The sequence below is a fragment of the Agrococcus sp. SGAir0287 genome, assembly GCF_005484985.1.
Classification (GTDB): Bacteria; Actinomycetota; Actinomycetes; order Actinomycetales; family Microbacteriaceae; genus Agrococcus.
In genome coordinates this window covers 2304312-2359140 of sequence record NZ_CP027942.1, presented here as the reverse complement: position 1 = coordinate 2359140, position 54829 = coordinate 2304312, and the positions used below count along the sequence as shown (strand labels likewise).

Here is a 54829-nt window from a genome sequence, read left to right as displayed (position 1 = left end):
GGCACCGAGCCCGATCATGAGGGACGCCACCTCCCTCGCCGAACGGTCGCGAGCGCGTGACGCTCCGACGAGGGCACCGGTGGCAGGGTCGTGTCGGTCGACCGGTCCGTCTCGACCCTCGTGGGCCCCGTGGGGCTCGAACCCACGACCAGCGGATTAAAAGTCCGATGCTCTACCGACTGAGCTAGAGGCCCTCGACCATCGATCCTGCCACCGCGCGCGGACGGCGGGCGCCGCGACCGGATCGGTCGCGACGCCCGCTCGCGTCGTGGCTCGGTCAGATGCCCGGCGACAGCGACGGCGCGTGCAGCGGCGCGAGGCCCGCATCCGCCGGCGACTGGAACGGCAGCACGTCCTGCTCGCACGTCGTGGGCACCGAGGCGCCCGGGGTGGCGAGGTAGGTGGCGATGGCCGCGTTCGCGCAGCTCGAGACGTTCAGCGTCGTGTGGCCGTAGCCCTCGACGGTGAGCACCGAGGCGCTCGGGAAGCGGTCGGCGTACGGCTGCGTCTGGTCGTACGGCGTCGCGGGGTCGAATCGGGTGCCGATGACGAGCACGGGCGCCTGGGTCGTCTGGTCCCACGGACCCAGGTACGCGTCGTCGTCGACGAAGTCGACGACCTCGCACTGGATGCCGACCCACGCGCGCAGGCGGCCGAAGTGGGGCGCCTCGGCGTCGGCGGCGTCCGCCTGGGCCGGGTAGTCCCACGGCTGCAGCGGGTGCTCGCCGTCGACGCACATCGCGGCGAGCGCCGCGCCGGCGCCCGAGTAGTCCTCGAGGAGGCCCAGCTCGCGCAGCCAGTCGCCGAGGTCGCTGAGCTGCACGCCCCGTTGCTGCGTCGTCATCGCCTGCTGAGGCTCGGTGAGCGCGAGCAGCTGCGTGAGCGAGTCGGCCAGCGGGCCGAAGCCGGCAGGGGAGTAGAGCGACTGGAAGGCGATGGCGACGGCGGTGCCGTAGTCGACCCGCATGGTCGTGCCGTCGGGCAGCGGCACCTCGACGGGCTGCTGCTGCAGTCGCGTCAGCAGCGTGTCGACCGCCTGGCGCGGATCTCCCGTCGCCGCGAGCGAGCAGGCGGTCGGACCGGCGGCCGCGCAGGCGTCGAGGAAGGCGTCGAACACCTCCGCCGCCGCCGGCCCCTGGCCGATGCGGACGCCGACCGAGGCGTCGCCGCCGGACCAGCGCGAGGGCTCGAGCGTGCCGTCGATGGCGAGGGCGCGCACGCGGTCGGGGAAGAGCATCCCGTAGGTGGCGCCGAGGATGGAGCCGTACGAGTAGCCGAGGTACGACAGCCGCTCGTCGCCCACGGCCTGACGCAGCAGGTCCATGTCGCGGGCCACGTTGGCCGTCGACGCATGGTCGATGCGCGAGCCCGAGAGGGTCTCGCAGGCGAGCGCGAGCGCGCCGGCCTGCGCGATCGACGTCGCCTCCTCCTCGGGCGTGCGGGGGATGGCGATCGACTGCGCGAAGAAGGCCTCCTCGCTCGCAGCATCGGGGAAGCACGTCACCGGATCCGAGGCGCCGACGCCGCGCGGGTCGAAGCCGACGACGTCGAACCGCGCGTGCACCTGCGGGTCGAGGAACGCGCCGAGCTGCTGCAGCGTCGAGACGCCGGGCCCGCCGGGTCCGCCGAAGTTGAGGAACAGGCTGCCGATGCGCTGCGCGGGGTCGGTCGCGGGGAGCCTCGTGAGCGCGATCGTCGTCGTCGCGCCCGTGGGCTCGTCGTAGTCGGTGGGCACCTCTGCGCTCGCGCACTCGAAGGCTTCGAGGCCCACGCCCTCGCAGGCCGCCCACGCGAGCTCGGGCACGGGGGCCTGCACCTGCGTCGCGGTCGCGGGTGCGCCGGCGGCGCTGCCGACCGCGACGGTGGAGGCGTCGTGCGACGCGGCGCTCGCGACGGCGGGCGAGGCGACGACGAGCAGCGCTGCTGCGCCGATCGCGGTGATGGTGCGGACCGGTGGTCTGGTGGATCTCGTACGCATGCCCTCCTTCCTAGCCGCGGTGCTCGAGCGCCCGGATCCCCCGAACGATGGATGTCGGGGTACGACCGCGGTCGGATGCGCACGCCGACCGCCGACGCCCGGGTCGGGAATGCGGTCGCTAGCCTGGACGCTGCATCCCGAGGCGGAGGGAGGGGCATGGCCCAGCACGCACGACCGGCGCGGTACGCGTCGCGATGGTTCGAGCAGTTCGTCGGCGACATGGATCCCGTGGCCCGGGTGCAGCTCGCGCACGAGACGGCGGCCGCGCTCCTGGCCCGCGTGCGCAGCGACGCGGACGCCGACGTCGTCGAGCGCATCCTCGCGCTCGCCGCCGACGACGGCATCGACGCCGTCGCGGAGCTCTGGGCGGACGCCAGGCCCCATTCGCTGCCCGGCGCCCTCTGGCGCATCCACCTGCTCGCGACGATGGTCGCGCAGCAGCCGGTCGCCGTCGCGGCGCACTTCACCTCCGGTGCCGAGCGCCTCGAGACCGCGGATGCGGTCGTCGCCGGGGCGGCAGTGCCCACCGGGCCGGAGGAGATCGCGACCCTCGCCGACGAGATCCTGCGCGGCGTCTTCGCGGGCGACCTCGCCCTCGCGCTCGACCGTGCCGCAGCCTTCAGCCGCATCGCCGCCGCGGGCTCCCTCGCGGAGGCCGATGCGCGCGACGCGTACGACGCCGAGGCCGCGTCGCGGCTCACGGCTCGCGCGTCGCGCCTGGCGATCCTCGCCGGCGACCTCGCCGCCTCCGCCGCGCTGCAGCGGCGCGACGCGCTGCACTGATGTCGACGCCGGATCCAGCCGGCATCCAGCGGACCTCCACGCTCGACGCCGGAGGTGCGGCTATCCTGGCGCGAGCCTCGGGAGGTCCCATGCACATCGCGCATCGCATCCGCCGTCCTGCAGCCCTCGCCCTGGCGGCAGCGGTCGCCGCATCCCTCGCGGGATGCGTCCTCTCGCCGCCCGCGCAGCAGGCGCCGCCCACGAGCGAGCAGCCGCAGCCGAGCCCGTCGACGCCGGCGGAGCCGAGCGGCGAGCCCACCGAGCCGAGCGCGAGCGATGCGCCGACCGAGGGCGCCTACGAGCTGCAGAACGACCCCTCGGCGTCGGTGGTCTGGTCGTTCCAGCCCGTCGACGCGCAGCGCGTCGAGAGCGACGCGCTCGGCGCGACGCCGGATCCCGGCCAGCAGCTCGTCATCCTGCACATGGACGGGCAGCTCCTGACGGGAGTCCCCGACTTCTACTTCCAGTTCACGGTGCAGGCGTACGACCCCGCGACCGAGCAGACCATCGGGCTCAGCTCGGCGACGCAGTTCTACGCCGAGGACGACCTGTTCACGCTCGGCCGCCAGCCCGAGTTCCAGGACGCGGACGCCATCTTCCAGCTGCCCGAGGGCTGGGACATCGCGAACTGGCGCATCGTCTGCAACGAGACGGGCGAGGAGTGGGTCGTCCAGGTCCCCGTGCTGTGAGGTCCGCGGCGCACTGACACGCCCGACCCTTCGCGCGGGGCGAACGGGCTCGGCATCGCGGCGACGCGTTCGCTACAGTGGTCGACGCCGGGCCGCGAACCCCGGGCTCCAATCTTCGCCGCTTCGAGCGGCCTACCGCCGAGAGGCGTTCCGCGGCCCGGCATCATCGTCTCCGCCATCGATGCACATCGCGTGCCGGCCGTGCGACGGGGCATCCTCGCTGGCGCGCCTGGACGTGCGCCCGGCGCGCGCGAGACGTTCCCGGCTCGTTCATCCTCCGTTCACCTGCGGAGGGCATGCGAGCCATGACCGATCCCTACCGTGGGCGAGGCGCCTCTGCTGCGCCTGACGATGCGGGAAGCCCCCGCACCCCATTCCGAAAGGGATCACAGCGTGAAGATCACGAAGCTCGGCCGCGCGGCGCTCATCGCCGGCGTCGGCAGCATCCTCCTCGCCTCCTGCGCCGCGAACGAGGGCACCAGCGGCTCCGGCAGCGAGCCCGCCGAGGGTGCCGTCTCCGGCACGATCGAGGCCACGGGCGCGTCGTCGCAGACGGCCGCGCAGGAGGCGTGGGTCGCCGCGTTCCTCGATGCGAACCCCGACGCCGACGTCATCTACGAGCCCACGGGCTCGGGCGTGGGCCGCGACAACTTCCTCGCCGGTGCGTCGAGCTTCATCGGCTCGGACCGCGCGTTCACCATGGACGAGGTCGCCGCGGGCGGCTTCCAGGCGTGCACGACCGACGACATCATCGAGATCCCCGTCTACATCTCGCCCGTCGCGGTCATCTTCAACCTCGACGGCGTCGACTCGCTGAACCTCGACGCCGCGACGATCGCGGGCCTGTTCGCGGGCACGATCACGAACTGGAACGACCCGGCGATCGCCGACCAGAACCCCGACGTCGACCTGCCCGACCTCGCCGTCTCGCCCGTGCACCGCTCGGACGCGTCGGGCACGCAGGAGACCTTCACGGCCTACCTCGAGGCGACCGCCGCGGACGTGTGGACCTACGAGGCCTCCGACGAGTGGCCGATCCAGGGCGGCGAGGCCGCCCAGGGCACCTCGGGCGTCGTCGACCGCGTCTCGAACGGCCAGGGCACGATCGGCTTCGCCGACGCGTCGCAGGCCGGCGACCTCGGCACCGTCGCGGTGCAGGTCGGCGAGGAGTACGTGCCGTTCTCGCCCGAGGCCGCCGCCCAGCTCGTCGCAGGCGCCACGCAGGAGGAGGGTCGCGGCGACGCCGACCTCGTCTTCGACGTCGACCCGGCGGCCGCCGCCGACGGCGCGTACCCGATCGCGCTCGTGTCGTACCTCATCGGCTGCACCTCCTACGAGGACCCCGAGGTCGCCGCGACCGTGCAGGCCTACTTCTCGTACGTCGCCTCGGCCGAGGGCCAGGACGCCGCTGCGGAGAACGCAGGCTCGGCGCCGATCAACGACGACCTGCGCTCGCAGATCGACGAGGCGATCGCGCTGATCCAGGTCGAGGGCTGATCGCCTGACACCCATGGGGCTGATGGCCGGGATGCAGGGCATCCTGGTCATCAGCCCCACACCACTGCCACCGCCTCGACCACGAAGGGCCGCCGCATGACGACCAGCACCACGTCGCAGCAGCAGCAGGAGGAGCCTGCGCTGCCGCCGCCGGCGACGCAGCAGGCGAAGCCCGCCGTGCGTCGCCTGGGCGACCGGATCTTCTCCGGCACCGCGCTCGGCGCGGGCATCATCATCCTGCTCGTGCTCGCCGCCGTGGCCGTCTTCCTCGTCGCGCAGAGCATCCCGGGCCTGTCGACCGAGGACAACACGATCCTCCGCGGTCGCTCCTTCCTCGAGTACGTCGTGCCGCTCGCCTTCGGCACCGTATGGGCGTCGCTCATCGCGCTCGTCATCGCGGCGCCGATCGCGATCGGCATCGCGCTGTTCATCTCGCACTACGCACCGCGTCGCTTCGCCGCCGTCCTCGGCTACGTCATCGACCTGCTCGCAGCGGTGCCCTCGGTCGTCTTCGGCCTCTGGGGCGCCGTGACGCTCGCCGGGTTCGTGCAGCCCTTCTACGTGTGGCTGAACGCGAACCTCGGATGGTTCCCCCTCTTCAGCGGGCAGGCGTCCGCGACGGGCAACACGATCCTCACCGCCTCGCTCGTGCTCGCCGTCATGATCCTGCCGATCATGACCGCCATCTGCCGCGAGGTCTTCCTGCAGGCGCCGAGGCTCCACGAGGAGGCGGCGCTCGCGCTCGGCGCGACGCGCTGGGAGATGATCCGCATGGCCGTGCTGCCGTTCGCGCGCGGTGGCATGGTGTCCGCCGCGATGCTCGCGCTGGGCCGTGCGCTCGGCGAGACGATGGCCGTGACGATGGTGCTGTCGGCCTCCGGCGTCATCAGCGTGCAGCTGCTGACCTCGACGAACCCGACGCCCATCCCCGCGAACATCGCCCTCGCCTTCCCCGAGGCGCACGGCAACGGCGTGAACACGCTCATCGCCACCGGCCTCGTGCTCTTCGCCGTCACGTTCCTCGTGAACGCCATCGCCCGCGCGATCGTCAACCGTCGCGCCCAGTTCTCCGGAGCCAACTGATGAGCGCCGTCGTCACGCGCGGCCAGGCGAGCTCGCTCGCCGCCGGCCGACTCCCGAAGTGGGCCACCTGGGTCACGCTCGCGGCTGCGATGGCCGTGTCCGCCACGGTCTTCGGGCTCATCAACCTGGGCTCCGCGGCCTCCGAGTTCGACGTCGCGGGTGCGCTCGTCGTCGGCGCCCTGCTCTACGTCGTCGCCATCTTCGTGCTGTCGCGGCTCAGCGAGAGCCCCCGCCACGCCGTCGACCGGTTCGTGACGGCGCTCGTCTCGAGCGCCTTCATCGTCGCGATCATCCCGCTCGTGTCGCTGCTCTACACCGTCGTGTCGTCGGGCATCGAGCGCTTCGACGTCGAGTACTTCTCCTCGTCGATGCGCGGCGTCGTCGGCACGGGCGGCGGTGCGATCCACGCCATCTGGGGCACGATCCTCATCACGCTCGCCGCGACGATCATCTCGGTGCCCATCGGCCTCATGACCTCGATCTACCTCGTCGAGTACGGCGGGACGGGGCGCATCGCCAAGGCGATCACGTTCTTCGTCGACGTCATGACGGGCATCCCCTCGATCGTCGCGGGCCTGTTCATCTTCGCGGTGTTCTCGCTCTTCCTCGGACCGGGCGCATCGCTGGGCATCATGGGCGCGCTCGCGCTGTCGGTGCTCATGATCCCGGTCGTGGTGCGCTCGAGCGAGGAGCTGCTGCGCATCGTGCCGAACGAGCTGCGCGAGGCGTCCTACGCGCTCGGCGTGCCGAAGTGGCGCACGATCGTGAAGGTCGTCCTGCCGACGACGATCGCGGGCATCATGACGGGCGTCATGCTCTCGATCTCGCGCGTCATCGGCGAGACGGCGCCGCTGCTGCTGACGGCGGGCTTCACGACGAGCCTCAACCTCAACCTCTTCGACGGCCGGATGATGACGCTGCCGGTGTTCGTCTACAACCAGTACCAGAACCAGGGCACGAACCCGGACGAGGCCGTCGCCAGGGCGTGGGCGGGCGCGCTGACGCTCATCCTCATCGTCATGGCGCTGAACCTCGTCGCGAGGCTCATCGCCAAGTTCTTCGCCCCCAAGCTGCGCGGCTGAGCCGCAGGAACAAGGAGACCGCTTCCGTGTCCAAGCGCATCGAGGTCGACGACCTCAACGTCTACTACGGCGACTTCCTCGCGGTCGAGGGCGTGTCCCTCGAGATCGCGCCCCGGTCCGTGACGGCCTTCATCGGCCCATCCGGCTGCGGCAAGTCGACCTTCCTCCGCACGCTCAACCGCATGCACGAGGTCATCGCCGGCGCACGCGTCGAGGGCAGCGTGCTGCTCGACGGCGAGGACCTCTACGGCGCCGGCGTCGACCCCGTGCTCGTGCGTCGCCAGATCGGCATGGTCTTCCAGCGGCCGAACCCGTTCCCGACGATGTCGATCCGCGAGAACGTCCTCGCGGGCGTGCTGCTGAACAACGCCCGCATGTCGAAGTCCGACCAGGACGACCTCGTCGAGCGGAGCCTGCGCGGCGCGAACCTCTGGAACGAGGTCAAGGACCGCCTGAACCTGCCCGGCTCCGGCCTCTCGGGCGGTCAGCAGCAGCGTCTGTGCATCGCTCGCGCCATCGCCGTGTCGCCCGACGTCGTCCTCATGGACGAGCCCTGCTCCGCGCTCGACCCGATCTCGACCCTCGCGATCGAGGACCTCATCGAGGAGCTCAAGCAGGAGTACACGATCGTCATCGTCACCCACAACATGCAGCAGGCGGCGCGCGTGAGCGACAAGACGGCGTTCTTCAACATCGCGGGCACCGGCAAGCCGGGCAGGCTCATCGAGTACGACGAGACGACGACGATCTTCTCGAACCCCTCGGTGCAGGCCACGGAGGACTATGTCTCCGGCCGCTTCGGCTGATCCCGCGCCCACGGACTCCGACGAGCCCGTCGCGGTCGAGCCTCAACGCTCGAGCACGGCGGGCTCGCCGCCGTTCGGCACGAACGCGATCGTCGAGAAGTCGACGTCGGCGGGCACGACGAAGATCGGGCAGACCCGCTCGTAGGGGATCCCGAGGGCGTTCCCCTCCGCCTCGTAGACGTCGAGCACGTCGCCCGTCGGCTCGTAGTCGAAGCCCGTGAGGTCGTCGTAGCGCGGACCGGCGTCGCTCGCCCACACCTCGATGCGCACGGCGTCCGACAGCCACGCGCCCGCCGCTCCGGCGAGCTGCGTCGCGCGCACGCACACCCAGCCGACGCGGTCGTCGCCGGCGGGGAGCTCGAAGCCTCCGTCGCCCTCGAACATCGTGACGTCGTCGTCGCCGACGGGGCCGGCCTCGAGCAGCTCGAGCGTCCACGACGCATCCGCCGCGTCGACGCGCACGGTGTCGCCGTCGATCCACGCCGTCGGCGTCGCCGCCTCGGGGATGCGCTCGGCATCGGCTCCCGTCGCGCCGTCGGCTCGGCTGGCGTCGGCCGACGAGGTCGCGGCGCATCCCGTGACGAGCAGCGCGAGGGCTGCGAGCGCGGTCGTCGCGCGTGCGATGCGCATGCGAGCGATCACCTCCGGATGGTCGACCAGCACGCTAGCCGTCGAACCTCGGCGGGACCCGAGCGCGGGGTGGGGACGCGGTGGTCGGCGCCCGCGCACGCCCTCAGTGCGGCGCGCCGTGCGTCTCGACCGCGACGATGCGACCGTCGGGTCCGCCGACGTGCAGCACGGTGAAGTCGGCGGTGTGCAGCATCGAGCCGCGATGGAGCGCGGGCGTGTCCGGCGAGGCGGTCGCGCTCGCGACGGCGTCGACGACCGCCGGGACCACGGGCAGGTGGCTGCACAGCACCGTGGGGCGACGACGGCGCACCGCGGACTCCACGCGCCGCAGCAGTCGATCGCCGCGACCGAGGTAGGTGTCCTGAGCGAGCGAGCGCACGGGCTTCGGCGGGACGTCCACCAGGCGCGACAGCGGCTCGACCGTCTGGCGGCAGCGGACCGCCGTGGAGACGAGGATGCGCTCGACGCCGAACGCCGCGATCGACGGCGCGACCTGCCGCGCCTGCCGCTCGCCGCGCGACGTGAGCGGCCTCGAGGCGTCGTCGCCCTCCCACACGTAGGGATCGGCGGCCTTGGCGTGCCGCAGCGCGACGATCGCGAAGGTGTCGGCCTCGCCGGTCGCGATGCGCTCGGCGAGCCGGCGCAGCAGCACGGCGTCGTGCGCGTACGTGCTGCGTTCGACCGCCTCGTCGAGCGGCAGCCAGTGCAGCGCGCGGATCTCGTCGTTCGGCGCGAACGCGCGCACCGGAGCCTCCGCGCGCAGCTGCGCCATCCAGTAGTAGACGACCTTGTCCTGGCCCGTCGGCAGGCGGTACTCGCTCGTGCCGAGCGGCGCCTGCAGCGTCGCGCGGTAGCCCGTCTCCTCCTCCAGCTCCCGCACTGCGCACTCCGGCAGCGCCTCGCCGGGGTCGAGCTTGCCCTTCGGCAGCGAGAGGTCGCGATGCTTCGTGCGCTCGACGAGCAGCACCTCGACGCCGCCCTCGGCGCGACGCCACAGGCCGACGCCGGCAGCGAGCTGCGGGGTCACCGGCGTCGCCGCCGCTGGATCTCGATCATCCGATCGCGCTGCAGGTCGGCGAGCGGGCGCCCCTGGTCGTCGAAGGCGTGGCGGGTCCAGGAGCCGTCCGGCTCCGCCCACCACGAGGCGGTCGTGTCGGCCATCGCCCGGTCGAAGTGCGCCGTGATGTCGTCCATGTGCTCCGTCGAGGTGAGGCGGATGAGCGTCTCGACGCGGCGGTCGAGGTTGCGGTGCATCATGTCCGCCGACCCGATCCACACCTCCTCGTCGCCGTCGTTGAGGAAGCAGAAGACGCGCGAGTGCTCGAGGTAGCGGCCGAGGATCGAGCGCACCGTGATGCGCTCGGAGAGCCCGGGCACGCCGGCCTTGATCGAGCAGATGCCGCGCACCCACACCTGCACCTCGACGCCTGCGCGGCTCGCGCGGTAGAGGGCGTCGATGATCTGCTCGTCGACGATCGAGTTCACCTTGATGCGGATGCGCGCGGGCCTGCCCGCCTGCGCGTTGCGCGTCTCGCGCCGGATGCGCTTCAGCAGCCCCTTGCGCAGGTGGAGCGGTGCCACGAGCAGCCGCTGGAACTTGCGCTCGATCGCGAAGCCGGAGAGCTGGTTGAACAGCCGCGTGATCTCGAGCCCCACCTGGTCGTTGTCGGTGAAGAGGCCGAAGTCCTCGTAGATGCGCGACGTCTTCGGGTTGTAGTTGCCCGTGCCGACGTGGCAGTAGTGGCGGAGGCGGTCGCGCTCGCGCCGCACGACGACGAGCAGCTTGCAATGCGTCTTGAGGCCCACGAGGCCGTAGACGACGTGCACGCCGGCGCGCTCGAGCGTGCGGGCCCACTGGATGTTGTTCGTCTCGTCGAACCGCGCCTTCACCTCGACGAGGGCCAGCACCTGCTTGCCCTTCGCGGCGGCGCGGATGAGGGCGGCGACGATGGGCGAGTCGCCGCTCGTGCGATAGAGCGTCTGCTTGATGGCGAGCACGTCGGGGTCGTCCGCCGCCTGCTCGAGGAGCGCCTGCACGCTGGTCGCGAAGGACTCGTACGGGTGGTGCACGAGCACGTCCTTGCGAGTGATGGCGTCGAAGATCGACTCCTGCTCGTCGGCGTCCGTCGGCTTGAGCGGCGCCGCCGTCACGGGCACGCGCTTCGTGTAGCGCAGCTCGGGCCGTTCGAGGCCCGCGATCTGGAACAGGCCCGTGAGGTCGAGCAGCCCCGGCAGCGCGTACACCTCCTGCTCGGTGATGCCGAGCTCCCGCACCAGGAGGTCGAGCGAGTCGGGATCGACGTCCTCCGAGACCTCGAGCCGGATGGGCGGGCCGAACTTGCGCCGCGACAGCTCCTGCTCGAGCGCCTGGATGAGGTTCTCGGTCTCGTCCTCGTCGATCGTCACGTCCTCGTTGCGCGTGACGCGGAAGACGTCGCAGTCGACGACGCGCATGCCGGGGAACAGCTCGTCGAGGTTGTTGGCGATGAGCTCCTCGAGCGGGATGAAGCGCGTGCCGGGGCCCTCGACCGCGACGAGGCGCGAGAGCACGGGCGGCACCTTGAGCCGCGCGAACTCCTCGGAGTCGGTGAGCGGGTTGAACACGCGCACCGCGAGGTTGAGCGAGAGCCCCGAGATGTACGGGAACGGGTGCGCGGGGTCGACCGCGAGCGGCATGAGGACGGGGAAGACGTCGTCGTGGAAGCGCCGGCGCAGCACGCGCTGCTCGTCCTCGCCGAGCTCGCCCCATCGCACGATCTCGATGCCGACCTTCGACAGCGCGGGCCGGACGGAGTGGCGCCAGCAGTCGGCGTGGCGCAGCTGGAGCTCGTGGGCGCGCTCGACGATCTGGTTGAGGCTCTCGACGGGCGACAGGCCCACGTTGGTGGGCACGGCGAGGCCCGTGACGATGCGGCGCTTGAGGCCCGCGACCCGCACCATGAAGAACTCGTCGAGGTTCGAGGCGAAGATGGCGAGGAAGTTCGCGCGCTCGAGCAGCGGCACCGTCTCGTCCTCCGCGAGCTCGAGCACGCGCTGGTTGAAGTCGAGCCACGACAGCTCGCGGTCGAGGAACCGGTCGCCGGGCAGGCCGTCCTCGGTGTCGCCGCCGTGGGTCTCGAGGTCGTACTCGTCGTCGTCGTCGAAGTCGTCGAGGTCGGCCTCCGTCGCCTGCGCGAAGCTGGCGCCCTCCGCGAGCTCGGGCGCCATGGTCACGGTCGGCTGCGACGTCGTGGGCGTGGGCTCGGACTGGTCTTCCATGCACTCATCCTGGCACCGGCAGGTGAACGGATGGGTGCGCCTGCGCCACCTCAGACCACGTGTCGCCAGCGCACGTCGCGTGCGTGGTCGACGAAGCCGCGCGAGCGGTAGAGCCCGAGCGCGGGCGCGTTGTCACCCTCGACGTAGAGGTGGGCCGTGTCGAAGCCCAGCGCGCGCATCCGAGCGAACGTCGCCTGCAGCAGCACGCCGCCGAGCCCCGTGCCCTGCGCGCGGGGCGCGACGCCGAGGGCGTAGAGCTCCGCGACGTCGCCGTCCGGCTTGATCCAGGCGTAGCCGTCGAGCCCGTCCTCGCCGGGTGCCAGGAGGAGGTTGGCGTCGTCGTGCCACGACTGGGCGCGTCGATCGGCGAGGTCCTGCGCCGTGAGCCTGCCCTGCTCGGGATGCGCGGCGAAGGCCGCGGCGTTGACGGCGACCCAGGCGTCGGCGTCGGCGTCGACGAAGGGCCGCAGGCGCGGATCGACGACCGCGTCTGGGGGCACGGGCGCGCGCAGCTGCAGGAGCGTGCGGATGCGCTGCATGCCCAGGCGCTCGGCGAGGGCTCGGGAGGCGGGCAGGTCGCCGTGCGCCCATGCCTCGAACCCGGGATGCTCGGCGGCGATGCGCTGCGCGAGCCGCGTGCCGAGGCCCGCACCGCGGCGTGCGGGATCGACGGCGAGCTCGACCTCGGCGATCGCATCGCCGGCGCGAGCGCCCGTCGCGACGACCGCGATCGCGGCACCCGAGCCGTCGAGGTCGACGATCGCACGCTCGCCGCGTCGGGCCTCGAGCATGGCCTGGTCGTTGACGGGACTCGCGCCATCGGCGCTGCGGCAGCGCTCGACGAGGGCGGCGAGCGCTGCGACGTCAGTCATGCGAGAGCTCGAAGCGGTAGCCGACGTTGCGCACGGTGCCGATCGCCGACTCGAGGTCGCCGAGCTTGGCGCGCAGGCGTCGCACGTGCACGTCGACCGTGCGCGTGCCGCCGAAGTAGTCGTAGCCCCACACCTCGCTGAGCAGCTGCTCGCGCGTGAAGACCCGCACGGGATGCGAGGCGAGGAAGCGCAGCAGCTCGAACTCCTTGTACGTCAGGTCGAGCGGCTTGCCGTTGATGGACGCCTGGTAGTTCGCCTCGTCGATGCGCAGCCCCGCGGCGACGATCGGCTGGTCGCGCGGCGCGGAGCGCGCGAGGGCGAGGCGGATGCGGGCGTCGACCTCGGCGGGCCCCGCGCCGTCGAGCACGACGTCGGCGATGCCCCAGTCCAGCTGCACCGCGGCGAGGCCGCCCTCGCCGAGCACGAGCAGCACGGGCGACTTCAGCGTCTGCTCGACGATGCGGCAGAGGGTCTTGGCGGTCGCGAGCTCGACGACGCCGTCGACGACGACGAGCTCGGCGTCGTTCGCCTGCGTGAGCGAGGCCGTCTCGGCAGCCAGGCGCGTCACCCGGTGATCGAGCAGGTCGAGGCTGGGTAGCACGTCGCCGCTCCGACGGGTGAGGATCAGCACATGAGCCACGGCAGCGACCTCCCGCGGACAGTCTAGGGTGGCGTGGGAACGGCGTCGGACGGGGGAGCGATGCGCTGGCACGGCATCTGGCCCATCTGGGCGCTCGCCGTCGTCGGCTCCGTCGTCGTCGCGATCCTCGTGCCGGTCGACCGCACGGTCTGGCTGCCGATCGTGCTCGGCGCGTGCGTGCTCGCATCCTTCGCGGTGCAGCTGGGCTTCCCGACACAGAAGGGGCTCGTCGATCGCCTCTTCGCCTCGGTGGGCGGCGCGATCGTCGTGCTCGCGATCGCGACGGTCGTCTTCAAGGCGCTCAGCCTGGCGGCGTGATGCGCCGCGTGCTCGCGCGCGTAGGATGAGGGCATGGACATCCCCGTCGTCGCGCTCGAGATCTTCTTCCTCGGTCTGCTGGGCCTCGCGTCCCTCGCGATCGCGGGGCTGTCGTTCGTCGTGATCCGCAACCTCTTCCGCGGGCAGCGCTAGCCGGTGCTCGACATCGACCCGACGCTCCCCGCGGAGCTCGGTCCCCTCCAGTGGCTCATCGGCGACTGGGAGGGCACGGGTCACGTGCAGTTCGCCGTCGGCGACGACGACGTGCGCGAGCACGCGTTCGGCCAGCGCGTGACGTTCGCCCACCACGGCCTGCCCTTCCTCGCCTACACGGCGTACGCGTGGCTGCTCGACGACGAGTCCGCGCCGCTCGCGGCGGAGTCGGGGTACTGGTCGCTCGCCCGCGTCGCCGACGAGCGCGACCACGGCCCCGGCATGCTGCCCCGCGCGGCCGCGCCGCGGACGGTCGACGACGTCGAGGCGCTGCGCGGCGACGACGGCGCCTTCGAGATCGAGGCGCTCATCGCGCACCCGACGGGCGTCGCGGAGCTCTACATGGGGCGCATCGCGGGCCCACGCATCGACCTCGCGACCGACGCGGTCATGCGCTCGCCGAGTGCGAAGGCGCACTCGGCGTCGACGCGCATGCTCGGCCTCGTCGAGGGCGACCTGCTGTGGGCGTGGGATCTCGCCGCGCTCGGTCGCCCCCTCGCGACGCACGCGTCGGCACGACTCTCCCGCGTGCGCAGGCTCGAGGCGCCGGACGGCGAGGGATGACGAGCGCGTTCGTCGACGCCCCCGGCGCCGTGCTGGGGGTGTCCGGCGTGCCGCTGCACCTGGGCAATCCCGTCGCCGAGGGCCGCGTGCTCGACGACGGCGCGTGGGTGCTGCTGCCGCGCGAGGTGCTGCGCCTCACGGGTGCCGACCGCCTCACGTGGCTCGACTCCATCACGACCCAGGCCATCGCGCGGCTGCAGCCCGGCGTCTCGACCGAGACGCTCGTGCTCTCGCCCGAAGGGCGGATCGAGCACGCCATGCGGCTCGTCGACGACGGCGACTCGCTCTGGGCGATCGTGGATGCCGGCCGCGCCGACGCGCTCGAGGCCTGGCTGACGCGCATGCGCTTCTGGGCGCAGGTGGACATCGCCCGCGTCGACGTTCCCGTCGTCGGCTGGACCGGATCGATCGGGCCCGTCGGCGTCGCCTGGGACGACCCGTGGCCGCTCGTCGCCGAGGGCGGCGTCCGCTACGGCTCCGGCGAGGACCTCGGGCCATGGGGATGGCACGAGACCGCCGTCACGGGCGACGTCGGCGAGCCGCCCGCGATCGCCGGCACCCTCGCGCTCGACGCGAGGCGCATCGCGGCCGGACGGCCGACGATCGCCGACGTCGACGATCGCACGATCCCGCACGAGCTCGACTGGCTCGCCACCGCCGTCCACCTCGCCAAGGGCTGCTACCGCGGCCAGGAGACCGTCGCGAAGGTGCACAACCTCGGATCGCCGCCGCGCAGGCTCGCCCTGCTGCATCTCGACGGCAGCGACGCCGTGCTCCCCTTCGCGGGCGACGTCGTCACGGCCGCGGGCGCCGAGGTCGGCCGCATCACCGTCGCGGCGCAGCACCACGAGCTCGGACCCGTCGCGCTCGCGATGCTGAAGCGGTCCGTCGACCCCGACGCATCCCTCGTCGTGCTCGCCGGGGACGAGGACGTGCCCGTCGCGGCGGCGCAGCAGGTGCTCGTGCCGCCGACCGCGGGCCATGCGCATCGCCCACCGCGCCTGCCGCGCCTCGGCGCCGTGCGCCGCCCGACCGCCTGAGGCGCGACAGGGCCTCGGGCGACCACCGGGGACGAGCGCGACCGCTGCTCAGCGCGGCGCGACCGCCGACCACGGCAGCGTGAGCTCGCCGAGCCGGGCGCGCCGCTGCGCTGCGCGATCGATCGGCCACCCGTCGTCGGCGAGCGCGCCGACGGCGGCGACCCATCGCTGCCCGGCGCCGAAGGCGCCGACGGGTGCCTGCCGCTCCCACGCTCGGTCGAGGGCGACGAGCAGGTCGTGGATGCGCTCGCCGGGCACGTTGCGATGGATCAGCGCCTTCGGCAGGCGCTCGGCGAGCACGCTCGGTGTCGGCATCGCATCGCCGCCCAGCGAGGCGACGCGCACCGCGAGCGTGAGGCTGCGCGGGCCATCGGCGCCGAGCGTCGCCCAGGTCGCGACGCGCCCCACCTCGTTCGAGGTGCCCTCCACGAGGACGCCGCCGGGCGCGAGCCGTGCGAGCATCCGCGCCCAGATGTCCTCGACCTCGTGCTCGTCGTACTGCCGCAGCACGTTCATCGCTCGGATGACGTGCGGCGGACGCGACGTCGGCACCTCGAAGCCGCCGAGCGCGAAGGACACGCGCACGTCGTCGGCGAGCGCGCGCCCGTGCCGCTCGGGTCCGGCGGCGATCGCTGCCCGCAGCTCGCGCGTCGCGATCGCGACGCGCTCGGGATCGATCTCGAGCCCCACGACCTCGATCGTCGGCGTCCGACGCGCGAGTCGCTCGTGCAGCTCGAGGGTCGTCGTGGCGCTCGCGCCGAAGCCGAGGTCGACGACGAGCGCGCCGGGCGTGCGGGCGACGGGGAGGCCCGCGATCCATCGATCGACCCTGCGAAGCCGGTTCACGCCCGTCGTGCCGCGCGTCACGCGCCCGATGGGAGCCATGCCCCCATCGTCGCAGGAGCGCACCGCTAGCCTCGCGCCATGGACCGCTGGGCCGACGCCGCGATCGCGCACGTGCGTCGTCGCGCTCGCGGCGGACCCGCGCCGCGCGACCTCGACGTCGACGTGCACCTGCATCCGGATCGCCTGCGCGACGGCGTGACCGTCGTCGAGGCGCTCGCGACCGGCGGCGTCTACCGCACGCAATGGGAGACGGGCACCTCGAACGGCGGGCTCACCGCGGTGCCGGGAGGCGACCGCGACCGCTGGGAGCGACGGCTCTTCGGCGGCGCCTACGACACGGCCCCGGCCGCCGCGCGGCCGCGATACGGCGCGCTGAACTGGCGGCGGCGGGCGATCGGCGGCGGCATCCGGTTCGGATCGTCGAGGCTCGTCCTCAGCGTGGCGGCGCGCCCACGCGTGACGTACTGCTTCCCGGACAGCGCTCTCGAGCCGCAGGCGTTCGCGACCGACGACCGGTTCGCCCTGCTGCCGCTCGCCGCCTCGAGCGACCTCGACCCGCTCGACGACGCGATCGAGGCGCACGTGCACGGCGGCCTCGACCTCGCGCGCGACGTCGCCCGCATCGTGCTCGACCCGTCGTTCCGCGGCACCGCCGTCGAGGACGCCGCGCGATCCCTGCCCGTGCCGCTCGCGTGGCATCCGGGGCTCGTGCTCCCGATCGAACGGCTGCGTCGCGTGCCCGCCTACCGGGGTCCCGACGTCGTCGCCCTCGGCGAGCGCGTCGCGCAGCACGGGCTGCTCGACGCGCGCATCGTCGGGCTCGCCGCAGCCTCCGGCGAGCACGATCCGCAGGTGGTGAAGCGGCTCTGGCACTGCGTCGCGCGGTGGGGCGCGCCGATAGGCTGAGGCCATGAGCGAGCACACGCTGATCCTGCTGCGCCACGGGCAGTCGGACTGGAACGAGAAGAACCTCTTCACCGGATGGGTCGACGTCGCCCTCACGGCCAAGGGGCGCGAGGAGGCGGCGCGCGGCGGCGAGCTGCTGCGGGAGGAGGGCATCCTCCCCGACGTCGTCCACACCTCGCTGCTCACGCGCGCGATCCAGACGGCGAACCTCGCGCTCGAGGCCGCCGACCGCTCGTGGATCCCCGTGCACCGGTCGTGGCGGCTCAACGAGCGCCACTACGGCGACCTGCAGGGCAAGGACAAGGCGCAGACGCTCGAGGAGTACGGCGAGGAGCAGTTCATGCTCTGGCGCCGATCGTTCGACGTGCCGCCGCCGTCCATCTCGGCCGACAACGCCTACTCGCAGGCGGACGACCCCCGCTACGCCGACATCGACGGCGAGGTGCCGGCCACCGAGTGCCTCAAGGACGTCATCGAGCGCTTCCTGCCCTACTGGGAGGGGCCGATCAGCGACGACGTACGCGCGGGCCGCACCGTGCTCATCGCCGCGCACGGCAACTCGCTGCGCGCGCTCGTCAAGCACCTCGAGGGCATCTCGGACGACGACATCGCCGCGCTCAACATCCCCACCGGCATCCCGCTCGTCTACACCCTCGACGCCGACCTGCGGGCGACGGGCCCGGGCCGCTACCTCGACCCCGAGGCCGCCGCCGCCGGCGCAGCGGCCGTCGCGAGCCAGGGCAAGGGCTGAGACGACCTGCGACGCACGACGAAGGCCCCCGGCGACGCCGGGGGCCTTCGTCGTGGCTCGACGCGTCAGTCGGAGACGACCTCGTGCAGCTCGGCCTGCCAGTCGCCCGTGGCGAGGTAGGCCATCTTCTTGCCGATGCCGACGGCGTGGTCGGCGAAGCGCTCGTGGTAGCGGCTCGCGAGCGTCGCGTCGACCGTCGCGTGCGCGGCGCCCTCCCACTCGGAGCCCAGCACCTGCTCGAACACCGACTTGTGCAGCGCGTCGACGCGCACGTCGGAGCCGGCGATCTGCTCGGCGATCGCCACGTCCTGCGTCCGCAGCAGCTCGACGAGCAGGGTGGCGATCTCGACGTCGGCGGCGCCCATGGCCACGAACGTGGGCGCGAGCGACTCGGGCACGACGTTCGCGGGGAAGCGGTAGCGCGTCAGCATCGCGATGTGCCGGGCGAGGTCGCCCATGCGCTCGAGCGACGCCGAGATGCGCAGCGCCGAGATGACGATGCGCAGGTCGCGGGCGACGGGACCCTGGCGGGCGATGATGTCGATCACGAGCTCGTCGAGCGCGTTCGCCTTGTCGTCGATCTCCGCGTCGGAGGCGATGACCTGCTCGGCGAGCGTGACGTTCGACTCGCCGAACGCCTCGGTCGCACGGGCGATCGAGCGCGCCACGTCCTCGGCGATCTCGACCAGGCGCTCCTGGACCTCCGCCATCTCCTGCTTGAAGACCTCGCGCATGACACTCCTCAGCTCCGCCACGTGGGCATACCGGACGAGCATCGCAGACGAAGGTGAACACCGCGTGCCCCCTTGCTGAACTCCGCGCGAACCGGGGGAGGTGACGGATGGCCCGCCGGTATCGTGAGCGACGTGGATGCGACCTGGATCGTGCTGCTCGCGCTCGCGTTCGGGTTCGGCCTCGGCGCGCTCGTCGTGCACCTCGGCGGCGTCGCCGCCACGCGCGGCCAGCGCGCGCTGCAGCTCGCGAACGAGACGATCCCCGACGGCGTCGCCGACGTGGTCGGCGCGCTCGAGTCGGCCGGCGTCGTCGTCGACGCGTCCAACACCGTGCTGCGCGCCTCCGACTCGGCGATCGCGCTCGGCCTCGTCGCCGACCGTGCGCTCGCCAACGCCGAGCTCATGGAGCTCGTGCAGGACGCGCGATCGTCGGGGCAGGTCGAGCACCGGATGGTCGAGCTGCGTCGCAGCCGCTTCGACGAGAGCCAGGTGCGCCACCTCTCGGCGCGCGCCGCGCCCATCGGCGCACGCTTCATCCTGCTGCTCGCCGAGGACCGCACGGAGGAGATCCGGCTCGAGGGCGTGCGCCGCGACTTCGTCGCCAACGTGAGCCACGAGCTGAAGACGCCCATCGGCGCCGTCACGCTGCTCGCCGACGCCATCGACGCCGCCTCCGACGATCCCGAGCGCGTCCGCGCCTTCGCGCAGCGCCTCATGGTCGAGGCCGCCAGGCTCGGGGCGCTCACGCAGGAGCTCATCGACCTCTCGCGCGTCCAGGACGACGACCCCCTCGACGACCCGGAGCGCATCGACGTCGAACGCGTCGTCGACCGGGCCGTCGACGCCGTGCGCGTCGCCGCCGAGGCCAAGCGCATCCGCATCTCCACGCGCGTCGCCGAAGCGCCGTCGGTGCTCGGCGACGAGGCGATGCTCGTCATGGCGCTGCAGAACCTCGTCGCGAACGCCGTGCAGTACTCCCCGGAGGGCTCGCACGTCGGCGTCGGCGTGCGCAGGAACGACGACCTCGTCGAGGTGAGCGTCACCGACAAGGGCGTCGGCATCGCGCCCGCCGACGCGCAGCGCGTCTTCGAGCGCTTCTACCGCGTCGACCCCGCCCGCTCGCGCGTCACGGGCGGCACGGGCCTCGGCCTGTCCATCACGAAGCACATCGCCGTCAGCCACGGCGGCGAGGTGCAGCTCTGGTCGAGGCTCGGCCAGGGATCCACGTTCACGCTGCGCCTGCCCGTCGCGCAGCCCGAGGCTCGAGGAGCCGCATGACCCGCATCCTGCTCGTCGAGGACGAGATCGCCCTCGCGGAGCCCCTCGCGTACCTGCTCGGCCGCGAGGGCTACGACGTGCACCACGTGCTCGACGGTCGCGACGCGGTCGAGGCGTTCGACGCCGACGGCGCCGACCTCGTGCTGCTCGACCTCATGCTGCCGGGCATGGCGGGCACCGAGGTGTGCAGGACGCTGCGAACGCGCTCGACCGTGCCGATCATCATGCTCACCGCGAAGGACTCGGAGGTCGACGTCGTCGTCGGCCTCGAGCTCGGCGCCGACGACTACGTGACGAAGCCGTACTCGACGCGCGAGCTCCTCGCGCGCATCCGCGCCGTGCTCCGGCGCCGATCCGACGCGGACGAGGACCTCGACGACGCCATCGTCGAGGCCGGCCGGGTGCGGCTCGACGCCGACCGCCACACCGTCACGGTCGCGGGGACGTCGGTGTCGATGCCGCTCAAGGAGTTCGAGCTGCTCGAGTACCTCATGCGCAACGCGGGGCGCGTGCTCACCCGTGGCCAGCTCATCGACCGCGTGTGGGGGAGCGACTACTTCGGCGACACGAAGACGCTCGACGTGCACGTCAAGCGTCTGCGCTCGAAGATCGAGGTCGACCCCTCGGATCCGCAGCAGCTGCTCACGGTCCGCGGCCTCGGCTACCGCTTCGAGGGCTGAGGAACGTCGAGGGGGCGGCATCCGCTGGATGCCGCCCCCTCGTCGTGTCGCAGGATCGTCAGGGCGTCGAGCCCTCGTCCTCGCTCTGCTGGGTGCCGTCTTCGAAGTCGGTGCCGGACGTGCCCTCCGACGACCCGTCGGACGGGGCGGGCTCGCTCGAGGCGGGCGTCGACGGCTCCGCCTCGTCCTCTTCCGGCGCCACGGGGCCGTAGGACGACCAGTTGGCGACGTCGACCGAGAAGACCGGCACGGGCACGGCGGTGCGCTCGGCGGCGTCCGCGGCGAAGACGACGTCCTCGAGCGTGCCGGCCGTGACGGGTGCGGAGAAGACGAGCTGCTGGTCGGGGAAGCCGTAGGGCGTGAGGCCGGAGTCGAGGTCGATCGACTGCGACTCGTCGCCGACCGTGACCTCGAGCGTCGTCGCGGGGCCGTCGTTCACGAACGTCACCGCGAGGCTCGACAGGTCGCCGTCGACCACGAGCACCGCGTTGCGGATCTCCACCGGGCCGGTCGCGCCCGAGACGCCGTCGGCCGGGTCGTACTGGAACTGGGTGGCCTGCGGCGTGATGAAGTTGCAGCCTGCGAGCGTCGCCGTCGCGAGGATGGCGGCCGCTGCGGCGGCGAGACGGGACTTCACGGGTGCTGCTCCTTCGGTTCCGCGCACGGGACGGCACCGAGTCTAGCGGGGCGGATCGCTCGGGCCCGTCCGCCCCGTCCGCCGGCCGCGGATCATGGCAGCGGTCGGTGGTAGAATCAAGAGTCTGTGCAATCGAGGAGCCTATTCCTATGAACTTCGAGGTCGGCGAGACCGTCGTCTATCCGCATCACGGTGCGGCCACCATCACCGAGGTGAAGAAGCGGAAGGTGAAGGGTGAGGAGAAGGTGTACCTCAAGCTCAACGTGACGCAGGGCGACCTCACGATCGAGGTCCCTGCGGACAACGTGGGCCTGGTGGGCGTCCGGGACGTCATCGGCAAGGAGGGCCTCGACAAGGTCTTCGAGGTGCTGAAGGCGCCCTTCACCGAGGAGCCCACGAACTGGAGCCGCCGCTACAAGGCGAACCTCGAGAAGCTCGCCTCGGGCGACGTCATCAAGGTCAGCGAGGTCGTCCGCGACCTGTGGCGCCGCGACCAGGACCGCGGCCTCTCGGCCGGCGAGAAGCGCATGCTCGCGAAGGCGCGCCAGATCCTCGTCTCCGAGCTCGCGCTCGCGGAGAAGACCGACGAGGAGGCAGCGAGCAACGTCCTCGACGAGGTGCTCGCCTCGTAGCCCCACCCGGATCCGCAGCACACCCCCGGCGCGCGCAGCGCACCGGGGGTGTGCGCGTATCGTCGACCGGGTGACCGACCCGTCGACCGCGCCCGCGCCCACCGTCGCGGTGATCCTGCTGGCGGCGGGGGAGGGGCTGCGACTCGGGCTCGGCGAGCCGAAGGCCTTCGTGCACCTGGCGGGCCGGCCGATCCTCGCGCACGCGCTCGAGTCGCTCGCCGGCATGCGTCGGCATCCGCAGATCGTCCTCGCCGTGCCGCCGAGCCACGAGGCGATCGCCCGCGAGCTGCTGCACGGCGTGCCGGGCCTCGACGTCGAGCGGGCGACGATCGTCGTCGGCGGGCCGTCGCGCCAGGCCTCGGTGCGCATCGCCCTCGGCCACCTGGCGGCGTCGATCGAGACGGTGCTCGTGCACGACGCCGCGCGCCCGCTCGCGCCCGCCGTCATCTTCGACTCGGTCGCCGCGGAGGTCGAGCGCACGGGCGAGGGCGTCATCACGGGCCTCGCCGTGTCGGACACCATCAAGCGCCTCGCCGACGACGACCGCGTCGTCGAGACCCTCGACCGGTCGCAGCTCACGGCGGTCCAGACGCCGCAGGGCTTCCCGCGAGCCTGGCTCGAGGAGGGCCACGCGCGCGCGACGGAAGACCACACCGACGACGCCGCACTGGTGAGCGAGCTCGGCCGTCCCGTGCGCGTCATCGCCGGCGACCAGCTCGCATCGAAGATCACGACGACGTGGGAGCTGCGGCGCACGGAGGAGATGCTGCAGCACGATCCCGCCTCGACGATCCGCGTCGGCACGGGCACGGACGTGCACGCCTTCCATCCCGACGCCGAGCTCTGGCTCGGCGGGCTGCACTGGCCGGGGGAGGTGGGGCTCGCCGGGCACTCCGACGGCGACGTCGTGGCGCACGCGATCTGCGACGCCATGCTGTCGGCAGTGCGGCTCGGCGACGTCGGCGAGGTCTTCGGCACCTCGGATCCGCGGCTCGCGGGCGCGCGGGGCGACGTCTTCCTCGCCGAGACGCTCCGGCTCGTGCGCGAGCACGGCTACGAGCTCGTGAACGTCGCGGTGCAGGTCGTGGGGGAGCGGCCCCGGATCGCCGGGCGCCGCCGCGAGGTCGAGGCGCATCTGTCGGCCGTGCTCGGCGCATCGGTGAGCGTCGCGGGCACGACGTCGGACGCGCTCGGGTTCACCGGCCGCGGCGAGGGCGTCGCGGCGATCGCGACGGCGCTCGTGCGCTCCGCGACGTCGCAGCAGACGGGACCGCTCGGCGCGTGACGAGCGCGCACCGGCGTGTCAAGCCCTCGCGCGTTGCCGACGGCCCGTGGTCGTGGTAGACATGCGCAGCACGTTCGTGAAGCATCGTCTGCACGGATGTGCACAACCCAACACAATGGCGTGTCGTCGACTCCTCGACGACCTGGTCGCCGGCGCGAGCGAAGCGTCGGCGGAAAGGCGGGCCGATGCTCCAAGCAGCGTCCCTCGGACACCTCGCGGCGACTGATGCGCCGCCGGTTCCGGCAAGCGACAACCCCGTGATGCAGGTGCTGACGTGGATCGCCACGCACTTCATCGGACTCTTCCAGGCATCCGGCGAGGCCTTCGTCGGCCTCGTGACCGGCATCCTGCCGACGCTGATCGTGCTGCTCACGCTCATGTACGCGATCACGACGTGGGTCGGCGAGGCGCGCATGACGCGAGCGGTGCAGTTCTCCGCACGCTTCGCGATCACGCGCTACACGCTCATGCCGATCCTCGCGGTCATCCTGCTGACGAACCCGATGTGCTACTCGTTCGGCGTCTACCTGCCCGAGCGGCAGAAGCCCGCCTTCTACGACTCGGCCGTCTCGTTCGTGCACCCCGTCACGACCTTCTTCCCGCACGCCAACGGCGGCGAGCTGTTCGTGTGGGCGGGCATCTCGGCCGGCGTGCTGCAGGCTGCGCCCGAGAAGTACCCGGTCCTCGCGATCCTCTACTTCCTCACGGGCATCGTCGTGATCTTCTTCCGCGGCTTCATCACGGAGTTCATCACCCGCTTCCTCATCCGCCGACAGGGCCTCACCGAGGTCTTCGACGGCTACGACCGCGAGTTCGCCGACGCACGTGCGGCTCGCCTGGCCAAGAAGGCGGCCTGACCATGAGCGACTTCCAGAGCGTCCGCGTCTCCGCGGGCAACGGCGGCTGGGGCCCCGGCCTCACCGTGACCCCCGACGAGCACAAGAACGTCATCCTCTCGGTGACGGGCGGCGGCGTGCACCCCGTGGCGGCGCGCATCGCCGAGCTCACGGGTGCCGAGGCCGTCGACGGCTTCACGAACTCCGTCCCCGACGACAAGGTCGCGGCGGTCGTGATCAACTGCGGCGGCACCGCCCGCATCGGCGTCTACCCGAAGAAGCGCATGCTGACGGTCGACGTCTACCCCGGCGAGCCCTCGGGCCCGCTCGCGCAGTTCATCACGCCCGACGTCTTCGTCTCGGCGGTCGGCGTCGAGCAGGTCGAGCTCGCCGGCGAGGGGGCGGACGTCACGGCGTCGGCGGCACCCGCGCAGGCGGCGAACGCCCTCGACATGTCGGCGGACCCGAAGGCGAGCCGCGTGGGCGCCGACCGCATCGCGGCGGCGAAGGCCGAGGCGAACGCTGGCAACCAGGGCGGCTTCATCGGCGTCTTCTCGCGCGTGGCCACGTCCTTCGGCGGCGTGATCGGCGGCATCATCAACACGCTGCTGTCGTCGGGCCGTCAGGCGCTGACGCTCGTGCTGCAGACGATCATCCCGTTTATGGCGTACGTGAGCCTCCTGATCGGCTTCGTCACGTACACGGGGCTGTCGGACCTCATCGCGCAGGGCGTCACGCCGCTCGCGTCGAACCCGCTCGGCCTCATCCTGCTCGGCGTCATCACCGGCCTGCCGTTCCTGTCGCCCATCCTGGGCCCGGGTGCCGCGATCGCCCAGGTGGTCGGCGTGCTCATGGGCACGCAGATCGGCGCCGGCGCCCTGCCCGTCGCCTACGCGCTGCCCGCGCTGTTCGCGATCAACGGCCAGGTCGGCTGCGACTTCGTGCCCGTGGGCCTCGCCCTCGGCGAGGCGAAGCCCGAGACGGTCTCGATCGGCGTGCCGGCGGTGCTGTTCTCCAGGCTCATCACCTCGCCATTGGCCGTCGTGCTCGCGTACTTCGTCAGCTTCCTGCTGGTGTAGCGGCGAACGCGCGACGACGACGAGACTGGGACGAACGATGGAAGGGATGTCGAGCACGATGACGACGCTCTACGAGGCGACGGTGACGAGGATCGGGGCGGATGCCCAGGACATGATCGATGCGGGGGTGGTCATCCTCTTCGGGGAGCCGTGCCCGGATGCGCTCGCGGAGGTGAGCGTCGTCCACGAGGGCGGCACCGCCGGCGAGGGCCTCGCACCGCAGCCCGGCGACGTCGTCGTGCTCGGCTCCACCGAGCTCACGGTGCGCGCGGCGGGCGAGCTCGCCGGCCAGAACCTGCGCGAGCTCGGTCACGTCGTGCTGTACTGCGACCCCGCCGACGACCAGGCGCTCCTGCCGGGTGCCGTGTTCGTCGACGGCCAGGCGGGCCCCATCGCGGCGGGCGACCGCATCGCCCTCGAGCGACGGGGCTGACCATGGAGCTGGACGGACGCTTCGGCATCGTCCTCCTCGTCGTCCTGCTGCTCGGCATCGCGCTGAGCCTGTGGCAGCACTTCTCGTACCAGCGCGCGACGCGGCGGATGGTCGCCGAGCACCAGGGCGCGCGGGAGTCGTTCCTCGTCTCCGGCCGCGGCAAGGGCTGGTTCCGAGGAGCCGTGGTGCTGCTCGTCGTCGACTCGGCCTCCTCGCGCATCGAGGCGGCCGAGGCCATGGTGGGCGCGAGCGTCTTCGCTCGCTTCCGCCCCCATCCCGAGCTGCTGGGGTCGCTCTCGGGCGCTCGGGACCGTGCGAAGGACAAGCGCCTGGGCGAGGCCGTGGAGTCGGCCATCGCGCAGTACCGCTCGATGCGCAAGAGGCGCTGAGCCGCGAGCCCCGTCGCCGATGCGACGGGGCTCGCGCCGTTCGGGATCCCGTCGCGTTCGCGACGGCCTCCATCCACCCGCGGGCTGGCGACAGCCTGCTATCGTAAGAGCAACAATGTGCGCGTCTACATGCACGAATGTGCATGACGCGAGATTCGGAGAGGTCGAGACCATGGGATACACCAGCAGGCTCGTGGAGCGGGAGCAGCGCCTCGGGCGCCCCGTCCGCGTGGGACTCGTCGGCGCAGGCCAGATGGGCACGGGCTTCATCGCCCAGATCGCCCGCCAGAAGGGCGTCGACGTCGTCGCCGTCGCCGACGTCGCGATCGAGCGCGCCGAGACGGCGCTGCGCAAGGCAGGCATCGAGGACGTGACCCGCGGCGACGAGGCCGCGCTCGTCGACGCGATCGAGGCGGGCGGGCACGTCGTGCTCGACGACGGCCTCGCGCTCACGCGCCTCCCCGTCGACATGGTCATCGAGGTCTCGGGCGTGCCCGAGGTCGCCGCCAAGGTCGCCCTCGCGTCGCTGCTCGCGGGCAAGCACGTCGCCCTCATGACCGTCGAGGCCGACGTGACGGTCGGCCTGCTGCTGCAGGCCGTCGCCAAGCAGACCGGCGCCATCTACACGGTGTGCCGCGGCGACGAGCCCGTCGAATGCCTGAAGCTCGTCGAGTTCGTCGAGGACATCGGCCTCGAGGTCGTCATGGCGGGCAAGGGCAAGAACAACCCGCTGCGCCAGGACGCCACCCCCGAGAGCCTCGCCGAGGAGGCGCAGCAGAAGGGCATGAACCCCCGCATGCTGTGCTCGTTCGTCGACGGTACGAAGACGATGATCGAGATGGCGGACCTCGCCAACGCGACCGGTCTCGAGCTCACGCGCCGCTCCATGCACGGACCCGAGGCGTCGGTCAAGACGCTGCAGGACGTGTTCAAGCCCGTCGAGGACGGCGGCATCCTCGAGGCGAGCGGCGTCGTCGACTACGCCACGGGCGACGTCGCCCCCGGCGTCTTCGTCATCGGCAAGGCGACGCACCCCGTCGTCCACGAGGAGCTCTCCTACCTCAAGATGGGCAAGGGTCCCTACTTCTCGTTCTACCGCCCGTACCACCTCGCCTCGGTCGAGGCCGTGCTGTCGATCGGCGAGGTCATGGTCGACGGCCAGCCCTCCCTCGCGCCGCGCGCCTGGAAGGCCGACGTGTCGGCGATGGCGAAGCGCGACCTCGTCGCGGGCGAGCGCATCGACGGCATCGGCGGCGAGCACGTCTACGGCGACGCCGTGCCGGCGGCGGAGGCCCGCGCCGGTCGCGAGCTGCCCATCGGCCTCGCGAGCGCCGCGACCCTCGTGCGCGACGTCGCCAAGGGCACCGCGATCACGTACGACGACGTGGCGCTCGACGAGTCGCGCACGATCGTCGTGCTGCGCAGGCTGCAGGACCTGCTGCTCGACGCCGGCGTGCTCGACGGCGGCGACGCCCCGATCGACCTCGGCACGCTCGTCGGGGCGGGGGCTCGCTGATGCAGATCGTCACCGACCGCGCCGCCGCCATCGAGGCGCTCGGCACCCTCTGGCGCATCCGCCGCTTCGAGGAGGCCGTCGAGGACCTCTACGGCCGCGGCCTCATGCACGGCACCATGCACCTGTCGATCGGCCAGGAGGCCGTGCCGACGGGCGCGTGCATGGCGCTGCGGCGCGACGACTACATCACGTCGACGCACCGCGGCCACGGGCACTGCATCGCGAAGGGCGCCGACCTCGAGCGGATGATGGCCGAGCTGCTCGCGAAGGAGACGGGCTACTGCAAGGGCCGCGGCGGCTCGATGCACATCGCCGACGCCGCGACGAACAATCTCGGCGCCAACGGCATCGTCGCGGGCGGCGTGCCCATCGCGACCGGCGCCGGCCTGTCGGCTCAGATGCGCGGCACCGACCAGGTCGCCGTCTGCTTCCACGGCGACGGCGCGATGGGCGAGGGCGCGTGGCACGAGGGCGTCGTCCTCGCGGCCATGTGGAGGCTGCCCGTCGTGTTCCTCTGCGAGAACAACCTGTACGGCATGTCGATGTCGTCGGCGAAGGCGTTCCCGCTCGAGCAGCTCTCCGACCGCGCGAACGGCTACGGCATCCCGGGCGTCACCGTCGACGGCAACGACGTGCAGGCCGTGCACGACGCCGTCGAGACGGCCGTCGCGCGGGCCCGCGCGGGCGAGGGGCCGACGTTCATCGTCGCCGAGACGTACCGCTGGCGCGGCCACTCGAAGAGCGACAAGAACCTGTACCGCACGCGCGACGAGATCGAGTCGTGGCGCGAGTCGAACGACCCGATCGCGCGCTTCGAGAAGGCCGTGCTCGAGGCGGGCACGCTCACCGAGCAGGACATCCAGGCCGTGCGCGACGAGGTGCGCGACGAGCTGCGCGGCGCCGTGCAGCGCGCTGCCGCGGCGCCGGACGCCTCGCCCGAGAACCTCCTGGACGCCGTGTTCGCCTCGAGCGAGGGAGTCATGCGATGACGCTGCAGGACCAGCAGCAGGCGCCGACGGCGCCGATCCACGCCGGCGACGAGCACCCCGTCGGCCTCGGCGCCCGACCGGGCGCCGAGACGGCGGAGATGACGTACGCCGAGGCCATCCGCGACGCGCTGCGCATCGCGATCGAGCAGGACCCCGCGGTCTTCCTCATGGGCGAGGACGTCGGCCGCTACGGCGGCGCGTTCGGCGTCACTGGCACGCTCGTCGACGACCTCGGCACCGACCGCATCCGCGACACGACGATCTCGGAGCTCGGCATCGTCGGGCTCGGCGTCGGCGCCGCGATGACGGGCATGAAGCCGATCGTCGAGATCCAGTTCTCGGACTTCACGGCGCAGGCGATGGACCAGATCGCCAACCAGGCCGCGAAGATCCACTTCATGCTCGGCGGCGAGGCGAGCGTGCCGCTCGTCATCCGCGCCCCCGGCGGCTCCGGCACGGGGGCCGCGGCGCAGCACTCGCAGTCGCTCGAGTCGTGGTTCGCGCACATCCCGGGCCTCAAGGTCGTCATGCCCGCCTCGGGCGACGACGCGAAGGGGCTCCTGCTCGCGGCGCTCGACGACCCGAACCCCGTCATGATCCTCGAGCACAAGCTGCTGTACAAGCAGTCGTTCGAGGTGCGCACGGGCGACGTGCGCACGCCGATCGGCAAGGCCGCCGTGCGCCGCACGGGTGGCGACGTCACGATCGTCGCGACGGGCGTCGAGGTGCAGCGCTCCCTCGAGGCGGCCGAGCTGCTCGCGCAGCAGGGCATCGAGGCGACCGTCGTCGACCCCGTCACGCTCACCCCGCTCGACTCGGCGACGATCCTCGCCGAGGTCGTCAAGACCGGTCGCGCCCTGCTCGTGCAGGAGGCGGTGCAGACGCTCGGCTTCATGAGCGAGGTGTCGGCGATCATCGCCGAGTCGGAGGCGTTCGTGCACCTGCGCGCACCCATCCGTCGCCTGTCGGGCCTCGACGTGCCGATCCCGTACGCGCCGCAGCTCGAGCGCGCCGTCGTGCCCCAGGTCGACGACATCGTCGCCGCCGCCACCGCGCTCGTGCAGGAGTGGTGAGATGCCCGAGCTCGCGCTGACGATGCCCAAGATGTCGATGACCATGGAGGAGGGCACCATGGTCGCCTGGCTGAAGCAGCCGGGCGACGCCGTGAAGAACGGCGAGCCCATCGCCGAGGTCACGACCGACAAGGTCGACATGGAGGTCGAGAGCCCGTACGACGGCGTGCTCGCGCGCATCGTCGCGGAGCCCGACGACGTCGTGGCCGTAGGGGAGCCCATCGCCTACATCACCTCCGACTCCGACGACCTCCTCGGCGGCCTCTTCGACGCGCCCGCCTCCGACGCGGCCGACGCCGCGCCGGTCGCCAATGCCGTGGCGGAGCCGGCAGCACCGGCGCCGACCGCGACGAGCGCCGCGCCCTCGACCGGCGCACCCGGCTGGCCGGCCGCCGTGCCAGCGGCGCGCACGCTCGCCGGCGAGCGCGGCGTCGACCTCGCGGCCGTGCAGGGCACGGGTCGCTGGGGCGCCATCACCGTCGGCGACGTCGAGGCGTCGTCCGCCATGCCCGCCGCGGCGCCTTCGCCGCAGCCCACCGACGCGCCGGCACCGGCTGCACCACCTGCCGGCGGATCCGCGCCGGTGCCGGTCGCGACCCCCGCATCCGCCACCTCCGCGCCGAGGTCGCCGAGCGACCCCGCTGCGGCGCGGCGCAGGCGCACGCGCATGGCGGTCGCACGGGTCATGGACCAGTCGGCGCTCGTGCCGCAGTTCACCGCCTACGTCGACCTCGACCTGTCGCGGCTCGACGCCGTGCGCAAGACGGCCCTCGGCGGCGCGAGCTGGACGGCGATCCTCATGCGCATGCAGGCGCAGGCGCTCGCGGAGTCGGCCCCCGTCAACCAGACGTGGACCGACGACGGCCCGGTCGCGAACCCGCACGTGGGCATCGCCCTCGCGGTGGACAGCCCCTCGGGCCTCATCGCACCGGTGTTCGTCGACCCGCACCGCGGCTCGCTCGCGGACCTGGCGGCGTCGATCGCCGAGACCGTCGAGCAGACGCGGGCCGGCACCCTGTCGGCCGACCGGCTGCAGGGCGGCACGAGCGTGCTGTCGAACCTCGGCGGCTTCGGCATCGACCGGTTCAACGCGCTCCTCACCCCGCCGCAGTCGTCGGCGCTGTCGACGGGATCGATCGCCCAGCGCATCCTCGTCGCGCCCGACGGCTCGTTCGGGCCGCGACTGCAGTGCACCGTCGGCCTCACGCTCGACCACCGCGTCGCGGACGGTGCGGATGCCGCACGCGTGCTCCAGCGCATGCGCGAGCTCGCGGCGAACCCGGCGCTGCTGGGCTGATCGCCACCCGTCCGACCGAGGGGCCCATCGCTGCGGCGATGGGCCCCTCGTCGCATCCGCCGATCGCATCGTCCGCCCGCTCGCAGCTGGGCTCCCCAGTAGCTGGTCGAGGAGGCCCCGAGCGCGAGCGAGGAGCCGTCACGAGACCACGCGCGGTGCTCGCTCGACGCGACCACGCGGATGGCTGGGCGGGAGCGGCCGTCGCGCGGTCTCGTGACGCGTGCTCGCCCAAGGGCTCGCGCGCTCCTCGACCAGCTGGTGGGGCACCTCGGCGGGGCTTCCCAGCAGCTGGTCGAGGAGGCCGCGAGCGCGAGCGAGGAGCCGTGACGAGATCACGCGCGGTGCCCGCTCGACGCCTGCACGCGCACGGCTGGGCGGGAGCGGCAGTCGCGTGGTCTCGTGACGCGTGCTCGCCCATGGGCTCGCGCGCTCCTCGACCAGCTGGTGGGGAGCGCGCGAGCCGGGGTCGCGGCGCGTCCGGTGGCCTACGCCTCCGCCGGCCGCTGCCGCTCGGCTGCTGCCGCCTCCGCCTCCGACTGCGCCCTCGCCGCCTCGGCGGCGCGGTCGCGGTCCCGTCGGCGCTCGATCCGCGACACCCAGAATGCGAACCCGAGCGCGAGCACCGCGAGCACGGCGATCGTCCAGCCGCCCAGCTGCGAGGCGCCGAAGAACAGGCCCGTGAGCGGGTTGGCGCCGTCGACGAGCGACGAGATGCGCGTCGCGCCGTCCGGCAGCTCGAAGCCCGCGCTCTGCGCGATCTGCGTGAACGATCCCGCGGTCGCGGTCGCGATGAACAGACCGATGCCGATGACGATCGCGCCGCCGATGACCGAGCGGACGATGTTGCCGCGGAAGATCGGCACCATGATCGCCACGATGAACGGGATGGTCGCGAGGTCGACGAGCGGCAGCACCGTGTTGCCGAGCGGTGCGAGCGCGACGGCGACGACGACGGTGACCGGCACGAGCACGAGCGACGTCGCGAGCACCGCCGGCTGGCCGACGGCGATCGCCGCGTCGAGGCCGATGTAGAACTTCCGACCCGGGAAGCGGCGCTCGACGAAGGCCTTCGCCGACTCCGAGATCGGGATGAGGCCCTCCATGAGCAGCGCGACCATGCGCGGCAGCAGCACCATGACCGCGGCGAGCGAGACGGCGAGCGTGAGGATCGCGATCGAGTCGGCGCGCGGGTCGTCGAAGCCGAAGCCGAGGATGCCGAGGAGGATGCCGAGCACGAACCCGAGGATCATCGCCTCGCCGAACACGCCGAAGCGCCGCTGGATCGTCGCCGGATCGGCCTTGAGGCGGTTGAAGCCGGGGATGCGGTCGAACACCCAGTTGAGCGGTGCCGCGAACGCGATGTACGGCGCGGACGTGCCGTGCGGGAACGAGATGTCGGGGAAGCCGAAGTACCTCTGGATCCACGGCGCCGAGAGGTCGGCGAGGGCGAGCACGACGGTCATGTGCACCGCGGCGGCGGCCATGCCGAGCCAGAAGCTCTCGGTCACGGCGGCCACGAGCGCGCCGACGAGCGCGGTGTGCCAGAAGTTCCAGAGGTCGATGTTGAACGTGCGGGTCATGCCGGTGGCGAGCAGCACGATGTTCACGAGCAGGCCCAGCGGGATGATGATCGCGCCGATCGTCGAGCCGAACGCGATCGCCGCCGACGACGGCCAGCCGACGTCGATGGTGGTCAGGTTCACGCCGAGGCTCTCGGCGATGCCGGTCGCGGCCGGGCCGACCTGCGTGCCCATGAGGCCGATGACGAGGTTGATGCCGATGAAGCCGACGCCGATGAGGAGGCCGGCGCGGATCGCCTGCGGCACCTTCTGGCCGAGGATGATGCCGAAGATGGCGATGAGGAACGGCAGCGTGATGGAGGCGCCGAGGGCGCTGAGATATCCGCTGACCGCCGAGAGTGCATCGGTGAACCAGTCCATGTGGAAGCTCCTTCGCTTCGATGGGTGCGAGGGTCCGCGGATGCGGATCCCCGCGTGCTGCGACGACCCCGAGGGGTCGCGGCGTCCGCTCGGGAGGGGCGGGCGCCGGGTGGCGCGAGCGGCTAGGCCAGGTGCTCGCGCAGCTGCGCGTGCACGGCGTCGACGCCCATGCCCGTGAGGAACGGCAGGCCGTGCACCACCGGGATCGTCACGGTCGCGGGCACCTGGGTGGTGGCGACGATGAGGTCGGCGTTGGGGCTGCCGCTGACGAGGTCGGCGACGGCACCCTGCGAGATCGTCGCGTCGATGCCCTCCGACTCGCAGAATGCGCGGACCTTCTGGACGACCACCGTGGAGGTGGCGACGCCGGTGCCGCAGACGACGAGGATGCGCTTCGCGCTCATGGATGCTCCTTCGCATCGCTCGGGGCGGGAGATGCCTCGATCATGCACCACGGATGCCGCCCGATGCACGCGACGCGCACATCCGTGCTCCAAGATGGTGGTATCCGTGAGCGAGGAGGCTCCATGACCAGCACCCCGATGCGTGCGCTGCCCGACGCGTGCGCCGTGGACCTCGTCGCCCGCGACGCCGAGGGTGCGCTGCGCGCGCTCGCCGATCACGCGATCCGCGGCGGCCACGCCGCGACGTCCTTCGCCGACGCCCTCGTGACGCGCGAGCGCGCGTACCCGACGGGGCTGCCCACGGCGGTGCCGGTCGCGATCCCGCACGCCGATCCGTCGCACGTGCTCGAGGCGGGCTTCGCGGTCGCGACCCTCGCGACGCCCGTGCCGTTCGGCGTCATGGGCACGGCGGACGACCGCGTCGACGTCGACGTCGTCATCGTGCTGCTCGTCACCGAGGCGCACTCGCAGGTCGAGGTGCTCGCCTCGCTCGTCGACCTCGTGCAGCGCGACGGCTGGGATGCGACGCTACGCGCCGCGCGCACGCCCGCCCAGCTCGCGGCGGCGTTCGACGCCCTGCTGGCCTAGCGGCTCACGCCTCGGCGAGCAGCGCCGTCGCGAGCGGCTCGTCGATGACGAGCACGTCCGGGAGGCCGCCGGCGAGCGCCGCACGCACCGCGGGCGCCTTGCGCGCGCCCACCGCGACGGCGACGACAGTGCCGACGCCCTGCAGCGCCTCGAGCTCGATCGCGACGACACGGCGGTCGACGGGGGAGTCGACGGGGCGTCCGCTCGCGTCGAAGAAGCGCGTGCAGCAGTCGCCGATCGCGCCGGACGACTCGAACGCGGCCTGCTCGTCGGGCGACAGGTTCGTCGACTCGACGATCGCCGCCGAGGCGCCGGACCCGACGACGCCGATGCCGACGACGGCGATCTGCGCCGCGGCCGCCGCATCGAGCACGGAGCCGATGGTCGACTCGCGCAGCAGGCCGTCGCGCAGCGTCGCCGACTCGACCACCGCGGGGGCGTAGAGGCGCCGATGGTTCGCGCCGAGCCGCGTCGCGAGCGAGCGCACGAGCACGTTGCCGTCCTGGGCGGAGTCGACGATCGAGAGTCCACCCACGAGCGGCAGCACCTCGAGCCGCGGCCGCGACCTGCCGGGCTCCACGGCGTCGACGACGGCCTGCACGCTCGCACCCCACGACAGCGCGATCGCGCCCTCGTGGGGCAGCTCGCGCTCGAGCCACTCGGCGCCGAGCAGCCCCACGCGTCCGAGGTCGTCGTCCGAGCCGCGCGCGACGCGCACCTCGCGCAGCCCGAACCGCTGCTGCAGCAGCTGCTCGAGGTCGGAGGCGCGGCCGAAGGGATCCGTGATGGTGATCGTGACGATGCCGGCCTTGCGCGCCTCGGCGAGCACGCGCGAGACGTTCGACCGGGAGACGCCGATCGCGCTCGCGACCTCGGCCTGCGAGAGCCCGTCGACGTAGTACAGGGTCGCTGCTCGCACGAGCATCTCCTGCGAGCGGGCGGACGGCATCGGGCTCCCTCGTGATCACGCGGTTCGCGCCGATCCTACGTGCCGCCCGTCGCCCACGGCCGCAGCGACGCAGCCGGACCCGTAGGCTTCCGTGGTGACCATCCGCATCCACGACTCGCGCGCGCAGCGCACCGTCGACCTCGTGCCCGTGCGCGAGGGCGAGGTGTCGTTCTACGTGTGCGGGCCCACGGTGCAGTCGAGTCCCCACGTCGGGCACCTCCGCAGCGCGCTCGCCTACGACGTGTGGCGTCGCTGGCTCGAGCACCGCGGCCTGCGCACGACGCTCGTGCGCAACGTCACGGACATCGACGACAAGGTGCTCGCGGGCGCGACGGACGCGGAGGCGTGGTTCGCGCTCGCGTACCGGATCGAGCTCGAGTTCACTGCCGCGTACCGGGCGATCGGCATCCTGCCGCCGACGTACGAGCCCCGCGCGACGGCGTCGATCCCGCAGATGCAGGAGCTCATCGCTCGCCTCATCGAGCGCGGGCACGCGTATCCGGCGCTCGACGGCTCGGCCGACGTCTACTTCGACGTCCGCTCGTGGCCCGAGTACGGCGCGCTCACGCGCCAGCGGCTCGAGGATCTCGAGCCCGCCGGCGACGCCGACCCGCGCGGCAAGCGCGACAGCCGCGACTTCGCGCTGTGGAAGGCGACGAAGGACGACGAGCCGCCGACGGCGTCCTGGGCGTCGCCGTGGGGGGATGGCCGCCCCGGCTGGCACATCGAGTGCTCGGCGATGGCGCGCCGCTACCTCGGCGACGCGTTCGACGTGCACGGCGGCGGCCTCGACCTGCGATTCCCGCACCACGAGAACGAGCTCGCGCAGTCGACGGCGGCGGGCCTGCCGTTCGCGAGCGTCTGGAGCCACAACGGCACCGTGAACGTCGACGGCGAGAAGATGTCGAAGTCGCTCGGCAACTCGATCTTCGCCCACGAGCTGCTCGCCTCGGCCCGCCCGATCGTCGTGCGCTACTTCCTCGCCACGCCGCACTACCGCTCGGCGATCGACATCCGCACCGTCGAGGGCGTGCTCGCCGACGGCTCCCTCGCGGAGGCCGAGGCGGCGTTCACGCGCATCGAGGGCTTCCTCGAGCGCGCCGCGCGGCTCGGCGAGGTCGGCGTCGGCGAGGTGCCGGGCGCCTTCGCCGCCGCGATGGACGACGACCTCTCGACGCCGCAGGCCGTCGCCGCGCTGCACGACGCCGTGCGCGCGGGCAACGCCGCGATCGACGCCGACGAGACGGATGCGGCGCTCGCGGCGGCCGCCTCGGTGCGGGCCATGCTCGGCGTGCTCGGACTCGACCCCGCCGACCCCGTCTGGGGCGCGCCGACTTCCGGCGCCGCCGACGCCGCGCTCGCCCGCCTCGTCGACGCACTCATCGCCGACCGTCGCGCCGCGCGCGACGCCCGCGACTTCGCCGCCGCCGACCGCATCCGCGATGCGCTCGCCGCAGCCGGCATCGCCGTCGCGGACGGCAAGGACGACACCACCTGGAGCATCGCATGAGCAGCAGCAACAAGCCGCAGCGCCCTCGAGGCAAGAAGGGCGCCACGAAGGGCACGGGCGGCAAGGGCCGCCGCGCGCTCGAGGGCAAGGGGCCCACGCCGAAGGCCGAGGACCGCGCCTGGCACCCGGCGGGCAAGCGCAAGGCCGCCCAGGAGCGCCTCGCCGCAGCGAAGGCGCGCGGCGGCGGCTCGCCGCAGCCGCCGCGGCACCGCAAGCCGTCGAGCGCCAAGGACGACTCCGAGCTCGTCACCGGCCGCAACGCCGTGCTCGAGGCGCTGCGCACCCGCATCCCGGCGACGGCGCTCTACGTCGCGGCGCGCATCGAGATCGACGAGCGCGTGCAGGAGATCCTGAAGATCGCCACGTCGCGCTCGATCCCCATCCTCGAGGTCATGCGTCCCGAGCTCGACCGCATGACGGGCCCCGACACCGTGCACCAGGGCATCGCGATCAAGGTGCCGCCGTACGAGTACGCGCACCCCGGCGATCTCCTCGACCGCGCGAGGAAGGCGAAGGAGCCCGCGCTCATCGTCGCGCTCGACGGCGTCACGGACCCCCGCAATCTCGGCGCGATCATCCGCTCGGCCGCCGCCTTCGGCGCGCACGGCGTCGTCGTGCCGCAGCGCCGCTCCGTGGGCGTCACGGCATCCGCCTGGCGCACGTCCGCCGGCGCCGCTGCGCGCACGCCCGTCGCGATGGCGGCGAACCTGACGCGATCGCTCGAGGAGCTGAAGGCCGAGGGCGTGTTCGTCGTCGGCCTCGACGGCGACGGCGACGTCGACCTGCACGAGCTCGAGCTCGCCGACGGTCCGCTCGCGATCGTCGTCGGCAGCGAGGGCAAGGGGCTCTCGCGCCTCGTCGCCGAGACGTGCGACGCGATCGTGTCGATCCCGATCTCGGCCGCGACCGAGTCGCTGAACGCCGGCATCGCGGCCTCCGTCACGCTCTACGAGGTCGCGAAGCGCCGCAGGGGCTGAGCCTCGCGGCTCAGACCAGGTCGCGCCAGTCGACCTCGACGTCCTCGTCGCCGATCGGCTGCCCGTTCGGTCCGAGGATCGGGATCGGCACCGTCTGCGTCGAGACGCCGAGCAAGGCCGCCTCGTCGCGCCGGTGCTCGAGCACGTCGACGATGTACGACTGCACGGCCTCGGCGAGCGGCACGCTGCGCGACTCCCGCTCGGCGATGTACCAGCGGTGCTCGAGCACCTGGTGGAACACCTCGGCCGCCTCGAGCTTGCCGCGCAGATGCCGCGGGACGGACTGCACGACGGGCTCGAAGCGCGTCACGAGCCAGTCGTGCGCGAGCTGCTCGTCGTCCGCGTCCGGCATGCGGCGCCGCTGCGCGGCCGCGAACTGGTCGAGGTCGTTGAGCATGCGCCGTGCCTGGTTCTCCTCGGCGTCGAGGCCCGTGAGCCCGAGCAGGCGACGGTGGTGGTGGCCGGCGTCGACGACCTTCGGCTGGATGCGCACGGTCGTGCCCGACTGCTCCGTGCGGATCTGCAGCTCCTCGATGTCGAAGCCGAGCGCGTTGAGCCGCTCCACGCGCTCGTTGATGCGCCACCGCTCCGCGCTGTCGAACTGCTCGACCTCGGTGAGCTGCGCCCACAGCTCGCGGTACTGGGCGACGATCGAGCCGGCCACCTCGACGGGGTCCTGCCCCTCGTCGAGCCTGCCGCCGGCCTGCAGGTCGAGCAGCTCGCCCGCGATGTTGACGCGCGCGATCTCGAGGTCGTTCTCGCGCTGGCCGCGGGAGAGGCCGCCGGGGTAGAGCTTGCCGGTCTCCGCGTCGACGAGGTATGCGGCGAACGCTCCGGCATCGCGTCGGAACAGGGTGTTCGACAGCGACACGTCGCCCCAGAAGAAGCCGACGAGGTGGAGGCGCACGAGCAGGAGGGCGAGCGCGTCGACGAGCCGCTGCGCCGTCGCGACCTTCAGCGAGCCGGAGTAGAGGGCGCGATAGGGCATCGAGAACTTCAGGTGCCGCGTGGCGAGGATCGTGTCGAGCGGCTCGCCGTCGGCGTCGACGCGTCCGGCGACGACCGCGAGCGGCTCGACGCACGGGACCTGCAGCCGCTGCAGCCTGCGCAGCATGTCGTACTCGCCGCGCGCCATCTCGTCGCTCGTCTCCTTGAGCGCGACGACGCGACCCGACAGGTGCGCGAAGCGCACGAGATGGCGCGAGATCCCCTTCGGCAGCGTCACGACGACGTCGTCGGGCCACTCGTCGAGCGGCAGGTGCCACGGCATCTCGAGCAGGGTCGCGTCCATCACGGCGGACGTGATGCGCAGGTTGCCGCTCATGCTCCCGAGCCTAGCCAGGCGACGTGGAGGCGCGGCGCCTACCGTGGTCGGATGCGCCGCTCCGCCTCCGTCGTCTCCGCGCTGCTCGCAACGCTCGTCCTCGCCGGCTGCGTCCTCGTCCCGCCGCCCGCGCCGTCGCCTGCGGGGGCGGCATCGGGCTTCCCGGCGAACATGGCGAGCCATGGCGTGCTCCAGACGGATGCGGGCGTCGTGACGACTCCGGAGGCGGCCGCGGCGCCCGTGCCGACCACGGACGTCGGTGACCGCATCCACGTCGTCGTCTACGTCGACCTCCTGTGCCCGTTCTGCGGCCAGTTCGAGGCGACGAACGGCGCGATGCTCGCCGACGCCGTCGCGGCGGGCGAGGTCGCGCTCGAGACGCACCCCGTCTCGTTCCTCGACCGGCTCTCGCTCGGCACCGAGTACTCGACCCGTGCGGCGAACCTCGTCGCGGCCGTCGCCTCCCTGCATCCCGAGGCGACGCCCGCCGTGCTGCGAGCGCTCTTCGAGCAGCAGCCCGCCGAGGACACGACGGGACTCGACGACGACGAGCTGCTCGCCATCGCGGCGGCTGCCGGCGCCCAGTCGGAGGCGCTCGACGAGGCGGTCGCCGCCGTCGCCTTCCGCCCCTTCGTCGAGGCGGCGACCGAGGCGGCGACGACGCAGCCGCTGCCCGGCGATGGCAGCCCGCTCACGGGCACGCCCACCGTCCTCGTCGACGGCGCGCGCTACACGGGGCAGCCCGGCGATGCGGCGGCCTTCGCGGCCGCGCTCGAGGCTGCGCGCGGCTGACGCGCGACCGGGACGACGAAGCGGGGCGGGACCATCCGGTCCCGCCCCGCGCTCGTCGCATCGCGACGACGGGTCAGAGGCGCTCGCCCGTCTCCGCGTCGAAGAGGTGCAGGTGGGAGGCGTCCGGCACGGCGAAGACCTCGTCGCCGATCATCGGGTGGCTGCGGCCGTCGACGCGGGCGACGAGGCTCACGCCGTCGGTCGCCTCGGCCTCGGTGTCGACCGCCTCGGAGACGTCGACGACCTTCGACGACTGCGCCGTGCCGTAGAGGTAGCCGTCGGCGCCGAGCTCCTCGACGAGGTCGACCTTGATCGGCAGGCCGGGGCCCGACGTCGAGATCGTGAGGTCCTCGGGGCGGATGCCGACCGTCACCTGCTTCGCCTTCGCGAGCGTCTCGCGGGGGATCGGCACGACGTGGTCGCCGAACAGCACGCCCTGGTCGTTCGTCGGCAGCTGCAGGAGGTTCATCGCGGGGCTGCCGATGAAGCCGGCCACGAACACGTTCGCGGGGCTCGCGTACAGGTCGCGGGGCGTGCCCACCTGCTGCAGGATGCCGTCCTTCAGCACCGCGATGCGGTCGCCCATCGTGAGCGCCTCGGTCTGGTCGTGCGTGACGTAGACCGTCGTGACGCCCAGGCGGCGCTGCAGCGACGCGATCTGGGTGCGCGTCTGCACGCGCAGCTTCGCGTCGAGGTTCGACAGCGGCTCGTCCATGAGGAACACCTGCGGCTGGCGCACGATGGCGCGGCCCATGGCGACGCGCTGGCGCTGACCACCCGAGAGCGCCTTCGGCTTGCGCGACAGGTAGGGCTCGAGGTCGAGCAGCTTGGCGGCCTCGAGCACGCGCTCGGCGCGCTCGTCCTTGCCGACGCCCGCGATCTTCAGCGCGAAGCCCATGTTCTCGGCCACGGTCATGTGGGGGTAGAGCGCGTAGTTCTGGAACACCATGGCGATGTCCCGGTCCTTCGGCGGGATGTCGGTGACGTCGCGGTCGCCGATGAGGATGCGACCGTCGTTCACCTCCTCGAGGCCCGCGAGCATGCGCAGGGTCGTGGACTTTCCGCAGCCGGAGGGGCCGACGAGGACGAGGAACTCGCCGTCCGCCACCTCCAGGTCGATCGCATCGACCGCCGGCCGGGTGCCTCCCGGGTACAGGCGGGTCGCCTTGTCGAACGTGACAGACGCCATCGTCGTCCTCCTTCACCGGCAGGTACGTGCCGGACGATCCTTCGTGAACGGAAGCGGGACGTCGCCGTCCCGTGTGCTCACACTCTGGCACACGGTCGCGCATTCCTCATAGCAATCGCCCGTATCCTGGTCGGCGGCCCCACGACACCGACGAGGACCGATGACGAACGATCGACGACTCACCAAGAACGAGCGCCGCGCCCAGGCGCGCGAGGCTGCCAAGGCGCAGCAGGCGAAGCGCCAGCGCCAGGACCGCCTGCGGAAGGGCCTCACGATCGGCGGCATCGTCGTCGGCGCCGTCGCGATCGTGGCGGTCGTCACGCTCGTGATCGTCAACGCGATCCGCCCGCCCGGGCCGGGGCCCGAGAACATGGCCTCCGACGGCATCGTGATCGGTCAGGGCTACGTCGCGGAGACGACGCCGGCGCTCGCCGCCGACGAGGCACCCGTGCCGACCGAGCCGCGCGACGACGTCGTGCAGATCGTCATCTACCAGGACTACCTCTGCCCGTTCTGCGGCCAGTTCGAGCTGACGAACGGCCCGTACATCGACCAGCTGCTCACCGACGGCGTCGCGACGGTCGAGTACCACCCGGTCTCCTTCCTCGACCGCCTCTCGCTCGGCGAGGAGTACTCGACGCGATCCGCGAACGCCGCGGCGTGCGTCGCCGAGACGTCGCCGGACAGCTTCTACGCGTGGAACGCGCTCATGTACGAGAACCAGCCGGGCGAGAACACCGAGGGCCTCACCGACGAGGAGATGATCGACCTCGCCGAGCAGGCGGGCGTCGACGTCGATGCGGCGTTCACCGAATGCGTCGAGTCCGTGCAGTTCGAGGGATGGGTCGAGCGCGCCACGCAGGACGCGCAGCTCGAGCCGGGCCCCTCGGGCGAGGACGGCGTGCAGATCACCGGCACCCCGACGGTCCTCGTGAACGGCGAGCAGTACCGCGGCCAGCCCGGCGACGGCGCCTCGTTCACCGCCTTCGTGCAGGCGGCCCTCGGCCAGGTCTCCGGCGAGACGCCGTCGGAGACGCCTGCGCCGAGCGAAGCCTCGCCCGCGCCGAGCGAGGGTTGATGCGCTCGCGCATCCGACGGGCCGCGGCCGGCCTCGTCGGGTGCGCGGCGCTCCTCGCGGTCGCGGGCTGCGCGCCCGGCGCCGAGCCCGCCACCCCGCAGTCGCTGCAGGAGCTGTCGGCGGCGTACGTCGACGCGGGCGGCGCCTGCACCGACCTCGTCGAGCAGTTCCGCGCATCCGACGACGATCCGGCGGTCGCGACCTGCGGCGCCGACACCGTGCTCACGCTCGCGGTCGACGAGGCGCAGGCGACGCGTCTGCGCACCGGCGCGCTGCTGCTCGACCAGCCCGTGCTGTGGTCCGGTCGCTGGCTCGTGCAGGATCCGGACGTCGACGCGCTGCAGGACGCGCTCGGCGGGCAGGTCGCGCGGCTCGAGCCCGCGGACGGTCCCGCGAACCTCGCCGACGCGCTCGTCGTCGATGCCGGCGGCGTCGTCGCGCAGGATGCCGTGCCCGCCGACGGCGAGCCGGAGGCGCTCGAGGTCGATGGCACGACGATCACGGTCGTGGTCGACCCGACGTGCGACTACTGCGGTCGCTTCCTCGAGGCGAACGGCGAGCAGCTCGCGGCCTGGGCGGTCGACGGCACCGCGACGATCGCCTATCGCCCGGTCGCGATCGGCGACACGGCGGAGTCGGGCTACGCCTCGTCGCTCGGCGTCGCCGCCGTGGCGTGCGCCGCCGATGCCGACCCGGATGCGGCGCTGCCGCTGCTCGAGGCGCTCACGGCGCGCGGCGCGGACCTCGACGCGACGGGCGTCGTCGCGCTCGCCGACGAGGAGGCTCCCGGTGCGGGGGAGTGCGTCGAGCAGGGCACGTTCGCGTGGTGGACGCGCCAGGCGACCGAGCGTGCGCTCGCGGGCGACCTCCCCGACGGGCAGCCGCTCGGCGGCGTGCCGAGCATCTACGTCGGCGAGCGCCTGTACTCGGGCGACGTCGCCGACCCCGCGGCCTTCGCCGCGTTCGTGGCAGAGGGCTGACGCGCGGCTCGACGGCCGACGGGTCGATCCTCGTCTCGTGGAGCCCCGGCCGGACTCGAACCGGCTGCCTCCGCATGACGAGTGCGATGCTCGGGGCGGCGGCTGGCTGGGCTGCCGTCTCGTGGAGCCCCGGCCGGACTCGAACCGGCTGCCTCCGCATGACGAGTGCGATGCTCGGGGCGGCGGCTGGCTGGGCTGCCGTCACGTGGAGCCCCCGGCCGGACTCGAACCGGCTACCTCCGCATTACAAGTGCGATGCTCTACCTGGTGAGCTACAGGGGCGCAGGCAGCATCCTCGCACGACGCGAGGCGAGCCCGAGCACGCCCGCATGACCGGCGGGAGCATCCGGCGCGCGTAGGCTGGATCGGTGCGTCTCGTGTGGATCCTCGCCGCCTTCGTGGGCGGCCTCGCCATGGCGCTGCAGAGCCGGGTGAACGGCGAGCTCGCGGTGCGGATCGGCGACGGGACGGCCGCGGCGCTCATCTCGTTCGGCATCGGCCTCGCGCTCGTCGGCACGCTCTCGCTCGCGCTGCCCGCGGGCCGCGCGGGCGTGCGCCGCATGGTCGCGGCGCTGCGCGACGGCAGCCTGCGCTGGTGGTACGCCCTCACGGGGCTCTTCGGCGCCGTCGTCGTCGCGGCGCAGGGGCTCGCGGTGCCCACGCTCGGCGTCGCGCTCTTCACCGTCGGCATCGTCGCGGGGCAGACGCTGTCGGGCCTCGCGGTCGACCGCATGGGGATCGGCGTGCTCGGGGCGAAGCGCATCACGGCGCAGCGCGTGCTCGGGGCGCTCGTGACGATCGCCGCCGTCATCGTCGGCGCGGCCGCCGGCGGGTTCGTCGCGTCGTCCGTGCTGCTCGTGCTGCTGCCGCTCGCGGCCGGCATGCTCATCGCGCTGCAGCAGGCATTCGCGGGGCAGGTCCAGCATCACACGCGGTCCGCGCTCACGCAGACGACGTCGAACTTCCTCGTCGGCACGCTGGCGCTCGCCGTCGTCGTGCTCGTGCGCCTCGCGAGCGGCGTGGAGCTGGCACCGCTGCCGGGGGAGTGGTGGCTCTACCTCGGCGGCCCGCTCGGCTGCGCGTTCATCGCGATCGCCGCCGTCGCGGTCCATCGCATCGGCGTGCTCGCCCTCGGGCTCGCGTCGATCGCGGGGCAGGTCGTCATGGCGCTGACGCTCGACCTCGTCGCGCCCGCGGCGGGCCATCCCGTCTCGGCGCTGTCGTTCGTCGGCGCGGCGCTCGCGATCGCGGGCGTCGCCGTCTCGACCGTCCGACGTCGACCGCGCGACGTCGCCTGACGCGCCGGGGCGTCAGTCCTTCGGCGTGAAGTCCAGCGCGACCGAGTTCATGCAGTAGCGGTCGCCCGTGGGCGTCTGCGGCGCGTCGTCGAAGAGGTGGCCGAGGTGGCTGCCGCAGCGCGAGCATCGCACCTCGGTGCGCACCATGCCCAGGGAGCGGTCCTCGACGAGCGTCACGGCGCCGGGGTCGGCCTGGTAGAAGCTCGGCCAGCCGCAGCCCGAGTCGAACTTCACCTCGTCGCTGAACAGCTCCTGCCCGCACGCACCGCACGAGTACACGCCGTGGCGGTGCTCGTCGAGCAGCGCACCCGTCCAAGGGCGCTCCGTGCCGGCCTCGCGCAGGACCTTGTACGCCTCCGGCGACAGGCGCTCGCGCCACTGGTCGTCGGTCGTGGCCTGGAAGTCGCTCATGCCTCGATGCTACGCGCCCGGCATGCGCGGCGCGCGTCGCGGCGTACGCCCTGCGCGAAGGTATGATCGGGGGTCATGTCCGAGCGGGAGGACGCCGACGACCTCACGGCGCTGCAGCGCTCGATCCTCGACTTCGAGGGGGCCGCGCGCACGCATGCGGGCGCGAAGGCCGGAGCCATCCGCGAGCGGTTCGGATGGACCGCGACCCGCTACTACCAGCAGCTCAACGCCCTGATCGACACGGAGGCCGCCCTGCGATACGACGCCCTGCTCGTGCGCAGGCTCCAGCGCATCCGCGATCGCGGGGAGGCGTCGTGACCGATCGGTTCGACGTGCCGCCGCGCCTCGGCAGGGTCGGCGTGCACCGCGCGCCCGAGCGCTCGTGGTGGCGCTGGTGGATGACCGTCATCGTCGCGGCCGCGGCGTGCGTCGTGCTCGTCGTCGGTGGCCTCGGCGCGCTGCAGCTGCTGCGCGTCGGCGAGGTGGACACGTCGATCCCCGTCGGTCCCGAGCCGATCACGGATCCCGCGGCGCTGCCGGACGGCACGACGATCACGGTGCTCGACGCGTCGGGCGCCGACGCCGCCGATCCGATCGCCGCCTCGCTCGAGGGCGCGGGCTGGCCCGTCGCCGCCGTCGCCGACGCGAGCGAGCAGCGCGCGACCACCACCGTCTACTACCAGGGCGACCTCGAGGCGGCGGCGCTCGGCGTCGCGCAGGTCATCGGCGTCAGCGCGGTCGAGTCGACCGACCAGGCGCTCTCCGGCTCGCCCATCACGATCATCGTCGGCGACGGATCGGGCGAGCCTGCGCCATCTGCGTCGCCGTAGGTCGAGGCCGTCTCGACCGCGTCCGCCGGCCGGGCAGCCGCACGGGGCCAGCGCGCGGCGAGCCGGTTCGATCACGACTCGATGCGGCATCTAGTCTGTCGCGCATGCAAGCGAATCGAGCGACCCGAGCCGTCGCGATCCTCCTGGTCGCGGCCGGATTCCTGACCGCGTGCAGCGGCGATTCCGAGCCGTCGGCGACGCCGTCCCCCAGCGCCACCCCGAGCGCGACGCCCACCCCGACGCCCGAGCCGGAGCCCATCACGGCGCCGCTCACGGGTGCGGTGCTCGACGCTCCGATCCAGCTGCCGGCCATCCTCGCGAAGATCGACAACCACCCGGACGCGCGCCCGCAGTTCGGTCTCGAGTCGACCGACATCGTCTACGAGGAGCTCGTCGAGGGCGGCCTCACGCGCTACGTCGCCGTCTGGCACTCGACCGTGCCGCAGCAGATCGGCCCGGTCCGCTCCATCCGCCCGATGGACCCGGGCATCGCCGGCCCGTTCGGCGGCATGATCGCCTTCTCCGGCGGCCAGCCGCACTTCGTCGCGGCGATGCAGGACGTCGCGACGTCGACGAGCGTCATCCACGGTGGCGGCACCTACGACGCGTACTACTCGCGCGGCGGCCCCCACGCGGCGCCGCACAACGTGATCCTGCAGGCAGCGCAGCTGCAGGCGGACAACGCGCAGATCGCACCGCCGCAGCCGCAGTTCGCGTACGCGGACGACGAGGCGACGCCAACCTCGCAGGCAGCCGGCGGACCGGCCTCGCAGCTCGCCCTGGCGTTCTCCGCCTCGCAGTCGCGCCAGTGGGGCTGCGACGCGGCGACGGGCCGCTGGGCGCGCGGCCAGCAGGGTGCGGCCGACGTCGACGCCGCCGGCAACCAGCTGTCGGCCGCCAACGTCGTCGTCCTGCGCGTGCAGATCATCCCGAACGGCGACATCCCGCAGACGATGCTCGAGGGCTACTCGGGCGACGGCTTCGTCGCGAGCGGCTGCACGTGGACGCCCGTGACGTGGTCGAAGCCCGACCTCACCACGCCTCTCCAGATCGTGGATGCGTCGGGCCAGCCCGTCGTGCTCGCGCAGGGCAACACCTGGGTCGAGCTCGTGCCCAACGAGGGCGCCGCGACCGTCTCGTAGGCCGACGGCGAACGGCGCTCCCAGCGGGCGCGCTCGCTTGCACTCGCGTGGCCTGAGTGCCAGACTCGTCCCTGGCACTCAGGACCGCCGAGTGCCAACAGACGTGTCGACGTGTCCAGGAGGGACGAGACAGCTATGGCAAAGATGATCGCATTCGACGAGGAGGCTCGCCGCGGCCTCGAGCGTGGTCTCAACACGCTCGCCGACGCCGTGCGCGTCACCCTCGGCCCGCGTGGCCGCAACGTCGTGCTCGAGAAGAAGTGGGGCGCTCCCACGATCACGAACGACGGTGTGTCGATCGCGAAGGAGATCGAGCTCGACGACCCGTACGAGAAGATCGGCGCGGAGCTCGTCAAGGAGGTCGCGAAGAAGACCGACGACGTCGCCGGCGACGGCACGACGACCGCGACGGTGCTCGCCCAGGCGCTCGTGCGCGAGGGCCTGCGCAACGTCGCGGCCGGCGCCGACCCGATCAGCCTCAAGCGCGGCATCGAGAAGGCGACCGCGGCGGTCTCCGAGCAGCTCGTGCACCACGCCAAGGAGATCGAGACGACCGAGGAGATCGCCGCGACGGCGTCCATCTCGGCTGCGGACCCGGAGATCGGCCGACTCATCGCCGAGGCGATCGACAAGGTCGGCAAGGAGGGCGTCGTCACCGTCGAGGAGTCGAACACCTACGGCACCGAGCTCGAGCTCACCGAGGGCATGCGCTTCGACAAGGGCTTCCTGTCGCAATACTTCGTGACCGACCCCGACCGCCAGGAGACGGTGTTCGAGGACGCCTACATCCTCATCGCCAACCAGAAGATCTCGGCGATCAAGGACCTCCTGCCGATCGTCGACCAGGTGATCCAGGCGGGCAAGCAGCTCGTCATCATCGCCGAGGACGTCGACGGCGAGGCGCTCGCGACGCTCGTCGTGAACAAGATCCGCGGCATCTTCAAGTCGGTCGCCGTCAAGGCTCCCGGCTTCGGCGACCGCCGCAAGGCGCAGCTGGCCGACATCGCCATCCTCACGGGCGGCGAGGTCATCTCCGAGGAGCTCGGCCTCAAGCTCGAGGGCGTGCAGCTCGCGCAGCTCGGCCGCGCGCGCAAGGTCGTCATCACGAAGGACGAGACCACGATCGTCGAGGGTGCGGGCGACGCGGAGGCCATCGCCGGCCGCGTGCGCCAGATCCGCTCGGAGATCGAGGCCACCGACTCGGACTACGACCGCGAGAAGCTCCAGGAGCGCCTCGCGAAGCTCGCCGGCGGCGTCGCCGTCATCAAGGCGGGTGCCGCGACCGAGGTCGAGCTCAAGGAGCGCAAGCACCGCATCGAGGACGCCGTGCGCAACGCGAAGGCGGCCGTCGAGGAGGGCATCGTCGCCGGTGGTGGCGTCGCGCTCATCCAGGCCGGCAAGGCGGCGTTCGAGACGCTGCAGCTCGAGGGCGACGAGGCGACGGGCGCGAACATCGTGCGCGTCGCGATCGACGCGCCGCTCAAGCAGATCGCCTTCAACGCGGGCATGGAGCCCGGCGTCGTCGTCGAGAAGGTGCGCTCGCTCGAGCCCGGCCACGGCCTCAACGCCGCGACCGGCGAGTACGTCGACATGCTCGCGGCCGGCATCGCCGACCCCGTGAAGGTCACGCGCTCGGCGCTGCAGAACGCCGCGTCGATCGCGGGCCTCTTCCTCACGACCGAGGCCGTCGTCGCCGACAAGCCCGAGAAGAACCCGGCTCCGGCCGGCGACCCCACGGGTGGCATGGACTTCTGAGTCCGCAGCGCTGAGATCGCGCAGCGATCTCCGCACGGAGGGCTCAGGGTCGAGGAGCGCGCGAGCGAAGCGAGCGCGCGTCACGAGACCCCGCCCCTCCAGCACAGGAAGGCCCCGAGCATCGCGCTCGGGGCCTTCCCGCGTCCCCGGGCGCTGCCGGCCGCGCCCTCCTGCGCACGCCGAGCAGCCCCGGGGGTCTCAGACGGCGAAGAGTCGCATGTTCGCGCTCTCGACGTCGGCGTACTGCTGCCCGGCGTGCTGCAGCGCGATCGTGATCTGCCGCAGCGACTCCTCGACGCTCGCCTGCGTGCCGCGCCACTGCGAGACGGTGCCCTGGAATGCGGCGGACGCGCCGCCCGACCAGGAGTCCTGCAGCGCCTGCAGCTGCCCCAGGAGGGCGGCCACGTCGGTCTGGATCCTGCCGACGGTCGCGTGCGCGGCCGCCCTGGCGCTGTCGATGGCGTCGCTGTCGACGACGTACCTGCTCATCGGTCCTCCTCGGATGCCACCCGGTCGCTCCGGGATGCGGCGAGGCTAGGAGGAGGGCGGCTGCTCGCCGGGCTCGCCGCGACGCGCCTGTGGACGGACGTCCGTCGACCCCGTCTGGTCGGGACGGATGCGCTCGGTGAGCTCCAGGAGCGCGCGGTCGTCGGCGAGCGGGATGGCGATGCGGAACGTCGCGCCGCCGCCGGGCGTCTCGATGACGTCGATGCGGCCGCCGTGCGCTGCGACGATGCCCTGCACGATCGCGAGCCCGAGGCCCGAGCCGCCCGTGTCGCGCGCGCGCGACTTGTCGGCCCGGTAGAAGCGCTGGAAGATCTTGCGCCGCAGCGCCGGCGGCACGCCCTCGCCGTGGTCGATGACGTGCACGACCGCCTCGCGCCGTCGCCAGGAGACGCCGACGCCGAGCTCGACGGGCGAGCCCTCCTGCGTGTAGCGCAGGGCGTTGCCGACGAGGTTCGCGAGCACCTGGCGCATCGAGTTCTCGTCGGCGAGCACGACGGCGGGGGGCGCGACGGGCGGTGGGGAGAAGAGCTCCGCGGGCGCGGCGGCCGGGTCGACGGCCACCTGCGCGTCCGGATCGATCGCGAGCATCTGGAACGCGCGATCCTGCGCCGAGACGCGGGCGTCGTTCACCGCGTCGTCGACGAGCGGCACGATGTCGAGGGGCCGAAGCTGCAGCGGCCGGCGCTCGTCGAGCCGAGCGAGCGTCAGGAGGTCCTCGACGAGCGAGCCCATCCGCTTCGCCTCGCGCTCGATGCGATCCATCGCGCTCGCGACGTCCTCCGGCCGCTGGATCGCGCCCATGCGGTAGAGCTCGGCGTAGCCGCGCACGGACACGAGCGGCGTGCGCAGCTCGTGGCTCGCGTCGCCGACGAACTGTCGCATCTGCGTCACCGACTCGTCGCGCTGCTCGAGGGCCGTCTCGACGCGCGCGAGCATGCCGTTCAGCGACTGGCGCAGGCTGCCGACCTCCGTGCGCGGATCGCCGGGGTCGAGCCGGGTCTCGTAGTCGCCGTCGGCGAAGCGCTCCGCGACCTGCGCGACCGTGCGCAGCTGGCGCAGCGCCGTGTCGGCGAGCACGCGCGTGAAGGCCGCGCCGAGCAGCACCGCGAGCAGGGCGAAGCCCGCGTACACGATCACGAACGAGCGCCACGTGTTCTCGACGCGATCGAGTCCCACCGCGACGGCGAGCGTCGCGAGCCGTCCGTCGTCGTCGAGCACGAGGGGGAGCACGTCGACGCGCCAGCTGCTCTCGCGGTTGTGCGACGGCACGCTGAACGGCTCCGTCGTGCTCGCGACGTACGCGAGCGAGACCCCGTCGAGGTCCGGCAGCCCGGGCGACTCCTCGCCGCCGGGGCTGTTGCGGCACAGGATGGCGCCGTTGGCGTCGAGCAGCGCGAGGTAGTAGGTCGCGGGGATGCCGTCGAGCTGGCACGCGCCGGAGTCGATGTCGAGGCTCGCGACCTCGAGGTCGTCGTACGTCGCCAGCGCGAACTGCAGGTCGCGGTCGGTGCCGTCGAGCAGCGACTGGCGCACGACCGTCATGGTGCCCACGCCTGCGATGAGCAGGCCGATCGTCATGACGACGACGATGAGGACCGTGATCCGGCCTGCGAGCGAGACGCTGCCCAGGCGCCTGCGCAGCGAACGCACGCGGCTACGCGGACTTCGGAGCCTTGAGCATGTACCCGAACCCGCGCTTCGTGATGATCATGGGCTCGCTCGTGTGCCCGTCGACCTTGCGGCGAAGGTACGAGATGTACGACTCGACGATGCCGACGTCGCCGTTGAAGTCGTACTCCCAGACGTGGTCGAGGATCTGCGTCTTCGACAGCACGCGGTTCGGGTTGAGCATGAGGTAGCGCAGCAGCTTGAACTCCGTGGGCGAGAGCTCGATCTCCTCGTCGCCGACGGTCACCTCGTGCGTGTCCTGGTTCATGACGACCTCGCCGATGCGCAGCGTCGCGTCGTCGTCCTCCGCGCGCGTGCGGCGCAGGATGGCCTTGATGCGCGCGATGATCTCGTCGAGCGAGAACGGCTTCGTGACGTAGTCGTCGCCGCCGACCGTGAGGCCCGTGACCTTGTCCTCCGTGTCGTCCTTGGCGGTGAGGAACAGGATGGGCGACGTGAAGCCCGAGGCGCGCAGGCGCTTCGTGACGCCGAAGCCGTTGATGTCGGGCAGCATGACGTCGAGCAGGATGAGGTCCGGCTCGTCCTCGAGCACCGCGGAGATGGCTGCGGCGCCCGCGCCCACCGAGCGCACCTCGAACCCGCTGAAGCGCAGGCTCGTCGTGAGCAGGTCGCGGATGTGCGGCTCGTCGTCGACGACGAGGATCTTCGGGGACTGGTCGGTCATGCCCACAGTCTCTGACCGTATCCTGACCGCAGCCTGGACGCCGTCCCCTGACGGCGGTCGAGCGAGGAGGTCCCGCCTACAGGTCGGCGGCGTCGAGGATCTCGTACGAGTAGCCCTGCTCCGCGAGGAACCGCTGGCGGCCGAGTGCGAAGTCCTGGTCGATCGTGTCCCGCGCGACGAGCGTGTAGAACGAGGCGCTGCGCCCGCCCGACTTCGGCCGCAGGAGCCGGCCGAGCCGCTGCGCCTCCTCCTGCCGCGAGCCGAAGGATCCCGACACCTGGATGGCGACGGACGCATCTGGCAGGTCGACCGAGAAGTTCGCGACCTTCGAGACGACGAGCGTGCCGATCGTGCCCTCGCGGAAGCCCTGGAAGAGGCGCTCGCGCTCGTCGACGGGGGTCTGGCCGGTGACGAGCGGCGCGTCGAGCGCCTCGGCGAGCTCGTCGAGCTGATCGAGGTACTGGCCGATGACGAGCGTCTGCTCGCCCTCGTGGCGACGCAGGATGCGCTTCGCGACCGTGACCTTCGCGGGGCTCGACGCCGCGATGCGGTAGCGCTCGCGGTCGGCGCTCGCGGCGTACTCGAGCCGCTCCGACTCGGTGAGGTCGATGCGCACCTCGAAGCACGCGGCGGGGGAGATGAACCCCTGCGCCTCGATCTCCTTCCACGGTGCGTCGAAGCGCTTGGGGCCGATGAGGCTGAACACGTCGGACTCGCGGCCGTCCTCGCGCACGAGCGTCGCGGTGAGCCCGAGGCGTCGCCTGGCCTGCAGGTCGGCCGTCAGCTTGAACACCGGGGCGGGCAGCAGGTGCACCTCGTCGTAGACGACGAGCCCCCAGTCGAGGGCGTCGAGCACGCGCAGATGCGCGAGCTCGCCGGCGCGCTTCGCCGTGAGGATCTGGTACGTCGCGATCGTGACGGGCCGGATCTCCTTGGACTGGCCCGAGTACTCGCCGATGTCGTCCTCGGTGAGCGTCGTGCGCGCGAGCAGCTCGGCACGCCACTGGCGCGCGGAGACGGTGTTCGTGACGAGGATGAGGGTCGTCGTGTCGGTCGCGGCCATCGCCGCGGCGCCCACGATCGTCTTGCCGGCGCCGCAGGGCAGCACCACGACGCCGGAGCCGGCATCCGCGAAGTGCCGCACGGCGTCCTGCTGGTAGGGCCGCAGCACCCAGCCGTCCTCGACGAGGTCGATGTCGAAGGGGGTCCCGGGCGTGAAGCCGGCGAGGTCCTCGGCCGGCCAGCCGATCTTGACGAGCTCCTGCTTCAGCTGGCCCCGCGCCCAGTCGACGATGCGGATGCCGCCCTCCACGTCCTCCGCGAGCAGCGGGGCGATGCGCTTCGATCGCCGCACCTCGGCGAGCACGGGGCGGTCGTCGCTGCGCAGCCGCAGCCCCTCGTCGTCCCGGTCGATCGTCAGCCGACCGTAGCGGGAGACCGTCTCGCGCATGTCGAGCGCGACGGCCGACGGCACGGGGAAGCGCGCGTGCCGCTCGAGCGTGCCGAGCATCTCGTCGGCCGTGTGGCCGGCCGCGCGCGCGTTCCACAGCCCGAGCTGCGTGATGCGGTACGTGTGGATGTGCTCGGGCGCTCGCTCGAGCTCGGCGAAGACCGCGAGCTCATGGCGGGCGTCAGCGGCCGCAGGGTGCGCCACCTCGAGCAGCACGGTGCGGTCGCTCTGCACGATCAGCGGGCCGTCGTTCACGACCGTCGAGCCTAGCCGTGCGGCCTATGGGTCACGGCACGCCCGCGAGGTGCGTGATGGCGGTGACGGGCAGCGTGCGCTCGACGTCGCTCGCCAGATCGCGCGCGCGCAGGCGCCCGTTGGCGACGCCGAGTGGCAGCAGCGACAGCTCGCGCTCCTCGTCGCCGACCGCGACGCGCACCTGCACGCTCACCTTGTCGCGGGCGGCGACCTGCAGCCGCCGCTCGAGCCACGCGCGCTCCTCGCCGCCGACGTCGAAGCCCGAGCCGCGCAGCCGCTGCACGAGCGGCGTCGGAGCGGGGGCGAGCACCTCCGCCTCGTGGCGCGCGGGCGCGAGGAGGGCGCCGTCGGCGTCCTCCATCGCCGCCGGGTACCGCCGCGAGCGGAGCGCGGCCAGCACCGTCGTCGGCTCCGCGCGGGTCACGAGCCGCCGCGGCCCCTCCGCGCGCAGCCGCAGCGCGGCGAGTCCCTGGTCGATGGCGAGCTCGGCGGCGAGCGCGGGCTCGGCGCGCACGGCGGTGCGATCGGGACCCTCGGCGAGCGCCAGGACCCGCACGGCGCCGAAGCGCGCTGCGGCGTCGCGCACGAGGTAGGCGACGGGCTGCGGCACCCCCGTGAGCGAGATCGTCGAGAGGAGCGCGAGGATGCTCGCCTCGTCCTCGCCCGACGCGAGGCCGCGGGAGATCGAGGCGAGCGTCATCCGGTAGGTCGAGGCGGTGCCGCGCTGCTCGATGTCGGCGACGAGCCGCAGGCGCGACTCGAGGGTCGGCACGAGCGGACCGGGCACGACGATCGTGAGGTCGGGCTGCACGTAGGCCGACGAGACCTCCTGCGGCACGAGCCGCTCGAGCCGCTCGGCGCCGTCGCCGTCGGCGAGGCCGGTCGCGGCGCCGTCGCGCAGCCCGAGTCGCGACGCGCGGCGCACCACGACGCCCAGGCGCTCGAGCGTCGCCGCGCTCGCGAGCGGGAAGCGCGCCGCGGGCGCATCGTCGCTGGTCGCGACGACGCGCTCCTCGTGCTCGAGCGAGGCGAGCCATCCGTCGCGCAGCACCTCCCAGCGCTGCGGGAGCGCGAGCGCGAGCCAGCCGGGCGCATCCGTCGAGGCGACGAGCGCGGCGTCCCGCTGCGCGAGCAGCCGCGCCCCGCGCGCGATGGCCACGGCATCGAGCACGGACTCGGGAGCGTCGTCCAGCAGCTCGGCGAGCCGGCGGGCGTCCGACATGGCGAGCGCGCCGCGCGCGAGGACCTGCAGCGGCTGCTCGCGCGCCGCGCGCACGATCTCGGCGACGAGCAGGGTGGATGCGAAGGCCTCCTCCGCCGCACGCCGCTCGTCGCCGGCCGATGCCGAGGAGGCCGCGGGCGCCGGGGCCGCCGACGCCGCCTGCCTGCGCGCCTCGTCGAACGCGTCGCCGGCGACCCCGAGCCCGAGGGCGTCGAGTCGCGGGGTGGTCGCGCCGGAGGCGAGGACGGCGAGCTCGTCGACGTCGACCGACTCGAGCGCGGCGGCGATGGACTCGGGCCGCAGGAGCTGCTCGGCGACGTCGAAGTAAATCACGGCGTGCTGCGGCACGTGGCGTGCGCGCACGAGATGGTCCAGCGCGTCGTCGCTCAGCGCCTGCAGCGCGCTCGCGAGCTCGACCGTGGTCGGCACGTCAGCCCCGACCGCGTCCCTTGCGCACCGCCGTGATCGCGAGCAGCGCGAGCACGCACAGCAGTCCGCCCGGCAGCGCGAACGTCGGCACGAGGAATGCGTAGGGCCACGGTCCTGACGTCAGCCACGGCCAGGCGTCCTGCAGGCCGATCTGCACGAGCGTCACCGCGAAGCCCAGCAGCGCGAGGCCGACGAGCACGGCCGCGGCGATCGCGAGCCACCGCTCGACGGCGCCGATCGGGTCGGCGCGGCGCTCGGTGGGCATCCGTCGATGCTACCAGCGGACGATAGCCTGGACGCCGCACCACCCCCGCACCCCAAGGAGCATCGTGCCCACTGGCAAGGTCAAGTTCTTCGACGACGACAAGGGCTTCGGCTTCATCGCCGGCGACGACGGCGTCGAGGTCTTCGTGCACGCATCCGCCGTGCCCGACGGCGCCGCGCTCAAGGCCGGCACCCGCGTCGAGTACGGCGTCGCCGAGGGGCGACGGGGCGCGCAGGCGCTGTCGCTGCGCGTGCTCGACGCTCCCGTCGTCTCCGCCGTCCGTCAGGCGCGTCGCAGCAGCGAGGACATGGCGGTCATCGTCGAGGACCTCGTGAAGCTGCTCGACGGCGTGGGCGAGGGCCTGCGG

The 54829-nt window shown here is 72.6% G+C and carries 56 protein-coding genes and 2 tRNA genes (1 of these 58 running past the window's edge); 35 read left to right on the top strand and 23 right to left on the bottom strand.

Going from position 1 to position 54829, the window contains the following annotated elements:
• Positions 1 to 121: 121 nt before the first annotated feature.
• Positions 122 to 194 (bottom strand) — tRNA-Lys (locus C1N71_RS11260).
• Between the two features lie 83 nt (positions 195 to 277).
• Positions 278 to 1978, bottom strand: coding sequence for an alpha/beta fold hydrolase (locus C1N71_RS11255; RefSeq protein ID WP_137756488.1), 1701 nt, complete (start codon positions 1976 to 1978; stop codon positions 278 to 280).
• Between the two features lie 156 nt (positions 1979 to 2134).
• Between C1N71_RS11255 and C1N71_RS11250 the strand changes: the two genes are divergently transcribed.
• The 6 genes from C1N71_RS11250 (at position 2135) to pstB (ending at position 7918) form a co-directional block, all read left to right on the top strand.
• Positions 2135 to 2761, top strand: coding sequence for a DNA-directed RNA polymerase subunit beta (locus tag C1N71_RS11250; protein WP_137756487.1), 627 nt, complete (start codon positions 2135 to 2137; stop codon positions 2759 to 2761).
• A gap of 89 nt (positions 2762 to 2850) precedes the next feature.
• Entirely contained in the window at positions 2851 to 3450 is a 600-nt protein-coding gene (locus C1N71_RS11245) for a hypothetical protein (protein WP_137756486.1), read from the top strand.
• A 393-nt stretch (positions 3451 to 3843) separates the two neighbouring features.
• On the top strand, positions 3844 to 4947 hold the full coding sequence (locus tag C1N71_RS11240) for a phosphate ABC transporter substrate-binding protein PstS (RefSeq protein ID WP_137756485.1): 1104 nt from the start codon (positions 3844 to 3846) through the stop codon (positions 4945 to 4947).
• Positions 4948 to 5043: 96 nt separating this feature from the next.
• The gene (gene pstC, locus C1N71_RS11235; protein WP_137756484.1) at positions 5044 to 6030 is read left to right on the top strand and encodes a phosphate ABC transporter permease subunit PstC; all 987 of its coding nucleotides are present in this window, start codon (positions 5044 to 5046) and stop codon (positions 6028 to 6030) included.
• Positions 6030 to 7112 carry a phosphate ABC transporter permease PstA gene (gene pstA, locus C1N71_RS11230; protein ID WP_137756483.1) on the top strand — a complete coding sequence of 361 codons (1083 nt, stop codon included), beginning with the start codon at positions 6030 to 6032 and terminating at the stop codon, positions 7110 to 7112. Before pstC ends, pstA begins: the two co-directional genes overlap by 1 nt.
• 26 nt (positions 7113 to 7138) lie before the next feature.
• Complete coding sequence (pstB, locus tag C1N71_RS11225) at positions 7139 to 7918, top strand: phosphate ABC transporter ATP-binding protein PstB (RefSeq protein WP_137756482.1); 780 nt, start codon at positions 7139 to 7141, stop codon at positions 7916 to 7918.
• 42 nt (positions 7919 to 7960) lie between these two features.
• Here the strand turns inward: pstB and C1N71_RS11220 are convergent, their stop codons facing one another.
• The 5 genes from C1N71_RS11220 to C1N71_RS11200 all read right to left on the bottom strand — a co-directional run bounded on the left by C1N71_RS11220 (position 7961) and on the right by C1N71_RS11200 (position 13318).
• Positions 7961 to 8548 carry a hypothetical protein gene (locus C1N71_RS11220; protein WP_137756481.1) on the bottom strand — a complete coding sequence of 196 codons (588 nt, stop codon included), beginning with the start codon at positions 8546 to 8548 and terminating at the stop codon, positions 7961 to 7963.
• A 103-nt stretch (positions 8549 to 8651) separates the two neighbouring features.
• A complete protein-coding gene (locus C1N71_RS11215; protein ID WP_175414193.1) occupies positions 8652 to 9575 on the bottom strand; it encodes an NUDIX hydrolase in 924 nt (307 codons plus the stop codon).
• Positions 9572 to 11755, bottom strand: a complete 2184-nt coding sequence (locus C1N71_RS11210) for an RNA degradosome polyphosphate kinase (protein WP_137757315.1) — start codon at positions 11753 to 11755, stop codon at positions 9572 to 9574. The genes C1N71_RS11215 and C1N71_RS11210 overlap by 4 nt, the downstream gene beginning before the upstream one ends.
• A gap of 101 nt (positions 11756 to 11856) precedes the next feature.
• Complete coding sequence (gene mshD / locus C1N71_RS11205) at positions 11857 to 12678, bottom strand: mycothiol synthase (protein WP_137756479.1); 822 nt, start codon at positions 12676 to 12678, stop codon at positions 11857 to 11859.
• Positions 12671 to 13318 carry a response regulator transcription factor gene (locus C1N71_RS11200; protein WP_137756478.1) on the bottom strand — a complete coding sequence of 216 codons (648 nt, stop codon included), beginning with the start codon at positions 13316 to 13318 and terminating at the stop codon, positions 12671 to 12673. Before C1N71_RS11200 ends, mshD begins: the two co-directional genes overlap by 8 nt.
• 60 nt (positions 13319 to 13378) lie before the next feature.
• Between C1N71_RS11200 and C1N71_RS11195 the strand changes: the two genes are divergently transcribed.
• The 3 genes from C1N71_RS11195 (at position 13379) to ygfZ (ending at position 15453) form a co-directional block, all read left to right on the top strand.
• On the top strand, positions 13379 to 13636 hold the full coding sequence (locus C1N71_RS11195; RefSeq protein WP_137756477.1) for a hypothetical protein: 258 nt from the start codon (positions 13379 to 13381) through the stop codon (positions 13634 to 13636).
• Between the two features lie 156 nt (positions 13637 to 13792).
• Positions 13793 to 14413: an FABP family protein gene (locus C1N71_RS11190; protein WP_137756476.1), complete on the top strand. Its 621-nt coding sequence runs from the start codon at positions 13793 to 13795 to the stop codon at positions 14411 to 14413.
• Complete coding sequence (gene ygfZ / locus C1N71_RS11185; protein ID WP_137756475.1) at positions 14410 to 15453, top strand: CAF17-like 4Fe-4S cluster assembly/insertion protein YgfZ; 1044 nt, start codon at positions 14410 to 14412, stop codon at positions 15451 to 15453. The genes C1N71_RS11190 and ygfZ overlap by 4 nt, the downstream gene beginning before the upstream one ends.
• A 48-nt stretch (positions 15454 to 15501) precedes the next feature.
• Here the strand turns inward: ygfZ and C1N71_RS11180 are convergent, their stop codons facing one another.
• A complete protein-coding gene (locus tag C1N71_RS11180) occupies positions 15502 to 16338 on the bottom strand; it encodes a class I SAM-dependent methyltransferase (RefSeq protein WP_137756474.1) in 837 nt (278 codons plus the stop codon).
• Positions 16339 to 16377: 39 nt separating this feature from the next.
• On the opposite strand from C1N71_RS11180, the gene C1N71_RS11175 reads away from it, so the two are divergent.
• On the top strand, positions 16378 to 17205 hold the full coding sequence (locus C1N71_RS11175; RefSeq protein ID WP_137756473.1) for a DUF3626 domain-containing protein: 828 nt from the start codon (positions 16378 to 16380) through the stop codon (positions 17203 to 17205).
• A 4-nt stretch (positions 17206 to 17209) separates the two neighbouring features.
• Positions 17210 to 17956, top strand: a complete 747-nt coding sequence (locus C1N71_RS11170; protein ID WP_137756472.1) for a phosphoglyceromutase — start codon at positions 17210 to 17212, stop codon at positions 17954 to 17956.
• Positions 17957 to 18021: 65 nt separating this feature from the next.
• Here the strand turns inward: C1N71_RS11170 and phoU are convergent, their stop codons facing one another.
• Entirely contained in the window at positions 18022 to 18690 is a 669-nt protein-coding gene (phoU, locus tag C1N71_RS11165) for a phosphate signaling complex protein PhoU (protein ID WP_137756471.1), read from the bottom strand.
• 132 nt (positions 18691 to 18822) lie between these two features.
• Between phoU and C1N71_RS11160 the strand changes: the two genes are divergently transcribed.
• The gene (locus tag C1N71_RS11160) at positions 18823 to 19968 is read left to right on the top strand and encodes a sensor histidine kinase (protein ID WP_137756470.1); all 1146 of its coding nucleotides are present in this window, start codon (positions 18823 to 18825) and stop codon (positions 19966 to 19968) included.
• The gene (locus tag C1N71_RS11155; protein ID WP_137756469.1) at positions 19965 to 20648 is read left to right on the top strand and encodes a response regulator transcription factor; all 684 of its coding nucleotides are present in this window, start codon (positions 19965 to 19967) and stop codon (positions 20646 to 20648) included. Before C1N71_RS11160 ends, C1N71_RS11155 begins: the two co-directional genes overlap by 4 nt.
• Positions 20649 to 20706: 58 nt before the next feature.
• Here C1N71_RS11155 and C1N71_RS11150 read toward each other — a convergent pair whose 3' ends face one another.
• Positions 20707 to 21285 carry a hypothetical protein gene (locus C1N71_RS11150; RefSeq protein ID WP_137756468.1) on the bottom strand — a complete coding sequence of 193 codons (579 nt, stop codon included), beginning with the start codon at positions 21283 to 21285 and terminating at the stop codon, positions 20707 to 20709.
• Positions 21286 to 21434: 149 nt separating this feature from the next.
• Between C1N71_RS11150 and C1N71_RS11145 the strand changes: the two genes are divergently transcribed.
• The 10 genes from C1N71_RS11145 (at position 21435) to C1N71_RS11100 (ending at position 30814) form a co-directional block, all read left to right on the top strand.
• Positions 21435 to 21917, top strand: a complete 483-nt coding sequence (locus C1N71_RS11145) for a CarD family transcriptional regulator (protein WP_092502670.1) — start codon at positions 21435 to 21437, stop codon at positions 21915 to 21917.
• A 70-nt stretch (positions 21918 to 21987) separates the two neighbouring features.
• Positions 21988 to 23202 carry a 2-C-methyl-D-erythritol 4-phosphate cytidylyltransferase gene (ispD, locus tag C1N71_RS11140; protein ID WP_137756467.1) on the top strand — a complete coding sequence of 405 codons (1215 nt, stop codon included), beginning with the start codon at positions 21988 to 21990 and terminating at the stop codon, positions 23200 to 23202.
• 260 nt (positions 23203 to 23462) lie between these two features.
• Positions 23463 to 24059, top strand: a complete 597-nt coding sequence (gene srlA / locus C1N71_RS11135) for a PTS glucitol/sorbitol transporter subunit IIC (RefSeq protein ID WP_175414192.1) — start codon at positions 23463 to 23465, stop codon at positions 24057 to 24059.
• A gap of 2 nt (positions 24060 to 24061) precedes the next feature.
• Complete coding sequence (gene srlE / locus C1N71_RS11130) at positions 24062 to 25117, top strand: PTS glucitol/sorbitol transporter subunit IIB (protein ID WP_137756465.1); 1056 nt, start codon at positions 24062 to 24064, stop codon at positions 25115 to 25117.
• A gap of 46 nt (positions 25118 to 25163) precedes the next feature.
• Entirely contained in the window at positions 25164 to 25550 is a 387-nt protein-coding gene (locus tag C1N71_RS11125; protein WP_137756464.1) for a PTS glucitol/sorbitol transporter subunit IIA, read from the top strand.
• A 2-nt stretch (positions 25551 to 25552) separates the two neighbouring features.
• Positions 25553 to 25939, top strand: a complete 387-nt coding sequence (locus C1N71_RS11120) for a transcriptional regulator GutM (RefSeq protein WP_137756463.1) — start codon at positions 25553 to 25555, stop codon at positions 25937 to 25939.
• A 172-nt stretch (positions 25940 to 26111) separates the two neighbouring features.
• The gene (locus C1N71_RS11115) at positions 26112 to 27455 is read left to right on the top strand and encodes an NAD(P)H-dependent oxidoreductase (protein ID WP_137756462.1); all 1344 of its coding nucleotides are present in this window, start codon (positions 26112 to 26114) and stop codon (positions 27453 to 27455) included.
• Positions 27455 to 28444: a thiamine pyrophosphate-dependent dehydrogenase E1 component subunit alpha gene (locus tag C1N71_RS11110; protein ID WP_137756461.1), complete on the top strand. Its 990-nt coding sequence runs from the start codon at positions 27455 to 27457 to the stop codon at positions 28442 to 28444. Before C1N71_RS11115 ends, C1N71_RS11110 begins: the two co-directional genes overlap by 1 nt.
• Positions 28441 to 29517 (top strand): alpha-ketoacid dehydrogenase subunit beta, encoded by a 1077-nt coding sequence (locus C1N71_RS11105; RefSeq protein ID WP_137756460.1) that lies wholly within the window; start codon positions 28441 to 28443, stop codon positions 29515 to 29517. Before C1N71_RS11110 ends, C1N71_RS11105 begins: the two co-directional genes overlap by 4 nt.
• 1 nt (position 29518) lies before the next feature.
• On the top strand, positions 29519 to 30814 hold the full coding sequence (locus tag C1N71_RS11100; protein WP_137756459.1) for a dihydrolipoamide acetyltransferase family protein: 1296 nt from the start codon (positions 29519 to 29521) through the stop codon (positions 30812 to 30814).
• 485 nt (positions 30815 to 31299) lie between these two features.
• Here C1N71_RS11100 and C1N71_RS11095 read toward each other — a convergent pair whose 3' ends face one another.
• Together C1N71_RS11095 and C1N71_RS11090 are read right to left on the bottom strand one after the other, a co-directional pair.
• A complete protein-coding gene (locus tag C1N71_RS11095; protein ID WP_137756458.1) occupies positions 31300 to 32754 on the bottom strand; it encodes a PTS galactitol transporter subunit IIC in 1455 nt (484 codons plus the stop codon).
• Positions 32755 to 32876: 122 nt separating this feature from the next.
• Positions 32877 to 33158, bottom strand: coding sequence for a PTS sugar transporter subunit IIB (locus tag C1N71_RS11090; RefSeq protein WP_137756457.1), 282 nt, complete (start codon positions 33156 to 33158; stop codon positions 32877 to 32879).
• A 123-nt stretch (positions 33159 to 33281) separates the two neighbouring features.
• Between C1N71_RS11090 and C1N71_RS11085 the strand changes: the two genes are divergently transcribed.
• Positions 33282 to 33746: a PTS sugar transporter subunit IIA gene (locus C1N71_RS11085; protein ID WP_137756456.1), complete on the top strand. Its 465-nt coding sequence runs from the start codon at positions 33282 to 33284 to the stop codon at positions 33744 to 33746.
• Between the two features lie 4 nt (positions 33747 to 33750).
• On the opposite strand, the gene C1N71_RS11080 is transcribed toward C1N71_RS11085, so the two are convergent.
• Positions 33751 to 34665: a sugar-binding transcriptional regulator gene (locus tag C1N71_RS11080; protein WP_217495992.1), complete on the bottom strand. Its 915-nt coding sequence runs from the start codon at positions 34663 to 34665 to the stop codon at positions 33751 to 33753.
• A gap of 124 nt (positions 34666 to 34789) precedes the next feature.
• Here C1N71_RS11080 and cysS point away from each other — a divergent pair, with 124 nt between their 5' ends.
• Both cysS and rlmB read left to right on the top strand, forming a co-directional pair.
• Positions 34790 to 36205, top strand: a complete 1416-nt coding sequence (gene cysS / locus C1N71_RS11075; protein WP_137756454.1) for a cysteine--tRNA ligase — start codon at positions 34790 to 34792, stop codon at positions 36203 to 36205.
• A complete protein-coding gene (gene rlmB / locus C1N71_RS11070) occupies positions 36202 to 37182 on the top strand; it encodes a 23S rRNA (guanosine(2251)-2'-O)-methyltransferase RlmB (protein ID WP_137756453.1) in 981 nt (326 codons plus the stop codon). The genes cysS and rlmB overlap by 4 nt, the downstream gene beginning before the upstream one ends.
• Before the next feature lie 10 nt (positions 37183 to 37192).
• Here the strand turns inward: rlmB and C1N71_RS11065 are convergent, their stop codons facing one another.
• Positions 37193 to 38506: a DUF4032 domain-containing protein gene (locus tag C1N71_RS11065; RefSeq protein WP_137756452.1), complete on the bottom strand. Its 1314-nt coding sequence runs from the start codon at positions 38504 to 38506 to the stop codon at positions 37193 to 37195.
• 51 nt (positions 38507 to 38557) lie between these two features.
• On the opposite strand from C1N71_RS11065, the gene C1N71_RS11060 reads away from it, so the two are divergent.
• The gene (locus tag C1N71_RS11060) at positions 38558 to 39298 is read left to right on the top strand and encodes a DsbA family protein (protein ID WP_137756451.1); all 741 of its coding nucleotides are present in this window, start codon (positions 38558 to 38560) and stop codon (positions 39296 to 39298) included.
• A gap of 73 nt (positions 39299 to 39371) precedes the next feature.
• Here the strand turns inward: C1N71_RS11060 and C1N71_RS11055 are convergent, their stop codons facing one another.
• Positions 39372 to 40487 carry an ABC transporter ATP-binding protein gene (locus C1N71_RS11055; RefSeq protein ID WP_137756450.1) on the bottom strand — a complete coding sequence of 372 codons (1116 nt, stop codon included), beginning with the start codon at positions 40485 to 40487 and terminating at the stop codon, positions 39372 to 39374.
• Positions 40488 to 40647: 160 nt separating this feature from the next.
• Between C1N71_RS11055 and C1N71_RS11050 the strand changes: the two genes are divergently transcribed.
• Both C1N71_RS11050 and C1N71_RS11045 read left to right on the top strand, forming a co-directional pair.
• Positions 40648 to 41565, top strand: a complete 918-nt coding sequence (locus C1N71_RS11050) for a DsbA family protein (protein ID WP_137756449.1) — start codon at positions 40648 to 40650, stop codon at positions 41563 to 41565.
• On the top strand, positions 41565 to 42545 hold the full coding sequence (locus C1N71_RS11045) for a DsbA family protein (RefSeq protein ID WP_137756448.1): 981 nt from the start codon (positions 41565 to 41567) through the stop codon (positions 42543 to 42545). Before C1N71_RS11050 ends, C1N71_RS11045 begins: the two co-directional genes overlap by 1 nt.
• A gap of 206 nt (positions 42546 to 42751) precedes the next feature.
• Here the strand turns inward: C1N71_RS11045 and C1N71_RS11040 are convergent.
• Positions 42752 to 42827 (bottom strand) — tRNA-Thr (locus C1N71_RS11040).
• Between the two features lie 86 nt (positions 42828 to 42913).
• On the opposite strand from C1N71_RS11040, the gene C1N71_RS11035 reads away from it, so the two are divergent.
• Positions 42914 to 43843, top strand: coding sequence for a DMT family transporter (locus C1N71_RS11035; protein WP_254677985.1), 930 nt, complete (start codon positions 42914 to 42916; stop codon positions 43841 to 43843).
• A 12-nt stretch (positions 43844 to 43855) separates the two neighbouring features.
• Here C1N71_RS11035 and msrB read toward each other — a convergent pair whose 3' ends face one another.
• The gene (gene msrB, locus C1N71_RS11030; RefSeq protein WP_137756447.1) at positions 43856 to 44254 is read right to left on the bottom strand and encodes a peptide-methionine (R)-S-oxide reductase MsrB; all 399 of its coding nucleotides are present in this window, start codon (positions 44252 to 44254) and stop codon (positions 43856 to 43858) included.
• 75 nt (positions 44255 to 44329) lie between these two features.
• Between msrB and C1N71_RS11025 the strand changes: the two genes are divergently transcribed.
• The 4 genes from C1N71_RS11025 (at position 44330) to groL (ending at position 47981) form a co-directional block, all read left to right on the top strand.
• Positions 44330 to 44572 carry a DUF3263 domain-containing protein gene (locus C1N71_RS11025; protein ID WP_137756446.1) on the top strand — a complete coding sequence of 81 codons (243 nt, stop codon included), beginning with the start codon at positions 44330 to 44332 and terminating at the stop codon, positions 44570 to 44572.
• Complete coding sequence (locus C1N71_RS11020; protein WP_137756445.1) at positions 44569 to 45084, top strand: LytR C-terminal domain-containing protein; 516 nt, start codon at positions 44569 to 44571, stop codon at positions 45082 to 45084. The genes C1N71_RS11025 and C1N71_RS11020 overlap by 4 nt, the downstream gene beginning before the upstream one ends.
• A 104-nt stretch (positions 45085 to 45188) precedes the next feature.
• Complete coding sequence (locus C1N71_RS11015; protein ID WP_137756444.1) at positions 45189 to 46226, top strand: DUF3048 domain-containing protein; 1038 nt, start codon at positions 45189 to 45191, stop codon at positions 46224 to 46226.
• Between the two features lie 135 nt (positions 46227 to 46361).
• Positions 46362 to 47981, top strand: a complete 1620-nt coding sequence (gene groL / locus C1N71_RS11010) for a chaperonin GroEL (protein WP_137756443.1) — start codon at positions 46362 to 46364, stop codon at positions 47979 to 47981.
• Between the two features lie 198 nt (positions 47982 to 48179).
• Here the strand turns inward: groL and C1N71_RS11005 are convergent, their stop codons facing one another.
• From C1N71_RS11005 to C1N71_RS10980, 6 genes are all read right to left on the bottom strand, one after another.
• Positions 48180 to 48470 carry a WXG100 family type VII secretion target gene (locus tag C1N71_RS11005; RefSeq protein ID WP_137756442.1) on the bottom strand — a complete coding sequence of 97 codons (291 nt, stop codon included), beginning with the start codon at positions 48468 to 48470 and terminating at the stop codon, positions 48180 to 48182.
• 45 nt (positions 48471 to 48515) lie between these two features.
• The gene (locus C1N71_RS11000; RefSeq protein WP_137756441.1) at positions 48516 to 50066 is read right to left on the bottom strand and encodes a sensor histidine kinase; all 1551 of its coding nucleotides are present in this window, start codon (positions 50064 to 50066) and stop codon (positions 48516 to 48518) included.
• Between the two features lie 76 nt (positions 50067 to 50142).
• Positions 50143 to 50841, bottom strand: coding sequence for a response regulator transcription factor (locus C1N71_RS10995; protein WP_137756440.1), 699 nt, complete (start codon positions 50839 to 50841; stop codon positions 50143 to 50145).
• Between the two features lie 76 nt (positions 50842 to 50917).
• Positions 50918 to 52546: a DNA repair helicase XPB gene (locus C1N71_RS10990; protein ID WP_137756439.1), complete on the bottom strand. Its 1629-nt coding sequence runs from the start codon at positions 52544 to 52546 to the stop codon at positions 50918 to 50920.
• A 31-nt stretch (positions 52547 to 52577) separates the two neighbouring features.
• Complete coding sequence (locus tag C1N71_RS10985; protein WP_137756438.1) at positions 52578 to 54197, bottom strand: helicase-associated domain-containing protein; 1620 nt, start codon at positions 54195 to 54197, stop codon at positions 52578 to 52580.
• Between the two features lies 1 nt (position 54198).
• Positions 54199 to 54462 (bottom strand): hypothetical protein, encoded by a 264-nt coding sequence (locus C1N71_RS10980; protein WP_137756437.1) that lies wholly within the window; start codon positions 54460 to 54462, stop codon positions 54199 to 54201.
• 64 nt (positions 54463 to 54526) lie between these two features.
• Here C1N71_RS10980 and C1N71_RS10975 point away from each other — a divergent pair, with 64 nt between their 5' ends.
• Positions 54527 to 54829, top strand: partial view of a cold-shock protein gene (locus C1N71_RS10975; RefSeq protein ID WP_137756436.1) — the 5' portion only. The gene runs 81 nt beyond the window's last position; the window shows 303 of its 384 coding nt (coding positions 1-303); it begins with the start codon at positions 54527 to 54529; the stop codon falls past the right edge of the window.

Excerpts from the sequence above, each read along its gene's own strand:
- C1N71_RS11105 (WP_137756460.1), top strand. The coding sequence starts at position 28,441 with ATGACGCTGCAGGACCAGCAGCAGGCGCCGACGGCGCCGATCCACGCC.
- C1N71_RS11050 (WP_137756449.1), top strand. The coding sequence starts at position 40,648 with ATGACGAACGATCGACGACTCACCAAGAACGAGCGCCGCGCCCAGGCG.
- C1N71_RS10980 (WP_137756437.1), bottom strand. The coding sequence starts at position 54,462 with ATGCCCACCGAGCGCCGCGCCGACCCGATCGGCGCCGTCGAGCGGTGG.
- C1N71_RS11145 (WP_092502670.1), top strand. The coding sequence starts at position 21,435 with ATGAACTTCGAGGTCGGCGAGACCGTCGTCTATCCGCATCACGGTGCG.
- C1N71_RS10995 (WP_137756440.1), bottom strand. The coding sequence starts at position 50,841 with ATGACCGACCAGTCCCCGAAGATCCTCGTCGTCGACGACGAGCCGCAC.
- C1N71_RS11250 (WP_137756487.1), top strand. The coding sequence starts at position 2,135 with ATGGCCCAGCACGCACGACCGGCGCGGTACGCGTCGCGATGGTTCGAG.
- C1N71_RS11025 (WP_137756446.1), top strand. The coding sequence starts at position 44,330 with ATGTCCGAGCGGGAGGACGCCGACGACCTCACGGCGCTGCAGCGCTCG.
- C1N71_RS11125 (WP_137756464.1), top strand. The coding sequence starts at position 25,164 with ATGTCGAGCACGATGACGACGCTCTACGAGGCGACGGTGACGAGGATC.
- C1N71_RS11180 (WP_137756474.1), bottom strand. The coding sequence starts at position 16,338 with ATGGCTCCCATCGGGCGCGTGACGCGCGGCACGACGGGCGTGAACCGG.
- groL (WP_137756443.1), top strand. The coding sequence starts at position 46,362 with ATGGCAAAGATGATCGCATTCGACGAGGAGGCTCGCCGCGGCCTCGAG.
- C1N71_RS11255 (WP_137756488.1), bottom strand. The coding sequence starts at position 1,978 with ATGCGTACGAGATCCACCAGACCACCGGTCCGCACCATCACCGCGATC.
- C1N71_RS11245 (WP_137756486.1), top strand. The coding sequence starts at position 2,851 with ATGCACATCGCGCATCGCATCCGCCGTCCTGCAGCCCTCGCCCTGGCG.
- C1N71_RS11115 (WP_137756462.1), top strand. The coding sequence starts at position 26,112 with ATGGGATACACCAGCAGGCTCGTGGAGCGGGAGCAGCGCCTCGGGCGC.
- C1N71_RS11155 (WP_137756469.1), top strand. The coding sequence starts at position 19,965 with ATGACCCGCATCCTGCTCGTCGAGGACGAGATCGCCCTCGCGGAGCCC.
- C1N71_RS11170 (WP_137756472.1), top strand. The coding sequence starts at position 17,210 with ATGAGCGAGCACACGCTGATCCTGCTGCGCCACGGGCAGTCGGACTGG.
- C1N71_RS11210 (WP_137757315.1), bottom strand. The coding sequence starts at position 11,755 with ATGGCGCCCGAGCTCGCGGAGGGCGCCAGCTTCGCGCAGGCGACGGAG.
- C1N71_RS11055 (WP_137756450.1), bottom strand. The coding sequence starts at position 40,487 with ATGGCGTCTGTCACGTTCGACAAGGCGACCCGCCTGTACCCGGGAGGC.
- C1N71_RS11195 (WP_137756477.1), top strand. The coding sequence starts at position 13,379 with ATGCGCTGGCACGGCATCTGGCCCATCTGGGCGCTCGCCGTCGTCGGC.
- msrB (WP_137756447.1), bottom strand. The coding sequence starts at position 44,254 with ATGAGCGACTTCCAGGCCACGACCGACGACCAGTGGCGCGAGCGCCTG.
- C1N71_RS11015 (WP_137756444.1), top strand. The coding sequence starts at position 45,189 with ATGCAAGCGAATCGAGCGACCCGAGCCGTCGCGATCCTCCTGGTCGCG.
- C1N71_RS11060 (WP_137756451.1), top strand. The coding sequence starts at position 38,558 with ATGCGCCGCTCCGCCTCCGTCGTCTCCGCGCTGCTCGCAACGCTCGTC.
- mshD (WP_137756479.1), bottom strand. The coding sequence starts at position 12,678 with ATGACTGACGTCGCAGCGCTCGCCGCCCTCGTCGAGCGCTGCCGCAGC.
- C1N71_RS11045 (WP_137756448.1), top strand. The coding sequence starts at position 41,565 with ATGCGCTCGCGCATCCGACGGGCCGCGGCCGGCCTCGTCGGGTGCGCG.
- C1N71_RS11000 (WP_137756441.1), bottom strand. The coding sequence starts at position 50,066 with ATGACGATCGGCCTGCTCATCGCAGGCGTGGGCACCATGACGGTCGTG.
- srlE (WP_137756465.1), top strand. The coding sequence starts at position 24,062 with ATGAGCGACTTCCAGAGCGTCCGCGTCTCCGCGGGCAACGGCGGCTGG.
- C1N71_RS11090 (WP_137756457.1), bottom strand. The coding sequence starts at position 33,158 with ATGAGCGCGAAGCGCATCCTCGTCGTCTGCGGCACCGGCGTCGCCACC.
- ygfZ (WP_137756475.1), top strand. The coding sequence starts at position 14,410 with ATGACGAGCGCGTTCGTCGACGCCCCCGGCGCCGTGCTGGGGGTGTCC.
- rlmB (WP_137756453.1), top strand. The coding sequence starts at position 36,202 with ATGAGCAGCAGCAACAAGCCGCAGCGCCCTCGAGGCAAGAAGGGCGCC.
- C1N71_RS11100 (WP_137756459.1), top strand. The coding sequence starts at position 29,519 with ATGCCCGAGCTCGCGCTGACGATGCCCAAGATGTCGATGACCATGGAG.
- srlA (WP_175414192.1), top strand. The coding sequence starts at position 23,463 with ATGCAGGTGCTGACGTGGATCGCCACGCACTTCATCGGACTCTTCCAG.
- C1N71_RS11220 (WP_137756481.1), bottom strand. The coding sequence starts at position 8,548 with ATGCGCATCGCACGCGCGACGACCGCGCTCGCAGCCCTCGCGCTGCTC.
- C1N71_RS11085 (WP_137756456.1), top strand. The coding sequence starts at position 33,282 with ATGACCAGCACCCCGATGCGTGCGCTGCCCGACGCGTGCGCCGTGGAC.
- pstA (WP_137756483.1), top strand. The coding sequence starts at position 6,030 with ATGAGCGCCGTCGTCACGCGCGGCCAGGCGAGCTCGCTCGCCGCCGGC.
- pstC (WP_137756484.1), top strand. The coding sequence starts at position 5,044 with ATGACGACCAGCACCACGTCGCAGCAGCAGCAGGAGGAGCCTGCGCTG.
- C1N71_RS11175 (WP_137756473.1), top strand. The coding sequence starts at position 16,378 with ATGGACCGCTGGGCCGACGCCGCGATCGCGCACGTGCGTCGTCGCGCT.
- C1N71_RS11005 (WP_137756442.1), bottom strand. The coding sequence starts at position 48,470 with ATGAGCAGGTACGTCGTCGACAGCGACGCCATCGACAGCGCCAGGGCG.
- C1N71_RS11110 (WP_137756461.1), top strand. The coding sequence starts at position 27,455 with ATGCAGATCGTCACCGACCGCGCCGCCGCCATCGAGGCGCTCGGCACC.
- phoU (WP_137756471.1), bottom strand. The coding sequence starts at position 18,690 with ATGCGCGAGGTCTTCAAGCAGGAGATGGCGGAGGTCCAGGAGCGCCTG.
- C1N71_RS11120 (WP_137756463.1), top strand. The coding sequence starts at position 25,553 with ATGGAGCTGGACGGACGCTTCGGCATCGTCCTCCTCGTCGTCCTGCTG.
- C1N71_RS11065 (WP_137756452.1), bottom strand. The coding sequence starts at position 38,506 with ATGAGCGGCAACCTGCGCATCACGTCCGCCGTGATGGACGCGACCCTG.
- C1N71_RS11095 (WP_137756458.1), bottom strand. The coding sequence starts at position 32,754 with ATGGACTGGTTCACCGATGCACTCTCGGCGGTCAGCGGATATCTCAGC.